Annotated in this window: 43 protein-coding genes and 1 pseudogene; 41 read left to right on the top strand and 3 right to left on the bottom strand. The window is 27.8% G+C overall.

All coding sequences use genetic code 11. The features are described from left to right. Window positions 1–116: 116 nt before the first annotated feature. From ACTNAO_RS07835 to ACTNAO_RS07795, 9 genes are all read left to right on the top strand, one after another. Window positions 117–641: a cob(I)yrinic acid a,c-diamide adenosyltransferase gene (locus tag ACTNAO_RS07835; RefSeq protein WP_441027865.1), complete on the top strand. Its 525-nt coding sequence runs from the start codon at window positions 117–119 to the stop codon at window positions 639–641. A 98-nt stretch (window positions 642–739) separates the two neighbouring features. After that, entirely contained in the window at window positions 740–2,149 is a 1,410-nt protein-coding gene (locus ACTNAO_RS07830) for a LexA family protein (RefSeq protein WP_441027864.1), read from the top strand. A 75-nt stretch (window positions 2,150–2,224) separates the two neighbouring features. After that, complete coding sequence (locus ACTNAO_RS07825; RefSeq protein WP_441027863.1) at window positions 2,225–2,920, top strand: hypothetical protein; 696 nt, start codon at window positions 2,225–2,227, stop codon at window positions 2,918–2,920. 323 nt (window positions 2,921–3,243) lie between these two features. Continuing rightward, window positions 3,244–4,779 carry an alpha-amylase family glycosyl hydrolase gene (locus tag ACTNAO_RS07820; RefSeq protein ID WP_441027862.1) on the top strand — a complete coding sequence of 512 codons (1,536 nt, stop codon included), beginning with the start codon at window positions 3,244–3,246 and terminating at the stop codon, window positions 4,777–4,779. 56 nt (window positions 4,780–4,835) lie between these two features. Further along, the gene (locus ACTNAO_RS07815; protein WP_441027861.1) at window positions 4,836–5,648 is read left to right on the top strand and encodes a rhomboid family intramembrane serine protease; all 813 of its coding nucleotides are present in this window, start codon (window positions 4,836–4,838) and stop codon (window positions 5,646–5,648) included. A 406-nt stretch (window positions 5,649–6,054) separates the two neighbouring features. Next, window positions 6,055–8,124 (top strand): efflux RND transporter permease subunit, encoded by a 2,070-nt coding sequence (locus ACTNAO_RS07810; protein WP_441027860.1) that lies wholly within the window; start codon window positions 6,055–6,057, stop codon window positions 8,122–8,124. Window positions 8,125–8,145: 21 nt separating this feature from the next. Next, the gene (locus tag ACTNAO_RS07805; RefSeq protein ID WP_441027859.1) at window positions 8,146–10,794 is read left to right on the top strand and encodes a hypothetical protein; all 2,649 of its coding nucleotides are present in this window, start codon (window positions 8,146–8,148) and stop codon (window positions 10,792–10,794) included. A 276-nt stretch (window positions 10,795–11,070) separates the two neighbouring features. Next, a complete protein-coding gene (locus ACTNAO_RS07800; protein WP_441027858.1) occupies window positions 11,071–12,399 on the top strand; it encodes a hypothetical protein in 1,329 nt (442 codons plus the stop codon). Window positions 12,400–12,411: 12 nt separating this feature from the next. Further along, a complete protein-coding gene (locus ACTNAO_RS07795; RefSeq protein ID WP_441027857.1) occupies window positions 12,412–13,365 on the top strand; it encodes a U32 family peptidase in 954 nt (317 codons plus the stop codon). A 91-nt stretch (window positions 13,366–13,456) separates the two neighbouring features. On the opposite strand, the gene ACTNAO_RS07790 is transcribed toward ACTNAO_RS07795, so the two are convergent. Further along, window positions 13,457–15,157: an ammonium transporter gene (locus ACTNAO_RS07790; RefSeq protein ID WP_441027866.1), complete on the bottom strand. Its 1,701-nt coding sequence runs from the start codon at window positions 15,155–15,157 to the stop codon at window positions 13,457–13,459. A 211-nt stretch (window positions 15,158–15,368) separates the two neighbouring features. Further along, window positions 15,369–17,459, bottom strand: coding sequence for a glutamine synthetase III family protein (locus ACTNAO_RS07785; RefSeq protein WP_441027856.1), 2,091 nt, complete (start codon window positions 17,457–17,459; stop codon window positions 15,369–15,371). A 400-nt stretch (window positions 17,460–17,859) separates the two neighbouring features. Here ACTNAO_RS07785 and glnA point away from each other — a divergent pair, with 400 nt between their 5' ends. From glnA to ACTNAO_RS07760, 5 genes are read left to right on the top strand one after another with little or no spacing between them, the layout of a single operon-like run. Continuing rightward, a complete protein-coding gene (gene glnA / locus ACTNAO_RS07780) occupies window positions 17,860–19,185 on the top strand; it encodes a type I glutamate--ammonia ligase (RefSeq protein WP_441027855.1) in 1,326 nt (441 codons plus the stop codon). 20 nt (window positions 19,186–19,205) lie between these two features. Further along, window positions 19,206–19,775, top strand: coding sequence for an ANTAR domain-containing response regulator (locus ACTNAO_RS07775; protein ID WP_441027854.1), 570 nt, complete (start codon window positions 19,206–19,208; stop codon window positions 19,773–19,775). A gap of 3 nt (window positions 19,776–19,778) precedes the next feature. Then, a complete protein-coding gene (gene dapF, locus ACTNAO_RS07770; RefSeq protein ID WP_441027853.1) occupies window positions 19,779–20,618 on the top strand; it encodes a diaminopimelate epimerase in 840 nt (279 codons plus the stop codon). Between the two features lie 4 nt (window positions 20,619–20,622). Further along, entirely contained in the window at window positions 20,623–22,221 is a 1,599-nt protein-coding gene (locus ACTNAO_RS07765; protein ID WP_441027852.1) for a CTP synthase, read from the top strand. Between the two features lies 1 nt (window position 22,222). Next, a complete protein-coding gene (locus ACTNAO_RS07760; protein WP_441027851.1) occupies window positions 22,223–23,407 on the top strand; it encodes an LL-diaminopimelate aminotransferase in 1,185 nt (394 codons plus the stop codon). Window positions 23,408–23,798: 391 nt separating this feature from the next. Here ACTNAO_RS07760 and ACTNAO_RS07755 read toward each other — a convergent pair whose 3' ends face one another. Then, window positions 23,799–24,965, bottom strand: coding sequence for a hypothetical protein (locus ACTNAO_RS07755; protein WP_441027849.1), 1,167 nt, complete (start codon window positions 24,963–24,965; stop codon window positions 23,799–23,801). A 151-nt stretch (window positions 24,966–25,116) separates the two neighbouring features. On the opposite strand from ACTNAO_RS07755, the gene ACTNAO_RS07750 reads away from it, so the two are divergent. From ACTNAO_RS07750 to ACTNAO_RS07620, 27 genes and pseudogenes are all read left to right on the top strand, one after another. Continuing rightward, window positions 25,117–25,614, top strand: a complete 498-nt coding sequence (locus tag ACTNAO_RS07750) for a flavin reductase (protein WP_441027848.1) — start codon at window positions 25,117–25,119, stop codon at window positions 25,612–25,614. An 825-nt stretch (window positions 25,615–26,439) separates the two neighbouring features. Beyond that, window positions 26,440–26,892 carry a MarR family winged helix-turn-helix transcriptional regulator gene (locus tag ACTNAO_RS07745; RefSeq protein WP_441027847.1) on the top strand — a complete coding sequence of 151 codons (453 nt, stop codon included), beginning with the start codon at window positions 26,440–26,442 and terminating at the stop codon, window positions 26,890–26,892. Between the two features lie 10 nt (window positions 26,893–26,902). Then, complete coding sequence (locus ACTNAO_RS07740) at window positions 26,903–27,877, top strand: beta-ketoacyl-ACP synthase III (protein WP_441027846.1); 975 nt, start codon at window positions 26,903–26,905, stop codon at window positions 27,875–27,877. A 71-nt stretch (window positions 27,878–27,948) separates the two neighbouring features. After that, the gene (locus ACTNAO_RS07735; protein ID WP_441027845.1) at window positions 27,949–28,176 is read left to right on the top strand and encodes an acyl carrier protein; all 228 of its coding nucleotides are present in this window, start codon (window positions 27,949–27,951) and stop codon (window positions 28,174–28,176) included. A 91-nt stretch (window positions 28,177–28,267) separates the two neighbouring features. Next, on the top strand, window positions 28,268–29,209 hold the full coding sequence (gene fabK / locus ACTNAO_RS07730) for an enoyl-[acyl-carrier-protein] reductase FabK (protein ID WP_441027844.1): 942 nt from the start codon (window positions 28,268–28,270) through the stop codon (window positions 29,207–29,209). Beyond that, window positions 29,202–30,137 (top strand): ACP S-malonyltransferase, encoded by a 936-nt coding sequence (gene fabD / locus ACTNAO_RS07725; protein ID WP_441027843.1) that lies wholly within the window; start codon window positions 29,202–29,204, stop codon window positions 30,135–30,137. Before fabK ends, fabD begins: the two co-directional genes overlap by 8 nt. A 26-nt stretch (window positions 30,138–30,163) precedes the next feature. Next, window positions 30,164–30,907, top strand: a complete 744-nt coding sequence (fabG, locus tag ACTNAO_RS07720) for a 3-oxoacyl-[acyl-carrier-protein] reductase (RefSeq protein ID WP_441027842.1) — start codon at window positions 30,164–30,166, stop codon at window positions 30,905–30,907. Between the two features lie 9 nt (window positions 30,908–30,916). Further along, window positions 30,917–32,155: a beta-ketoacyl-ACP synthase II gene (gene fabF, locus ACTNAO_RS07715; protein ID WP_441027841.1), complete on the top strand. Its 1,239-nt coding sequence runs from the start codon at window positions 30,917–30,919 to the stop codon at window positions 32,153–32,155. A 12-nt stretch (window positions 32,156–32,167) separates the two neighbouring features. Next, entirely contained in the window at window positions 32,168–32,674 is a 507-nt protein-coding gene (gene accB / locus ACTNAO_RS07710) for an acetyl-CoA carboxylase biotin carboxyl carrier protein (RefSeq protein WP_441027840.1), read from the top strand. Between the two features lie 4 nt (window positions 32,675–32,678). Further along, the gene (gene fabZ, locus ACTNAO_RS07705; protein ID WP_441027839.1) at window positions 32,679–33,101 is read left to right on the top strand and encodes a 3-hydroxyacyl-ACP dehydratase FabZ; all 423 of its coding nucleotides are present in this window, start codon (window positions 32,679–32,681) and stop codon (window positions 33,099–33,101) included. A 9-nt stretch (window positions 33,102–33,110) separates the two neighbouring features. Then, window positions 33,111–34,481 (top strand): acetyl-CoA carboxylase biotin carboxylase subunit, encoded by a 1,371-nt coding sequence (locus ACTNAO_RS07700; RefSeq protein ID WP_441027838.1) that lies wholly within the window; start codon window positions 33,111–33,113, stop codon window positions 34,479–34,481. Continuing rightward, window positions 34,474–35,343 (top strand): acetyl-CoA carboxylase, carboxyltransferase subunit beta, encoded by an 870-nt coding sequence (accD, locus tag ACTNAO_RS07695; RefSeq protein WP_441027837.1) that lies wholly within the window; start codon window positions 34,474–34,476, stop codon window positions 35,341–35,343. Before ACTNAO_RS07700 ends, accD begins: the two co-directional genes overlap by 8 nt. After that, window positions 35,343–36,158: an acetyl-CoA carboxylase carboxyltransferase subunit alpha gene (locus tag ACTNAO_RS07690; RefSeq protein ID WP_441027836.1), complete on the top strand. Its 816-nt coding sequence runs from the start codon at window positions 35,343–35,345 to the stop codon at window positions 36,156–36,158. Before accD ends, ACTNAO_RS07690 begins: the two co-directional genes overlap by 1 nt. A gap of 97 nt (window positions 36,159–36,255) precedes the next feature. Continuing rightward, entirely contained in the window at window positions 36,256–37,443 is a 1,188-nt protein-coding gene (locus ACTNAO_RS07685) for an acetate/propionate family kinase (RefSeq protein WP_441027835.1), read from the top strand. Between the two features lie 102 nt (window positions 37,444–37,545). Beyond that, window positions 37,546–38,301: a hypothetical protein gene (locus tag ACTNAO_RS07680; RefSeq protein WP_441027834.1), complete on the top strand. Its 756-nt coding sequence runs from the start codon at window positions 37,546–37,548 to the stop codon at window positions 38,299–38,301. Continuing rightward, on the top strand, window positions 38,256–39,869 hold the full coding sequence (locus ACTNAO_RS07675; protein WP_441027833.1) for an ATP-binding protein: 1,614 nt from the start codon (window positions 38,256–38,258) through the stop codon (window positions 39,867–39,869). The genes ACTNAO_RS07680 and ACTNAO_RS07675 overlap by 46 nt, the downstream gene beginning before the upstream one ends. Before the next feature lie 87 nt (window positions 39,870–39,956). Continuing rightward, entirely contained in the window at window positions 39,957–41,126 is a 1,170-nt protein-coding gene (locus ACTNAO_RS07670; protein WP_441027832.1) for a D-alanyl-D-alanine carboxypeptidase family protein, read from the top strand. 150 nt (window positions 41,127–41,276) lie between these two features. Continuing rightward, the gene (locus ACTNAO_RS07665; RefSeq protein WP_441027831.1) at window positions 41,277–42,029 is read left to right on the top strand and encodes a segregation/condensation protein A; all 753 of its coding nucleotides are present in this window, start codon (window positions 41,277–41,279) and stop codon (window positions 42,027–42,029) included. Next, complete coding sequence (scpB, locus tag ACTNAO_RS07660; protein WP_441027830.1) at window positions 42,022–42,648, top strand: SMC-Scp complex subunit ScpB; 627 nt, start codon at window positions 42,022–42,024, stop codon at window positions 42,646–42,648. Before ACTNAO_RS07665 ends, scpB begins: the two co-directional genes overlap by 8 nt. Before the next feature lie 74 nt (window positions 42,649–42,722). Continuing rightward, window positions 42,723–43,574: a D-alanyl-D-alanine carboxypeptidase family protein gene (locus ACTNAO_RS07655; RefSeq protein WP_441027829.1), complete on the top strand. Its 852-nt coding sequence runs from the start codon at window positions 42,723–42,725 to the stop codon at window positions 43,572–43,574. A 51-nt stretch (window positions 43,575–43,625) separates the two neighbouring features. Further along, the gene (locus ACTNAO_RS07650) at window positions 43,626–44,417 is read left to right on the top strand and encodes an ABC transporter ATP-binding protein (RefSeq protein ID WP_441027828.1); all 792 of its coding nucleotides are present in this window, start codon (window positions 43,626–43,628) and stop codon (window positions 44,415–44,417) included. Further along, the gene (locus ACTNAO_RS07645; RefSeq protein WP_441027827.1) at window positions 44,417–46,432 is read left to right on the top strand and encodes an ABC transporter permease subunit/CPBP intramembrane protease; all 2,016 of its coding nucleotides are present in this window, start codon (window positions 44,417–44,419) and stop codon (window positions 46,430–46,432) included. Before ACTNAO_RS07650 ends, ACTNAO_RS07645 begins: the two co-directional genes overlap by 1 nt. 1 nt (window position 46,433) lies before the next feature. Continuing rightward, window positions 46,434–48,203 carry a DUF885 domain-containing protein gene (locus tag ACTNAO_RS07640; RefSeq protein WP_441027826.1) on the top strand — a complete coding sequence of 590 codons (1,770 nt, stop codon included), beginning with the start codon at window positions 46,434–46,436 and terminating at the stop codon, window positions 48,201–48,203. Between the two features lie 66 nt (window positions 48,204–48,269). Next, window positions 48,270–49,247, top strand: coding sequence for a DUF6414 family protein (locus ACTNAO_RS07635; RefSeq protein WP_441027825.1), 978 nt, complete (start codon window positions 48,270–48,272; stop codon window positions 49,245–49,247). A 120-nt stretch (window positions 49,248–49,367) separates the two neighbouring features. Continuing rightward, entirely contained in the window at window positions 49,368–49,958 is a 591-nt protein-coding gene (locus tag ACTNAO_RS07630; RefSeq protein ID WP_441027824.1) for an HD domain-containing protein, read from the top strand. Between the two features lie 70 nt (window positions 49,959–50,028). Then, entirely contained in the window at window positions 50,029–50,193 is a 165-nt protein-coding gene (locus tag ACTNAO_RS07625; protein ID WP_441027823.1) for a hypothetical protein, read from the top strand. Window positions 50,194–50,276: 83 nt separating this feature from the next. Continuing rightward, window positions 50,277–50,459: pseudogene (locus ACTNAO_RS07620) on the top strand (MerR family transcriptional regulator); the annotation flags it as partial.

Genomic DNA, 50,459 nt, shown 5'->3' with positions numbered 1-50,459 from the left:
ACGACTGTGGAGTATCATATCAAATGCAAGTAGTTTTTATAACAAAAGCAGATACATTGAAACAGTAAAATTCTTAAAATGTTTATATTTGATTACATTTTAAGTAGCAGAGTAATATGACAGGTCTTATTCATATATATTGTGGAGATGGAAAAGGTAAAACAACAGCTGCCCTTGGAATTGTACTTAGGGCAATTTCGGCTAAGAATAAGGTGCTTTTTGTGCAGTTTTTAAAAGATGGTAATAGCTCTGAATTAAAAACATTAAGTAAATTTAGTAATGTGAAAATTATTACTGGTAAAGGTGTAGATGGATTTACATTTACTATGACAGATAAAGAAAAGGAAATTGTAAAGAAAATTCATAATAATCATTTAACAGAAGCTATAGATATTTGCAAAAATAATAACATTGGTGTACTTGTTTTAGATGAAATAATAGGAGCAATTAATTTAAAGTTAGTAGATTATAATATACTTTTAGATTTTTTGAAAAATAAACCTGAAAATTTAGAAGTAATTATGACAGGTAGAGATCCTAATAAAGAGTTAATAGGCATAGCAGATTACGTATCAGAGGTAAAAAAGATAAAACATCCTTATGATAAAGGCATTGAAGCAAGAGTTGGAATAGATATGTAGAAAAATACACTATAAGGTAAAGTTTTTTCAATGCAAAAATCCTTGTAAAATGATATAATATTATTATTATATTTTTGTGTTAAATGGTGGTGAAGCATATGAAACTTTGGATAAATCAAAATAAATATGTAATTAGTAAACCTAAAGAATTTGTAATATTAAAAGGAAAAATTGGAACAGGAAAAAGCGAAGCTATGCTTCATAGAATGTTAAATATAAAAAATAATTTTTCATTTGAAGATGGAGATAGAATTTTATTTATTACAAAAGACGAAAAAAGTTTAAAAAATATAAGAAAGAGATATAAAATAGCTGAAGAAAATAATGAATATAAGTATATGTCATTACTTTCTTCTAAATTTGAACCAGAATTCTATTCTTTTAAAGAGTTTACAGAAAAGTATAATAAGGATATTAATATCATTAGTAATAAAACTAAAATAAAATTTTTAAAGGAAATTTTACAAAAGAATAAATTTAATAATAAAAGAAAATTTTGCTGTGACAATATATTTAAAATAATAGAAGAAATAAGGTTTATTAAAAATAGTTCAATAAATAAAAATGAGGATTTTTCAAAGATATTAGAAGATCCCCTAAGAATTAAAAAAAATCCAAAAGATCAGGAAGATATGTTTTTAATAATTAAAGAATATAATAAATTATTAAAAAATCATAATTTATTAGATGAAGAAGATAATATTAACAATTTGTCTAAAATTTTAAATAAATTAAATAAGAAATATGTTCATATTTTTATAGATAATGGTGAAAATCTTACTACTTTAGAAATGGAATTTTTATTATCAATGCATTTAAGAAAAACATATGGCACTTTTAATATTTCTGTTAATTTAGATGGTAATGAAAATGTATATTCAACCCTTGTTAGAAAAGGGAGGGTAAATGCAAAAAAGGTTTTTGGTAAAAATAAAAAGATATTTAATTTCAAGGAAAAGGAAGAAGGAATACAACCCAAAAGCAATTCTCAAGAATTAGTGCAAAATGAAAATAAATTTAAATTTATAGATTTAAAACATAATAAGGATTTTGATTTCATAGTTGAATATAGAGAGGATTCTGAAAGAATAAAAGATGATTATAATAAATATAAAAGTGATGAACTTGAAAAAATTCCTGTTTATGAAAATATAGCAGCTGGAGAACCTATTCTTATTAATGAAGAACAACAAGATACATTTGTGTTACCTAAGTTTTGGGTTAGAAGTAGCAATGATAAGTTTATTTTACAAGTAAAAGGTAATTCCATGATTAATGCAGGAATAAATGATGGGGATTTAGTAGTTATTGAGCAAAATCCAGCTCCTTTTAATGGTGATATAGTTGCGGTTAATATTGAAGGTAGTGCAACACTAAAGAGGCTTCAGGTAAAAAATGATAAAATTTATCTTATGCCTGAAAATGATTTATATAAACCAATAATAATAGATGCAAATGATGAGTTTTATATTTTAGGAAAAGCTATTGGAATTATTGCCAAAAGTTAAAAAAGCTTTTAAGCCCTTCCTAATTATGGTATAATAATTTAATAACAAGTAACTTGTATGAAATAGGGGGATTTTATGGGTAATATTAGAAATGTAAAAAAGAAAAATAATAAATTAGCAGATAAACTAAAGGGAAAATATGAAAATGTCATTTCAAATGTTTTTTGTTATGTAAGGGCAGAATTAAATTCTATTGATGCTGAAAGGGCATTAAACGATATTTTAATGTTACTAGATGATGAATATGAAAAAGGTACAAATTTAGATGAATACATATTAGATGTAAGAAGTTTCGTTAATCCTTTTTTAAAGAAATATAAAAAAAGTAAATCATATAAATTTTCAAGTTTAATATATGATTATTTGCCAGTAGGAGTTTATGGTATAAGCTTTTTTGTAATTATTGATATGATTTTTAAAATATTAAAAAGTAATGAAAGAGTTTTTGAAAATATGATTAAAGTAAATTATATTTTAAGACCGTCTATATATATTGCAGCTTTACTTATCTTTTTATTTGTAATGATGACAGTGAAAAATATTACAAAAATATCATTATCTAATGGTAAAGGTTCTGCAATAATTGCTAATATTGTTTCATGCTTAGTATTATCAGTAGCAGTAGCTATAGGCGCATTTTTCTTAAATAAAAATGGAATTTTTAATATAGTTACATTTACAGTATCAAAATGTTTTATAGCGGTAGTGATTGTTGTGTTAATTGTATTTGTAATAAGTATGTTTTGTGGAAGTAGATTAAGAAAGAAATAATTATAAATTTTATTAAGACCTTGCTTTTTTGCAGGGTCTTATTTTTGTTATAAGAAAAAATTAATATTTTTAAATTATGGATCACCTGCAAAGATAATTGAAGGAAATATAGCTGTTATGTTTGGAAATACTAATTTTGCTGTAAGCTTTGCAATAGCATTAATGTTTATTATTACAATAATTTCTTATGCTTTATCACATATTGTATTTTGCAAAAAAGATATGCTTGTATAATTTAGAACTTAGCTAAATTTCAATATTGTCCATTTTATTTAATATATGATAAAATGTTGTCATAGTTTTATGGAAGAAAGGGGATTAAAATGAAAAAATTCAAAAGACTAATGACAACGTTTATCTTAATGATTTTTTCTATTACAGCATTAGGATGTGGTAATAGTTTAAAGGAAGATACAACTCAAAAAAATTATGAGGGAAGAACTTTTTATGAGATTTTTGTAAGAAGCTTTAATGATTCAAATGGTGATGGAATAGGTGATATTAAAGGTGTTACTGAGAAACTTGATTATTTAGAGAACTTAGGAATAAAAGGAATATGGCTTATGCCAATATTTAAAGCTAATAGTTATCATGGATATGATGTAATTGATTATTATAGTATTCAAGATGAATATGGTACTATGGATGATTTAAAGGATCTTTTAGAAGAAGCACACAAAAGAGACATTAAAGTTATTATAGATCTTGTGTTAAATCATACTTCAACTGAAAATGAATGGTTTAAAGAAGCAAGGGCTGATGAAAATAGTCCATACAGAAATTATTATATTTGGACTAAAGATATGAGTAAAGCCACAAGTATTTCTGCAATGAATACAAAGGAATGGAGTCAAAATGGCGATAAAAATGAATTGTACTATTCAATATTTGATAGTAAAATGCCTGATTTAAATTTTGATAATGAAGAAGTAGTAAAAGAAGTTAAAAAAATTGCAAAATATTATCTAGAGGAAGGTGTAGATGGCTTTAGACTTGATGCTGCAAGATGGATTTTTAATGAAAAAAGTAAAAACATAAGTTTCTGGAGTGATTTTAATAATTATGTTAAATCAGTTAATAAGGATGCTACATTAGTAGCAGAGGTATGGGATTCACCTAGCAACATTGCTGAATATACTAATTGCTTTGATTCGTTTTTTGAATTTTCTATGGGAAAATATGCTCAAAATAGAATTAAGTCAATGTCAATATCAGGATTTGTTGATGATTATTCATTAGTGGATAATATATACAAAGAGGAAAATCAAGATTTTGTAATGGCCCCATTTTTAAGTAATCATGATAATGTAAGAATAATGACTTCATTAAGAGATGATTTTAAAATGAAAGAAGCTGCTTGTATGTATTTAATGCTTCCAGGGTCACCATTTATTTATTATGGTGAGGAAACAGGAACTCTTGGATCAAAGCCTGATGAAAAACTTAGAGAACCATTTATATGGAGTAGTAGTGATATAAGCAAAAATACAAGATGGGAAGGTGTTACAAGCGATATTAATAAGGTTGCTGTAGAAAATCAAGAAACTAATAAGGATTCTTTATTAAACTTTTATAAAGATATTCTAAAAGTTAAAAATAGCTATAAATCTTTAAGATATGGTACTGCCAAAACACTTGAAGGTGATTATGACAGCAATGTAATGGTAATGGAAAGAAACTATGAAAAAGAAACTTCATATGTAATAATTAATGGTAATGTTGATAAGCAAAGTATTCCAATACCTAAGGGTAAATATAAAGTTTTATATTCATCAGAAAATAGAAGTGAAAGTACAATAAAATCAAAGAATGGTATTGAAATTGATGGAAATGAAATAATTATTCTGACTAAGGAATAGTAATGTGTATTGATTTATGATAAAATATATCTTAATATTTGACTTAGGAGGATGCTATGAATTGGTTAGATAAATTAGAAAGAAAATTTGGAAAAATATATATACCTAATTTAATGCTTGTAATAACAATAGGAACAGTAATACTATATTTAATATGTATGGCTACAGGAAGTACTTCGGCAGCAAATTTATTTATTTTATCACCAAATGCAATTTTGCATGGACAGGTTTGGAGGCTTTTTACATTTATTTTTGTTCCAAGTGCTTTTTCTCCTATATTACTTCTTATTTCATTATATTTTTATTATTGGGCTGGAAGTTCTCTTGAAAGAGCATGGGGATCATTTAAATTTAATGTATATTATTTAATTGGAATGCTTGCTACAATAATAATTTCATTTATTGTTAAGGTTCCAGTAACTGGTGAATTTATTAATTTATCATTATTTTTAGCTTTTGCAAAATTATATCCAGATATGGAAGTTTTGTTAATGTTTTTAATTCCTATAAAGGTAAAATGGCTTGGATATTTTAACTGGGCATTAATTGCTGTGGAAGCTATAAGATATATAGTATATGGTAAGTATATTTATGTTTTATATGCACTTATTCCAGTTATAAATTATCTTATATTCTTTGCAAGAAGCAATTATAAGCAAAAGAAGATGCAGGCAAGTTCTGTAATTAGAATGAAAGATTATAAAAAGAAAATTCAAAAGGCACAAAAAGACAATTACATTCATAAATGTGAAGTTTGTGGTATAACAGATAAAGATGATCCAAATATGGAATTTAGATATTGTAGCAAGTGTAATGGAAAGCATTGCTACTGTGAAAAGCATATACTAGATCATAATCATGTACAGTAAAATATATTAAACTTGTAAATAAGGAAGCTCACAAAGGACGATTTAATCGTAATTGTGGCAGGTGCATCATCATATACACGATATAATGAAGGTATAGAGATTGAGGTTATGTAAATTTTATTAATAATAGCAGGTAGCTTAAATAGGCTACCTTTTTTATTTGTAAGAATAGAATTCAAAAGAGTTATAATTTCTTTTAAGGGAGGCTTATACAAGGTAGTATATAAAAATTAGTCTTATACTTAAGAAAAATGCATATATATAATTGTTTTTATGTTAGAGATAACCTTAGGATATTAAGAAAATGTTTACAAAAAATACATTGAATAATTAATAGTAAGTAGTAGAATAAAGTTAGTATAAAAATGACTGAAAGTCATAAATATAATTAGGGGAGGGGATATTTATGAAGAAATTTTCAGAGTTTATTGCAAATAATGCTAAGCTTATAGCTTTTATTTCTATTCTTCTTTTGATTCCATCTGCAATAGGCTATATAAATACAAGAACAAATTATGATATATTAAGTTATCTTCCACAGGATCTTGATTCTACTGAAGGAGAGAATGTTTTAGATGAAGTTTATTCTGATGCATCTATTGGTATAGTAATTGCAGAAGGATTAGAACAGAAGGATATTGTAAAAATAAAAGATCAAATTAACAAAATAGATGGTGTAAATACAACTTTAGGATTAGATGATGTATTAGATGAAAGTATACCAAAAGATATTCTTCCAGAAAAAATTCAAAATCAACTATATGATGGAGATACAACAATGTTTATTATAAAATTTAACGATTCACCATCATCTGATAGTACATTAAATGCTGTAAAAGAAGCAAGAAAAGTCTTAGGTAAGCAATGTTTTTTAAGTGGTATGTCATCAATTGTAAGAGATACAAAGGATATAGCAGATAATGAAGCTCCATTTTATGTTTTAGTAGCTATAATATTATCTATAGTAGTACTTGTTATTTCAATGGAATCAACAATAGTTCCATTAATATTTATGCTTAGTATTGGAATTGGTATTGTATATAATTTAGGAAGTAATTTGATTTTTGGTGAAATATCATATATTACAAAAGCATTAGCAGCTGTACTTCAGCTTGGAGTAACAATGGATTACTCAATATTTTTAATGCATAGGTATGATGAAGAGATACCCAAATATGAAAGTAAGCAGGAGGCAATGGCATCTGCAATAAGAGCTACAATGCTTTCAATTTCAGGAAGTTCCTTAACTACAATTGCAGGATTTGCAGCCTTATGCACTATGAATTTAACACTAGGACGGGATATTGGGCTTGTAATGGCAAAGGGTGTTGTTCTTGGTGTTATTTGTTCAGTAACAGTTTTACCAGCATTTGTATTAATATTTGATAAAGCTATTCATAAATTTAAACATAAAACTATAATTCCTGAATTTAAAGAGCTATCTGCAATTGTTACAAATCATTCAGGATTAATAATAGCTATATTTTTAATACTATTAATTCCAGCATTGTTTGGCTATAAAAATACAAATGTTTATTATAATTTAGATGAAAGTCTTCCAAAGGATATGGATTCAGTAATTGCTACAAATAAAATGAAAAATGATTTTAGTATGATGACAAGTCATTTTATACTTGTTAGGGATGATATTAAACCATATAAAATGAAAGAACTGGTAGGGGAACTTGAAGGAGTAGATGGTATTACAAGCGTTATTGCTTATGATAGTTTAATAGGTCCATCTGTTCCAGAGGATTTTATACCAGACAATATTAAAGATATATTTAAACAAGGTGGTTATAATTTAATTCTTGCAAATTCAAAATATAAATCAGCAGAGGATGAGGAAAATAAACAAATTGACAAGTTAAACGAAATAGTAAAATCATATGATTCTGATGCATTAATATCAGGAGAAGGAGCTCTTACTAAAGATTTAATTGAAATATCAGATCAAGATTTTAAAAATGTATCAATGGCTTCAATATTTGCAATATTCATTATTATAGTTTTTGTATTTAAATCTATTTCAATTCCGGTATTGCTTGTGGCAGCAATAGAATTTGCAATATTCGTTAATATGGGTATTCCTTATTATACAGGTTCATCAATTCCGTTTATAGCAAGTATAGTAATTGGAACAATACAACTTGGTGCTACTGTAGATTATGCAATACTTATGACATCAAGATTTAAAGAAGAACTTAATAATGGCTACAATAAAAAAGAGGCTATTAAAATTGCAGTTAAAGGTTCTGCAAGATCAATTGTAACTAGTGGACTTACATTTTTTGGAGCAACAGGAGGTGTAGCACTTGTATCTGATATGCCTTTAATAAGAGATTTATGTTTATTGATTTCAAGAGGTGCAATTATAAGTATGCTTGTAATTTTATTAGTTTTACCTTCACTACTTTTAGTTTTTGAAGGAATAATAAACAAAACCTCATTAAAATGGAAAGCTAAAAAAGAGTAGAAGCTATAGGGAGGGATTATTATGAGAAAAGGAATGTCAAAAAAAATTATAAGTTTAGTTATTGCTGCTTCTTGCATTATGAGTATATCTGCATCAGCAGCAGATATAACTAAGGATGAAACAGTATATGTTAACTTAGATAGTGATGGTAATACTGATAGTATAACAGTATCAGATTGGCTACACAGTAATAATGGAAATATAAATGTTAAAGATAAAAGTGATTTAGATGATATAAAAAATGTTAAAACTGATGATGAACCAGATATAAATGGAAATATATTAAGGTGGAATGTAGATAGTAGCGATGTTTATTATCAAGGAAAAACTAATAAGAAGCTTCCACTTGATATTTCAATTAAATATTATTTAAATGGCAAAAGAATGGACCCAGAAAACATAGCAGGTAAAAGTGGTAATATTAAAATTGAAATTGAATTTACTAACATGAGCTACAAAGAAAAGGATATAAATGGCAATAAAAGAAATATATATACCCCTTTTTCTACAGCTACAGTAGTAACTCTTCCTGTAGATTCATTTTCAAATATTAAAACTGATAACGGTTTGATGATTTCAGAGGGAAATAACACTATTATTACATTTGCAGCATTTCCGGGATTGAAAGAAAGCCTTGGACTTGATGATAATGAATTAAAAAACACAAAGGAATTACAGAATATAAATTTTAGTAATAAGGTGACAATTGAAGCTTATACAGATAAATTTGAATTAAATCCAATTATGATTACAGCTACTTCAAGTCTTCCTAATTTAGATAAGATAAAAGCAGCAGATACAATTGATGAATTAAAAACTTCTCTTTCAGACTTAAATGATGCTACAAATAGGCTTGTAGATGGAACAGGGAAGCTAGATAGCGGCATTCAAACTGCAAAAAATAAGCTTTCTGATGGTTTGAATTTATTAAATAGTTCAAAGATGGACAATGCCCTTAGTCTTATAAATGATCCACATAAGGTATATCTATCAAATAAATTATTAAATGATGCTTTTTATGCTCAAAATCTTGATGTATCTAAAGCAGGAGAATTATTAAATCTTTTAAATGATGATAATTTTAATAAGGCAGCATCTCTTGCTGGGTGTGCAGAAAATCTTATACAATATAAAGCATTGTTAAATTCTTCATTAGTATATGGAAACAAAATAATGTCTGATGAAAAATTTAATGAAATGATAAAAAGTATAACAAGTCTTGAAGCACAATATGGAAATTTACCTACAGAAACAAAAACAAAAGTAGATACTCTTGTAGCTCTTGGTACTACAGAAAATTTAATAAAAGCACAAAGACTTATAGGTGCATTTATAAGTACTAAAGGTGATTTTAATGAATTAGAGGAAACTGCAAATGCAGCAATAGCTATGTGTCCTGGAAATAATGATCAAGAGAAGACTGCATATTTTTTAAATACATTGAATAATAGTATAAAAATTACTGAGAATCTTTTAAGTGATGAAAATATAAATAAGCTTACAAGTTTGCAGAAAGATGTTCCTTCTTATGCATCTTCATATCTTGTATTAAAAGCAGAGCTTGTAGCATCTTATAGTAAAATGCAAGATGCAGGATTTAATAGTAAAAAACAGGAGCTAGAAGCTTATGTGAAGGCAGTATATGGACCATCAGATCCAGATGGCGCAAATGAACTTATAAACTATATTGAGAATATTACCTTAAATGATATATCTTCTGAAGCAATTATAAAAGATGTACAAAAGATAGGATTATATAAAGAACAATTACCAAGCATAATAAATGAAATGCAACAACTTAAAGCATTAAGTCCTATTTTAAGTGCATTAACTTATGATTTATCTAAAGAGGGAGAAATTACAAAACTTTCAACTTTATTTACTACAGTGAATGATGAAAGTACTCAAAATCTTTTAAATTCATTAGGAGATGCTGTACTTGCCTTTAGTGATGAAGAAATAAATACATTATGTTCATTAATTAATTCTAGTAAAGAAGCTCTATCATTAGTAGAAGTAAATAAAGAAAATATAGAAATAATAAAAGGTTTAATGAACAACATTCAAGGGGAACCTCAATTAATGAATGATATTAATAATTTTTCTAATAGTCTTGATAATTGTGAAAATTTAATAAATGAATTACAAAATAATAAAAGTAGTTTTACAAAGGAAAATATGAATACATTAAAGGATGTTTCATCTAATCTTCTTTCAATGCAGCAGGATTTAAAGGATGGAGATAGTATTCTTAAAGTTTTACAAAGTGCCATGGAAGAGGGAAATGTTCAAAGGGCAAAGAGCTTAGTAGCTTCACTTCCTGTTTTACAAAATGGTATAAATGAACTTTCATCTGGAAGCAGTACATTAAAAGATGGTATGATAAAATTCCAAAATGATGGTATAAATAAGCTTTATGATACTGGAAATAAGGGTATATCAAGTGCAGAGGATTTGCTAAAAGCAAAGGATGAACTTGTAAATATGTCAAATGATTATATGACATTTACTGCAAAAGATGATAACATGGATGGAAGTGTTAAGTTTATAATGAAAACAGCAGAAATATCCTATGAAGAACCAGAAGAAGAGGAAGATAACAGTACAGAAAATACAGAATCAAAAGGATTTTTTGAAAAAATAGTAGATTTCTTTAAAAATTTGTTTTAACATGAAATTAGTTATTATAGTTAGGCACAAAGCATTGGCATAACCAATTTCTATATAGATTTTGGTTATGCCTTGAAATTGTAGCTTGTCCAATTAATCAATATAATTAAAATTTTTACGACGAAGGAGTAAAAATATCCTGAATTCTTACCTGAATTCTTAATTATTAATTCTTAATTATTAATTATTAATTAACCAAGGTTTTAAGTGATAAAGAACAGAAAGCAAAATAAAGTAAATAATTGAAACCAAATTTAAAAATACAAAAGGAGAAATATGAGTAGCGAAACAGATCTTTTACCAAAATCAGTTGTATGTTGTAACATAAATGAAAATAATACATCAATAATTAAAATTTCTTCTAATACTTTTGCCATAAGATTACCAGGGGAAATAGGAGATAGTAACTTAAATATAACTGTTAATTTTTATTCCTTTAAAGAAAATGATTTTATAGAAGTACCTATAGATAAATATAAAATTGTATCAAAAGAAATAAAGGAATTTTATATAATTTATAATTTTGAAGTTTTTAATAATGATTTATATAGTAAATGTGTAAAAAATGTTATGAATGATTATTTAAGATATGTTAATTTAAAAAGTGAAGGTTATGATAGTTATTTTTCAAAAGAAATGGTAGATTATCCTTATGAACTTGATTATGACTTTTATGATATATATAGTGAAGAAAAGAAAAAATGGATGGAAAGCTTAAATCTTAATGAAGTTTGTGAAAATGATTTTGAATTAGCTATAACCATTGACAATGATGTTTTGTATAAAAGATACTTAAATAATGATTTTTCAACTTTTATAAATATGTATTATGAAGATAATTTTATAAATAGGGAAAAATTCATTAAAAAAGATATTTCACGTATTTATGTTGGCAATGAATTTTGTCACAATTTATTTCCAGATGGAGTTACTCTTATAAAGATACTTAATAAGGCAAAGGCTGACAATATTAATGTTACTCTTGCTTTTACATATATTAAGGATTGTTACATAGAAAAAAACAAGAATATTATAGATGAGGTTTATTTATGGTGCAAAGATAATAAGTTTAAAATTGAAATTATAATAAATGATTTTGGAATGATAAAATTATTAGAAAACAAAAAAGATTATTTTTCACTGAACCTTGGGGTACTGCTTAATAAGAGAAGAAAAGACCCAAGATACATTTATAAAAATGGCTTTAATGAAAGTATGCTTTCAGAAAATAATTTAAATAGTGATTTATTACATATTTATTTAAAAAAGTACAATATAAATGTTTATGAATATGAATCTTGCAATTATAAAATAAAAATTCCTAAGGGAAATCATAGTCTTCACATACCATTTTATCAAACAAATACATCAGATTATTGTCCACTTTATGCAATGTACAAAAATGGTGAAAGAGGAGGGCAGAGCCTTGTAAAAAATTGTCCTAAATATTGTAGTGATTATGTATTTTTATATCCTAAGCATTTAAAAATGGTTGGAAGGTATAATTCAATATTTGCATTTAATGAAAATATAATAAAAAACTCTAATGAAATAAATTATTATACAGTTAGAGGAATAAATAGAATAGTTTTAAATTTTATATAGGTAGGTAAAATAATGAAGATAGTTGCAGGAATGGGAGCAATAGATGATTATATTGCCCTTTGCGAAGCTGGAGCAGATGAAGTTTTTTGTGGTTTTGTACCATATAGTTGGAACAAAAAATATGGAAATCTTATGCCTCTTAATAGAAGAGAAGTGTTTTATTATAATGTGCAAATTAGCTCTATTAGTGATATGAAAATATTAAGAAAAATGGTTGACAAATATAAAGTGCCAGTTACTATAACATTTAATTCACTTTATTATACAGAACATCAGTACAATGAAATAATTATAATTATTTCTGAACTTTTAAGTATAGGATTTAAGGAATTTATTATTGCTGATATTGGTCTTATACTTAAACTTAGACAAAAGAAAATTAACTGTAAAATTCAATTAAGTGGTGAAGCTTGTGAAATTAACAGACTTTCTATGAAGCTTTTTAATAATTTTAATATATCAAGGTATATTTTTCATAGAAAAAATTTAATTAGTGATATGAAAAATTGTATTGAAGACAATAAAGAATTATCTTTAGAATATGAAGCTTTTATTTTAAATGAAAAATGTCATTACACTGGTGCATATTGCAATTCTCTTCATTGTGATGAAATGGTTCATTTATGTAAAGTTCCATACAAAATTGCAAGGGTTAATGAAGATTCAAAAGATTTTTATATGGATGATAAATTATCATTAACTGAGGATATAGATTGTGAAAGTGAAGATTACATTATAGGAAACTCTGGATGTGGACTTTGTTTTTTAAGGCAACTTAAAAATGCAGGAATAACTCATTTGAAGGTAGTTGGAAGAGGAAAATATATTGATTATATGGTAAATGATATTAAGGCCTTAAAAGAAGCCTTAGATTTAATAGAGGAAGTAGATAATGATTCTGAATACAAAAATATTATTAGAAATAATATTTTTAAAGGTAAATGCAGTAAAGAATGTTATTATTAAAAATAAGCATATAAAAACGTACAAATTTCATTTGTTTAAATGAAGTTTGTACGTTTTTTGTTTTTATTATAACATTTCTTTTTTGTTAAGATTATTCGTCTTGAAGAGCATCATAGCCTTCCTCGCCAGTTCTTATTTTTATACAATTTTGAACATTATATACAAAGATTTTTCCATCTCCAATATTTCCTGTGCGAAGAACTTTTTTAATTGAATTAATAGCTATATCAACTGGAACCTTGCATACAACAATTTCAACTTTAACTTTTGGAAGAAGTACTGTATCAAGTTCTGCACCTCTGTAAAGTTCAGCATGACCTTTTTGCATTCCGCATCCAAGAACATGTGTGACATTCATTCCTGTAATTCCTAAATTTTCTAAAGTATCACGAAGTAATGCAAGTTTATCCTGATTAATAAATACTGTAATATTTGTCATTGTATCTTTGCCATCTGGAGATTTTTCAACTGTAATATGGCCTTCTTTTGAACTTGAAGTAGAAGCTTCTTTTACTATTGAAGTTATATTAGTATTATCAGTATTTTTTAAAGTATAATCAGTAGATGGCATAAAGTCTGCATAACAACTTACAAGACCATGTTCTTTTAAATCAAGACCAACAATTTCTTCTTCCCTAGAAACTCTAAGACCATTAAACTTTTTAATTAATAGGAATATAATTGTCATTGTTACTAAAACCCATGCAATTACTGAAATAACTCCAAGACATTGAATTCCTAAGAATTTAAATCCATGTCCATATAATAAACCATCATTAACTGAGAAGAAACCTGCAAGGATTGTACCAGTAGCACCACATAATCCATGAACACCAATTGCACCAACTGGATCATCAATTTTTAATACTTTATCAATAAATTCAATACCAAATACAACAACAAATGCAGCTATTAAACCTATTATTGCAGCGCCAAAAGGTGATACAATATCACATCCAGCAGTTATAGCAACAAGTCCTGCTAAAGAACCATTAAGAGTCATTGATACATCTGGTTTCTTATATCTTATCCAAGTTATAAATAAAACAGCAGCAGTAGCAACAGCAGCAGCAATATTAGTAGTCATAAATACTGAACCCATTAAATTTAATGTATCATCACCAGTAGCAGATACTGTAGAACCACCATTAAATCCAAACCAACAGAACCAAAGTATAAATACTCCAAGGGCAGCTATTGTTAAGTTATGACCTGGAATAGCTTTGGGTTTGCCATATTTATCATACTTTCCAATACGAGGGCCAAGAATTTTTGCACCTACTAATGCAGATACACCACCAACCATATGAACTGCAGTAGAACCAGCAAAGTCATGGAATCCTAATTGAGCAAGCCAGCCACCGCCCCAAATCCAGTGACCAGAAATAGGATATATAATAGCACTTATTAAAAAGCTATATATTAAATATGAAGAAAATTTAGTTCTTTCAGCCATGGCTCCTGAAACTATTGTAGCAGAAGTAGCACAGAAAACTGTTTGGAATATTACATATGCATATGATGTATAGCTACCTTCAACACCATAATTTCCTTGAATGAAGAAATCAGGAACTCCAATAATTCCTCCTATATCAGTTCCGAACATAAGTCCAAAACCAAGAATCCAAAAAATTATTGTTCCAAGACAAAAATCCATAAGATTTTTCATAATTATATTACCTGCATTTTTTGCTCTAGTTAAACCTGTTTCAACCATTGCAAAGCCTGCCTGCATAAAAAATACTAATACGGCACCAAGAAGCACCCAAATAGTATCAACTGAAGAATAAATACCGTCCATAAGATCATCCCCTAACATATTTTGTCTAAAAATGGCGTCCTTAATAAAAAAGTTAAAAAACTTTATTAAGCACGCCAATGTGTTGTATATATAAATTATTTAAATGAATAAGCAAAAAAAGTAGCGTGTTTCAAAAGAAAAATCTTATGAAACACGCCAGTGTGTTATATATAAATTATTTAAATGGGTAGCTAACTTAAAACTATACTCTATAAATTAAATCAGAGTAAGTTGGGAATGGCCAGTAAGTTTTACCTACAAGGCATTCAAGATTATCAGCAGATTCCCTTGCTTCATTCATAGCAGGAATTACTTGATTTCTATAAAGATCAGCTATTTCAAATACTCCGTCTAATTCTTCAACTTTTCTAAGAAGAGCTGATAATTTATCTGTTTGAGAATATAATGCATTAGCATAAGTTGAAACATCAGTTAAAGTACCTTTTTCCATTTCGCAGCTTGTGCTAAGACCAACATTCTTCTTGCTTATAATAGTATCGCTTAAATCTTTCATAAAAGCAGTAGTAGCTGGTAAGATTTGTTTCTTTATCATATCTATCATTGTTAAAGCTTCTATGTTAACTACTTTAGAATAATTATCTAAAAGAATTTCAGTTCTAGATTCAAGTTCTTCTTTAGTATAAATGTGGTTAGATTCGAATAATTTAACATTCTTTTCATCAGTGTAGTGAGGCATAGCTTCGAAAGTAGAAGTGTAGTTACAAAGACCTCTCTTTTCTGCTTCTTTAACCCATTCATCAGAGTAGTTATTACCATTAAAGATAATTCTCTTATGTTCTCTTATTGTCTTTTTAATTAATTTATCTAATTCTCCCTTGAAATCATCAGCTTTTTCAAGTACATCTGCAAATTCTTTTAATTCTTCAGCAACAGCAGTATTAAGAATTATATTAGTACAAGAAATTGAAGCACTTGAACCAAGCATTCTGAATTCGAATTTATTTCCAGTGAAAGCAAATGGAGAAGTTCTATTTCTATCTGTTGTATCCTTAGGGAATACAGGTAAAACATCTACACCAGTTTCCATTGTTATTTTTCCTTTTGAAGTATATGAAGAACTGTTTTCAATTGAATCAAGTATTGCAGTTAATTCATCACCAAGGAACATAGAAACTATAGCAGGTGGAGCTTCATTAGCACCAAGTCTATGATCGTTGCCAGCATCAGAAGCTGAAATTCTAAGTAAATCTTGATATTCATCAACAGCTTTAATAACTGCACATAAGAATGTTATAAATTGAATATTATCTTCTGGAGAATCTCCTGGTTCTAAAAGATTTTGACCAAGATCAGTAGACATTGACCAGTTATTATGCTTACCAGAACCATTAATGCCTTCATATGGCTTTTCATGTAATAAGCAAACAAGACCATGTCTTTCAGCAACTTTTTTCATAGCTTCCATTGTTAAGTGGTTATGGTCAGTTGCAACATTTGTACTTGCAAATATTGGAGCTAATTCGTGTTGAGCTGGAGCAACTTCGTTATGCTTAGTTTTTGCTAAAATACCAAGTTTCCAAAGTTCTTTATCTAAATCTTCCATATATTCAGCAACTCTAGTTTTAATGTTTCCAAAGTAATGATCTTCAAGTTCTTGACCTTTTGGAGCAGGAGCACCAAATAAAGTTCTTCCAGTTAACATTAAATCAAGTCTTTGTTCATAGTATTTTTTATCTACTAAGAAATATTCTTGTTCAGGTCCAACAGTAGTAGTAACTTTCTTTGCTGGATTTTTAAATAATTTTAAAATTCTTAAAGCTTGTTCGTTTAATACTTGCATTGAACGAAGTAATGGAGTTTTCTTATCAAGAACTTCACCGCCATATGATAAGAATACTGTTGGAATACAAAGAGTATTTTCTTTAATAAATGCATAAGATGTTGGATCCCATGCTGTATATCCTCTTGCTTCGAAAGTAGCTCTTAAACCACCAGATGGGAAACTTGAGGCATCTGGTTCACCTTTTATTAATTCTTTTCCTGAGAATTCCATAATGACTTTTCCATCGCCAGCAGGTGATATAAATGAATCATGCTTTTCAGCAGTAATTCCAGTCATTGGTTGGAACCAGTGAGTAAAATGTGTAACACCTTTTTCTGTTGCCCAATCCTTCATAGCATTTGCAACAACATTTGCAACATCAAGTGTTAATGTAGCATTACCATCAATAACTTTTTTTAGTTCCTTAAATGTTTGTTTTGGTAGACGTTCTTTCATTACAGTATTGTTAAATACCATAGAGCCAAATAATTCAGGTACGTTTTTTGTCATAATAAAATCCTCCTATATATAAATGAATTTTTATTTATATTTTATTATTATTATCAAAAAAAAATAGCGCAGTACCAAACTACATTAATTCATGTAATTTGATACAGCGCCTTTGCTGATGTTTTTATTATATGCAAATTGTAATGAAATTGCAATACCTTTTTTAAAAAATATTGCAATTTTTTTGCAATCACTGTAAAATAGCATTGAACAAAGGTGTTTTAGGCATTATATATAAATGCCTTAATTAACATCTTTTTTTTTATAATTTTTTCATAAAAGAAATGTATAAAAGTATTTATTTAAAAAATATTGAAAGATTAATAGGGTATATTTATAATATAAAATATGTAATAAAAAAATAAAGCCCTTATTAAATGGTTACAAAGGGAGGATAAAAATGGACCGTACAATTTCAGAAATTTTAGAATTCGTAGAAGAAAATGATATTAAATTTATAAGACTTCAATTTTGCAATATATTTGGAGAACTAAAGAATATATCAATAATGTCTTCGCAACTTGAAAAGGCATTTAAATATGGTATAAGCTTTGATGCTTATGCAGTGGGAGGATTTAAGAATATTGAAGAATCTGATCTTTTCTTAGTTCCAGACCCATCAACATTAAGTATTTTACCTTGGAGGCCACAAGAAGGTGGTGTCGCTAGATTTTACTGTACTATAAAAACACCAGAAGGTGAAATATTTGAAGGGGATACAAGACATTTATTAATGGAAACAACAAAAAAATTATTAAAATATGACTATAGACCTAAAGTTGGGCCTGAATGTGAATTTTACTTGTTTAAAACAGACGATGAAGCAGAGCCTATATTAATTCCTCAGGACAATGCAGGATATTTTGATATTGCACCTTTTGATAAAGGTGAAAATATAAGAAGAGATATTTGCTTAACATTAGAAGAAATGGGTCTTACACCTGAAAGCTCACATCACGAAACAGGTCCTGGTCAAAATGAAATTGATTTTTTATTTGACAATCCCATAGAATCAGCTGACAATTTTATAACATTAAAAACTGTTGTAAAAACTATAGCAAATTTAAATGGATTACATGCCAGCTTTATGCCAAAGCCACTAATTAATAAAAGTGGATCAGGACTTCATATTAATTTATCATTATTTAAAGGAGATAAAAATATATTTGAAGTATCAAGTGGCTCTCATTCAAAGGAAGCTGAAAGCTTTATTGCTGGAATACTTTATAGAATTAGAGAAATTACAGCTATTTTAAATCCAACAGTTAATTCTTACAAAAGATTTGGAAGCTATGAAGCTCCTAAATATATAACATGGTCACATAAAAACAGATCTCAGCTTATAAGAATTCCTGCATCAAAAGGTAAATATAGCAGAATGGAACTTAGAAGCCCTGATAGTACTTGTAATCCTTATTTGGCATTTATGGTATTAATAGAGGCTGGACTTGAAGGAATAAAAAAAGAAAGAAAACTTCAAGAAGCCTTAAATGCTAATACTTATAATGTAGAAAATAAAGAGTCTTTAGAGGTTCTTCCAAAAAATTTAGGAGAAGCTCTTGAAATAATGAAAAAAAGTGAATTTGTAAAGTCTGTATTAGGGGAATATGTTTTTAATAAATTTCTAGATTCTAAAGAGGAAGAATGGGAGATTTACAAAGATAAATGGGAATCTGACGATGAAACTAGTGATTGGGAAATAAATAATTATTTCTATAAATATTAGTAAATAACTGGGGGCATTAAATGGATAAAATACTATTAGTCTGTAGTTCTGAAAAAGGAATAAAGGTTTATACAGATAATCTTAAAAGTCTTGGTTATAATCAGATTTTTGTGGAAAGCAATGGAGCTGCAGCAAGAAGAAAAATGATTAATGATGAACTTAATATGATAATAATTGATACTCCCTTAAAAGATGAATTTGGAACTGAAATTGCACTTAAAGCAGCACAATCAGCAAATGCAGGAGTAGTTCTTGTTGTAAAATCAGTTAATGCAGATATGATATCTTCAAAAGTTGAAGACTATGGAATTTTTGTAATACCAAAACCATTTACAAAGTCAGTTTTTATTCAAAGTGTAAAATTTGTTTTTACTTCCTTAAAAAGATTTAAAATGATGAAAAAGCAGGAAAATAAGTTAAAAAAACAAGTTGAAGATATAAAGAGAATTGACAGGGCTAAATGTTTGCTTATACAATATGAAGATATGACAGAGGAAGAAGCTCATAGATATATTGAGAAAAAAGCAATGGATGATAGAATAAGTAGAAGAGATATATCAGAAAAAATAATTAAGTTTTATGAGGTGTGATTTATGGAATTTACAAAAATGCATGGAATAGGAAATGATTATATTTATTTTGATTGTACTAAAGGAATTCCAAGTGAACTTGAAAATCCAGGAGAACTTTCTAAAAAATTAAGTGATAGACATTTTGGTATTGGTGGTGATGGAATTATTCTTATACTTCCATCTGAAAAATGTGATTTTAGAATGAGAATGTTTAATGCAGATGGTTCAGAAGGTGAAATGTGTGGTAATGCAACAAGATGTATTGGAAAATTTGTATATGAAAAAGGACTTACAAATAAATCAGAAATTACACTAGAAACACTTGCTGGAATAAAAAAGTTAGAATTAACTATTAAAGATAATAAAGTCTTATCTGTTACAGTAAATATGGGGGCTCCAATAATAAATGCAAGGGACATTCCAGTGAGCTTTAATAAAGAAAATGTTATTAATGAGGGTGTAACTATTGACAATATGGAGTATAATATAACATGTGTATCTATGGGCAATCCTCATTGTGTTATTTTTGGCTTAGATATTTATAATTTAGATTTAGAAAAATTAGGCCCTAAGTTTGAAAATAATAAATTATTCCCAGAAAGAATAAACACAGAATTTGCACAAATAGTAGATGAAAAAACAATTAATATGAGAGTATGGGAAAGAGGTAGTGGCGAAACTTTAGCATGTGGTACAGGTGCATGTGCTACAGTAGTTGCTGCAATTTTAAATGGGTATTGTAAAAAAGATGAGGATATAACAGTTAAATTACTTGGTGGAGAGTTAAAAATCAAGTATAATAATAATGGTTATGTTTATATGACTGGACCAGCAGAATTTGTATTCGAAGGAAGGATTTAAAAGTATGAAAAAAAAGTATATTTTTGTAACAGGCGGCGTTGTGTCAGGACTTGGAAAAGGTATAACTGCTGCATCTTTAGGTAGACTACTTAAAAGTAGAGGTTTTAAGGTAGCAGCCCAAAAATTCGATCCATATATTAATATTGATCCAGGAACAATGAGTCCATATCAGCATGGAGAAGTTTTTGTTACTGATGATGGTGCTGAAACTGATTTGGATTTAGGACATTATGAACGTTTTATTGACGAAAATTTAAATAAGTTTTCTAATATTACTACAGGTAAAGTATATTGGAATGTTTTAAATAAGGAAAGAAAAGGTGAATATCTTGGAGAAACAGTTCAAGTTATTCCTCATATTACAAATGAAATAAAAAATCAAGTTTATAAAGTAGGAGAAATAACAGGAGCAGATATTATAATTACTGAAATTGGCGGAACTGTTGGAGATATTGAATCTCAACCATTTTTAGAAGCTATAAGACAGGTTTCTTTTGAGGTTGGAAAAGAAAATTGTTTATTTATACATGTTACATTAGTACCATACATACAAGGCTCAGAAGAGTTAAAATCAAAACCAACTCAACATAGTGTAAAGGAATTACAATCTCTTGGAATTGCACCAGGAATAATAATTTGTAGATGTGATATTCCTCTTAATGATTCAATAAAAAATAAAATAGCATTATTCTGTAATGTGAAAAAAGATTGTGTAATAGAAAATTCAACTATAGATAATCTTTATGAAGCACCATTAATGCTTGAAAAAAGTAATTTCTCAGAAATAGTATGTAGAGAACTTGAAATTAAGAATACTCATTGTGAGCTTGATGAATGGATTAACATGGTTGATAAAATAAAAGCAGCAAATGAAGAAATAACTATAGGTTTAGTAGGTAAATATGTTCAATTACATGATGCATACATATCAGTTGTTGAAAGTTTAAAGCATGCAGGATATGGTGAAGGTGTTAATGTTAATATTGAATGGATAGATAGTGAAGAAATAACAAGTGAAAATGTTAAAGAAAAATTAGCACCATGTAAAGGAATAGTTGTACCAGGCGGTTTTGGTAGTAGAGGCGTAGAAGGGATGATTGAAACTGTAAAATATGCAAGAGAAAATGATCTTCCATTCCTTGGAATATGCTTAGGTATGCAAGTAACAGTAATAGAATATGCTAGAAATGTATTAGGATTAAAAGATGCTAATTCAAGAGAATTTGATGAAGTTACTAAAAATCCTGTTATTGATATAATGAGAGACCAAGTTGGTATTGAAGAACTTGGTGGCACTATGAGACTTGGAGTATATCCATGTAAATTAGAAAAAGATAGCAAATTATATGAACTTTATGGAACTGACTTAATAAAAGAAAGACATAGACATAGATTTGAGTTCAATAATCAATATAGAGAACAATATATAAATAGTGGAATGACTTTAGCTGGTATTTCACCAGATGGTAGATTAGTTGAAGCAGTAGAATTAAAGGATCACAAATATTTTGTAGCAGCTCAGTATCATCCTGAATTTTTATCTAGACCTAATAGACCTCATCCATTGTTTGTAGGTTTAATAAAAGCAGCCAAGGAGGATTAAAATGTTTAAAATCAACAAAAATTATTTACAATTAAAGGATAGTTATTTATTCTCAACAATTGCTCATAAGGTAGCAGATTATAAGAAGAAAAATCCAGACAAGAAGGTTATATCACTTGGTATAGGTGATGTTGTATTACCACTTACTAAGCCTGTAATAGAACAACTTGAAGAAGGCGTTAGTGATATGTCAAAAATTGAAACTTTCAAAGGATATGGACCAGAACAAGGATATGAATTCTTAAAATCAAGTGTTCAAAGCTATTATGAAGAAGTTAATGTTAATTTAGATAGGGATGAAATATTTATAAGTGATGGAGCTAAAAGTGATTGTGGAAATATTTTAAATATTTTTGATAAAGATAATGTTGTCTTAGTTCCAGATCCTGTATATCCTGTATATGTTGATACAAACATAATGGATGGAAGAACAATAAAATACATGGATTCAAATGAATCTAATGGTTATTTAGCAATGCCAGATTATAATGTAACTTGTGATATTATATACCTTTGCTCACCAAATAATCCAACAGGTGCGTCATATAATAGAGATCAATTAACAGAATGGGTTAAATATGCTAAAGAAATGGGTGCTGTTATACTATTTGATGCAGCATATGAAGCATTTATAAGTGATGATAATATACCACATAGTATTTTTGAAATTGATGGCGCTAAGGAATGTGCAATTGAAATTTGTTCATTATCTAAGACAGCTGGATTTACTGGTATGAGATGCGGTTATACAGTTGTACCATTTGCATTAAAGTGCGAAGGAGTATCTTTAAACAAATTATGGCTTAGAAGACAAACTACTAAGTTTAATGGAGTTCCTTACATAGTACAAAAGGCTGCAGCTGGTGTATTTACAGAAGAAGGAAGAGTAAAAACTAAAGAAGTTATAGATTACTATAAGGAAAATGCTAGAATTATAGCTGAAGCTTTAGATAAATTAGGTATCAAATATGTAGGAGGAGATAATTCACCATACATATGGCTTACATGCCCTAATAATATGGATTCTTGGTCATTCTTTGATCTTTTGCTTGAAAAAGCTAATATAGTTGGTACTCCTGGTGTAGGATTCGGTAAAAATGGAGAAGGATGCTTTAGATTTAGTTGCTTTGGTGAAAGACAAAATATAATTGAAGCTGCTGAAAGATTATCAAAAGTATTACAATAAAAAATTAATGCTACCAAAATTGTTTTTGGTAGCATTTTTTTATGTAAAAAAATGCTGCTAGATAACTAGTGGCAAAATATTATTATTTTCTATATAAAGTATATCCAGCGCCTTCGTAAGGTGAATTCATTCCTGTATTTGTATTTCTATATCTTTGACCATAATTTGTGAAGAATCTTATATTAACATTTAAATCATCGAAATTAGAATTGTTAGCATTATAGTTAAGTATAAATAAACATTTTTACGAGTTAATGTTTTATTTCCACTAGTTTGAGAAGTTCTTGTGCCATTAACAACATTTGGAAAACTTTTTTCTAAATATATTGTTTCAGGAACATGAGCCCATTCAGTTCCTTTTAATAATATAAAATAACCTTCCTTTTCTTTACTATTTTCTTTTAACAAGTACTAAATAAGAGTCGGGTTTCATGTTAATATAAATATATTTACCTTCAGAATAACTATTAGAAGCATCAACCATAGTATAGGAAAGTATACCCTTATTTTTTTGACTTTTGGGTTTATTATATTCAAGAATATAAAGATCATCATGAGATGAATTATCATATTCATATATTTTACCTTTTTCAAATATTGTTTTATCTAACTTAATAAGTAAGGGGGTGCTTGTATCAATATTATATGCATTTATTATATTATTGCTATAATTGAAATAATATAAGTCAGAGTCAAAATCTAAAGAGGATAATTGGATAAATTTATCTGGAACAGCTAATTTATTAAAGATACAATCATTAGAATTTGTGAAAAAATAATTATTAACAAATGCTGAAGCAAAAATTCCATTTTCAAGTTTTACAAAGTTCTCTTCAAAAGTATTTTCAAACCAAGTACTTCTGTTTTGATATGAATATATTTCGCATACTGGATTTTTTATTATTTTGTTGTTAGAATAATTTTCTTTAAATATTTTAACAAATATATTTGATTGACCTCCATTAAAGTATGGTTTTAAATTATTAATATATGAATTGCAAATATCTCTATATGAACTTATATTTGGTGAATTTTTAAATGATATATCAAGAGAAATATTTAAATTTGTATTATTTAAAAATTTATTTATATCACCATCGAAATAAGAGTCTTTTCCAAAGAAAATATTGTATTTGGAATTATTAAAATGGTATGTTTCAGTTTCAAATATTGAAAAATTATCTATGTAATAATTATTGTTTATTTTATTTTTTAAAATGAGGTTGTCTTTTACTGCCTTGCATATAGATGTATATTGTTTGCTATCATATATATTGTTATTTTTAATATCATAATAAATTTCATAGTTATCAGAATCTAAAAATAATACAGCTTCTTCAACTTTATTAATGTTAAATAATCCGCAATGTGATGAATAGTATTTTATACTATTTATTTCAATATCATCATTATATTTATCTTTTATATAATCTTTAACATTGTTAATAATGCTAGATTTATAAGTAGGCGTTACAAATATATTATTTGAAGCATATGCTGATAAAGATGCTATAGAAAAAATAATGAATAAAATGTATATAATTCTTCGTAATCTCATTTTTATTCCCCCAACAAAGAATAATTAACATATACTAATATTAACAAAAATTTAACAAATGTTCAATGTTATGTGTGCCCATAATAAAATTGAAAATAACCGCAATAATATGTATAATATGGATAAAAGAATAAATAGGAGGATATGTTTAATGAAAGATACATTTACATTTCAAATGGAGGAAGCATTTGATAATTTATATAAAACAGGAGCATTTTTTACAGCAGGAAATGGCGAAAAAGCAAATACAATGGAAATAAGTTGGGGAACTATAGGTTTTATGTGGAAAAAGCCTATATTTATGGCTATGATTAGAGAAAGTAGATATACAAGTAAATTCCTTGATCTTGGAAAATCTTTTACTATAAGTATTCCATATAATGATGATATGAAAAAGGCATTAGCTATATGTGGTAGAACTTCAGGTAGAGATACAGATAAAGAAAAAGCAGCAGGAATAAAATTTATACCATCAAAAAGTGTTGAAGCGCCAGTAATAGAGGGATGTAATAAATATTATGAATGTAAGATAATGCTTAAACAACCTATTGATTATAATACTTTAAATTCAGAAATTAAAAAGGTTATATATCCAGAAAACGAAACAAATCACATATTGTTCTTTGGAGAAATTGTTGAGGAGTATTAGTTCCTTAATTGGGTTGCAAATGTAGCTTAGAAATTAAGAATTAATAATTAATAATTAAGTGGCTTTTTACGCTACGCTTAAAAGCTAATCTCCATAGGAGATAATTAATAATTATTATATTTAGGCTCAAAGCATTTATCATATTAGGTCTTATGTAAAATTTAATTTAGGCGTTGAAATATGGAGCTTGTCCACTCATACAATATAATTAAAATTTTTACGAGGAAGGAGTAAAAATATCCTGAATTCTTAATTAAGCCGAGCGTACGGGCGATGGCTGAATTAATTCTTAATTTCTTAATTAGGTCGCAAATGTAGCTTAGAAATTAAGAATTAATAATTAAGTGTTTTTTTGCGCTACGCTTAAAAGCCAATCTCCATAGGAGATAATTAATAATTATTTATTTAGGCTCAAAGCATTTATGATATTAGGTCTTATGTAAAATTTAATTTAGGCGTTGAAATATGGAGCTTGTCCACCCATACAATATAATTAATGTTTTTACCAGGAAGGAGTAAAAATGTCCTGAATTCTTACCTAAATTCTTAATTATTAATTATTAATTATTAATTATTAATTATTAATTAACCGAAGTTGTAAGTGATAAAGAACAGAAAGTGAAATGAGGTAAATAATTAAAACCACACTTAAGCTTGTAAGTTAATTAAATTGAAAAAAATGGAAGTTAAGTTTGTTTATTTATTGACAATTTACTTTGAATATAATATACTTTGATTATCAAAATATATTGCAAATTTTAAAGTTTATGTTTTGATTATAGTGCTAAAGAGTATTTGATAAAGTATTTTTAATGGAGGAGTTTTATGGAAAGAACCCAAAAAGTGCTAAATCAACTTTTGGTGCAATTATTTAATGATATTCTTCTAATTGAAGAAAAAACATTAAGAAATGGACCTTTAAATGATTTGTCTGTTACTGAGATACACACAATTGAAGCTATTGGTATGTATGAGAAAAAGACAATGTCAGAAGTGGCAAAAGAACTTAATATAACAGTTGGAACTTTAACAACTGCCATAAACAAACTTATAAAAAAAGGTTATGTTGAAAGACAAAGAACTGAAGAAGATAGAAGAGTTGTTTTAGTGTATGTTACTAAAAAAGGGAAGCTTGCATATAGATTACATGAAAAGTTTCATAAGGAAATGATTAATGCTTCCATTGATGGTTTAGATGATAAGCAAGAGGAAATATTAATTGAATCTTTAGAAAAACTAAATAAGTTTTTTATGACAAAATACGAGTTAGATAAATAAGGAGATAAATATGCAGGGCATAGAAATAAAAGGTTTTGGTTCTTATGTTCCAAAACATGTTGTGACAAATGATGATTTAAGTAAAATAGTTGATACAAATGATGAATGGATAAGTACAAGAACAGGAATAAAAGAGAGAAGAATATCACAAGGTGAGGATACATCTGTTTTAGCAACTAATGCTGCAGAAAATGCAATGAAAAAAGCTAATATTTCTGCTGAAGACATAGATTTAATTATAGTTGCTACTGTATCACCAGATTGTTTTTGCCCATCAGTTTCTTGTATTGTACAAAAGAATATTGGTGCAAAAAATGCTATGGCTTTTGATATAAATGCTGCTTGTTCTGGTTTTATATTTGCATTTCAAACAGCATCATCATTATTAAAGTGTAATGATAATTTTAATAATGCATTGATAATTGGTGCAGAAGTATTATCTAAAATAACAAATTGGGAAGATAGATCTACATGTGTATTATTTGGAGATGGTGCAGGTGCAGCTATAATCTCAAAAACTGATAGTAAGAAAGTTTTAAGATTTTTTTCAAAATCAGAAGGAGAAAAAGGTGAAGCATTAGAAATAGGAGCTAGAAATGTTCAAAATCCATTTATAGGAGAATATTTAGAAAAATATCCATATATAAAGATGGATGGGGGAGCTATATTTAGATTTGCATCTCTTGTAATAGTTAAAGCTGTTAACAAGTTATTAGATGAAGAAAATTTATCACTTGATGATATTGATTATATTATTCCACATCAAGCAAATGCAAGAATAATAGCTTATGCTGCTAAAAAAATGCATGTAGGAATAGACAAGTTTTATTTGAATTTGGATAAGTTTGCAAATACCTCATCTGCAACAATTCCAATAGCACTTTCAGAAATGCAAGATAAAAATATACTAAAAGAGGGTATGAAAATAATAATGGTAGGTTTTGGTGGTGGACTTACTTATGGAAGTGCATTAGTAGAATTGTAATTTAAATTTAAATTTATTTGTAAGTTTAAATTTTTATATAAAATTTAACATTGAAAATTGGAGGAAAAATAATGATATTTGATGAAATTAAAAAGGTAATAAGTGAGCAATTAGAGGTTGAAGAAGATAAAATAACAATGGATACAACATTTGAAGAATTAGGAGCAGATTCACTAGATTTATTCCAAGTTGTAATTGAAATTGAAGAAAAATATGGTATTCAGCTTGAAGATGCAGAAAGTATAAAATCAGTTAAAGATGCTGTTAAATTTGTAGAAGAAGCAGTAAAAAATAAGTAATTTATTATAATCGGGCATCTAATTTTTAATTAGAAAGCCCGATTTTAAACTATGCAATGTAAATGCAAATTATTGCCGGGGGATATTAAGTATGAAGAGTAGTAGAGTGTGTAATATATTAGGAAGTAAATATCCTATAATTCAAGGAGGGATGGCTTGGATAGCAGATGCATCTTTAGCAGCTGCTGTTAGTAATGCAGGTGGTGTTGGCATAATAACAGGAACAGCACCAATTGAATGGATAAGAGAAGAAATAAGAAAGGCAAAGGAATTAACAGATAAGCCATTTGGAGTAAACATTATGTTAATGTCACCTCATGCAGATGAAGTAGCAAAGCTTGTTTGTGATGAAAAAGTTAAATTTGTTACAACAGGAGCTGGAAGTCCAGGTAAATATATGGAAATGTGGAAAGAACATGGGGTTAAGGTTATTCCAGTAGTTGCATCCGTTGCCCTTGCAAAAAGAATGGAAAAGCTTGGAGCTGATGCTATAATAGCAGAAGGAACTGAATCAGGTGGCCATGTAGGTCAGCTTACAACAATGGCACTTGTGCCACAAGTAGTTGATGCAGTAAATATTCCAGTACTAGCAGCCGGTGGTATAGCTGATGGTCGTGGCATAGTAGCAAGTTTTGCATTAGGAGCTGAGGGTGTACAAATTGGAACAAGATTTTTAGTGGCTAAAGAATGTACAGTTCATCAAAATTATAAAGATAAAGTTTTAAAAGCTAAAGATATAGATACTGAAGTTACTGGAAGACCAACAGGACATCCTGTGCGTGTAATAAGAAATAAACTTTCTAGACAATTTAAAAAGCTTGAGTCTGAAGGAGCTACAGTAGAAGAATTAGAAAAGCTTGGCACTGGTTCTCTTCCAAAAGCTGCCAAAGATGGTGATACAGATTTTGGATCTGTAATGGCGGGACAAATTGCAGGACTTGTAAATAAAGAACAAACTGCAGAAGAAATTATTAATGAAATAGTAAGTGAAACAGATAATATACTAAAGAATATTGGAGGACAATATGAATAGTAAAAAGATAGCATTTCTTTTTGTTGGGCAAGGAGCACAATATGTAGGAATGGGAAAAGATTTATATGATAATATAGAAGAATGTAGAGATATATTTGACAAGGGCGAAAAAATTCTTAATATGCCTATTAAAGATATGATTTTTAATGGTCCATTAGAGACATTAACTGCTACAGAAAATGCACAACCTGCAATTTTTCTTGTAACAATTGCATGTCTTAAAGCTCTTGAATTAAATGGAATAGATGCTGAATTTTCGGCAGGACTTTCCCTTGGAGAATATGCAAGTCTTGTACATTCAGGTGCTATGACACTTGAAGATGGACTTTTACTTGTAAAAGAAAGAGGCAGAATAATGGGAAGCTCACTTCCAAAAGGACTTGGGAAAATGGCTGCTATTATGAGACTTGATGATGAAAAAGTAAATGAAGTTATAAAAGAAGCTTCAAAGTATGGAGTTTGTGAAGGGGCAAATTACAATTGTCCTGGGCAAGTAGTAATATCAGGCGATAATGAGGCAATAGAAAAGGCTATAGAAATAGCCGCATCATTAGGTGGTAGAGGAATAGAACTTAAGGTAAGTGGACCGTTTCATTCATCTTTACTTGCAGGAGCAAGTGATGAATTTTATGAAACAATAAAAAAGGCTAATATAGGAAAAATGAATAAAACTGTATATTCAAATGTTAAAGGAGCACCTTATACAGAAGATGATGATATAAAACTTATATTAAAAAATCATATAAGATCATCAGTATATTTTGAAAAAAGTATAAGAGATATGATAGATAAGGGTGTAGAAACATTTGTAGAAGTAGGTCCTGGAAAAGCTTTAAGAGGTTTTGTAAAGAAAATAGATAGAAGCTTAAAATTATTAAATGTTGAAGATATGGCATCATTAAATGCAACTATAGAAACATTAAAATAAATCCTAAAGAATTAAGGAGGCTAGATATGGAAAATACTAAAAAAACAGCCATTGTAACTGGAGCTGCAAAGGGAATAGGTAAAGCTATAGCATTGAAGCTAGCAGAAGAAGGCTTTAATATTGTTTTAAATTATAGAAGTAGTGAAGATAAAGCAATTGAAACTGAAAATGAAATAAAAGAAAAAAATGTTGAAGTATTAAGAATTCAAGGTGATATAACAAATACAGAAGATGTATTAAACCTTGTAAATAAAGCAAAAGAAAAATTTGGTTCAATAGACGTAATGGTTAATAATGCAGGTATAACTAAAGATAACTTATTATTAAGAATGAAGGAAGAAGAGTTTGATTCTGTTATTAATACAAATTTAAAAGGTGTTTTTAATTGTTTAAAAGCTATAACTCCTATTATGGTAAAACAAAAACATGGTAAAATAATAAGCATATCATCAGTAGTTGGAATAACTGGGAATGCAGGACAAGTAAATTATGCTGCATCTAAAGCAGGAGTAATTGGAATGACTAAATCACTAGCAAAAGAAATTGGATCAAGAGGAATTACTGTTAATGCTGTAGCACCTGGTTTTATTGAAACTGACATGACAAGTGTATTAAATGATAAATTAAAAGAAACAGCTAAAAAAGAACTACCATTAAGAAGACTTGGGACTCCAGAAGATGTTGCAAATGTTGTTAGCTTTTTAGCAAGTGAAAAAGCAGATTATGTAACAGGACAGGTAATCCATGTTGATGGTGGAATGGTTATTTAGGAGGCTAATATGGAAAGAAGAGTTGTAATTACTGGAATGGGAGCTGTAACTCCTCTTGGTAATAACGTAAATGATTTCTGGAATGGAATTAAAGAAGGAAAACTTGGTATAGATTATATTAAAAATGTTGATACAACAAATTTTGAAGTTAAAATAGCAGCAGAAGTTAAGGATTTTAACCCAGAAGGTGTTCTTGACAAAAAAGAATGTAGAAGACTTGATAAATTTGCACAATATGCAATATGTGCAACAGATGAAGCACTTAAAGAGTCTAAATTAAATTTAGATGAAGTGGATAAAGAAAGAATGGGAGTTTATGTTGGTGCAGGTATTGGTGGCCTTGATACAATGCAAACAGATATTGCAAAAGTAGTAGCAAATCCATCAAGAAGAGTTTCTCCATTTTTTGTACCAATGACTATTATTAATCTTGTTGCAGGAAATATTGCAATAAAATATAAAGCTAAGGGACCTTGTACATCAATGGTTACAGCTTGTGCAACTGGTAATAATAATATAGGTGAAGCTTTCAGATTAATTAAACATGGCTATGCTGATATTATGATAGCAGGAAGTGCTGAATCACCAATTTCTAGAATGGGAGTTGGAGGATTTGCTGGAATGAAAGCTTTAAGTACCACAGAAGATCCAAAGAGAGCATCAATTCCTTTTGATAAGGATAGAAATGGCTTTGTAATGGGAGAAGGTGGAGCTATACTTATTCTTGAATCTCTTGAATCAGCTCAAAAGAGAGGTGCTAATATTTTAGCTGAAATAGTTGGATACGGAAGTACTTGTGATGCATATCATATTACATCTCCAGATCCTAATGGTGATGGTGCAGCAAAAGCTATGGAACTTGCAATACAAGAAGCTAATATAAAACCTTCAGATGTTTCATATATTAATGCTCATGGTACATCAACTGGTCTTAATGATAGCTGTGAAACAGCTGCAATTAAAAAAGTATTTAAGGAAGATTCATACAATATACCTGTTTCTTCAACTAAGTCAATGACAGGACATTTACTTGGTGGTGCTGGTGCTATTGAAGCAGTAGTATCTGTAAAAGCATTAATGGATGGATTTGTTCCTCCAACTATTGGACTTGAAACTCCAGGAGAAGGTTTAGATTTAGATTATGTAAAAGGAACTGGAAGAAAAGCAGATCTAAAATATACTATGTCAAATTCCCTAGGTTTTGGTGGACATAATGCATGTTTACTATTTAAGAAGTGGAATGATTAGGAGGGAGAAAAAATGGATTTTACCGGAGTAAAAGAAATACTTGAGGCAGTAAATACATCAAACGTATCATATTTTGAATATGAAACATGCGATGGTCACATAATAATGGATAAATCATTAACAAGAAATATTGGAAGTAGTAATGAAAATAAAAACACTGTTTCAAAGGAAACTTCTGGTGGTGAATTTATACAAGAAGCTACTGTAGCTGCAGCAAAAGCTGAAGACAAAGTACAAACAAATAGTGAAAAACCAGCTGTAAAGTTAGATGATGAAGATTTATATATAGTAAAATCTCCAATGGTAGGAACATTTTACAAAGCACCAGGAGAAGATAAAGAACCTTTTGTAAATGTGTCTGATGAAGTTAAAAATGGTGATGTTCTTTGTATAATTGAAGCAATGAAACTTATGAACGAAATTGAATCAGAAGTAAATGGCACAATTATAGAAGTACTTGCAAAAGATGGTGAAATGGTAGAATACGGTCAACCCCTATTTAAGGTTAAGGAGAATTAATATTATGATGGATATAGATGAAATAAGAAAGATACTTCCTCACAGATATCCTTTTTTATTAGTAGATAGGATAACTGAATTTGAAGAAGGAAAAATAGTAAAAGGTTATAAAAATGTAACAATAAACGATCAATTTTTTCAAGGACATTTTCCAGAATATCCTGTTATGCCAGGAGTTTTAATCCTTGAAGCAATAGCTCAAGTAGGTGCAGTAGCTATACTTTCAATGGAACAATTTAAAGGAAAAACTCCACTTTTTGCAGGAGCAGATAAGGTTAGATGGAGAAAACCAGTAAGACCTGGTGACAAGCTTGAAATGCAATGTGAAATTGTTAAGCTTAGAGGTCCTATTGGAGTTGGAAAAGGAATTGCAACTGTAGATGGTAAAAAGGTTTGTGAAGCTGAAATTACATTTGCTATAGGATAGGTGATAAAAATGTTTAAAAAGGTACTTATTGCAAATAGAGGAGAAATAGCTGTAAGAGTAATTAGAGCATGTAGAGAACTAGGAATTAGAACAGTAGCAGTTTATTCTGAGGCAGATAAAGAAGCCATACATACTCAGCTTGCTGATGAAGCAGTATGTATAGGTCCTGCAGCAGCTAAGGATAGTTATTTAAACATTGAAAATATTTTAAGTGCTTGTGTTCTTACAGGGGCTGATGCTATTCATCCTGGTTTTGGATTTCTTTCTGAAAATGCTAAGTTTGCAAAAATGTGCAAGGAATGTAATATTAAATTTATTGGACCTAAGTATACAGCTATTGATCTTATGGGAAACAAGGCAAAAGCAAGAGAACTTATGAAATCAGCAAATGTTCCTGTTGTGCCAGGTTTTGAAGGGATAATTGAAGATGAAAATCATGCAGTTAAACTTGCAAAAGAAATAGGATATCCTGTTATGATAAAAGCATCAGCAGGAGGCGGTGGTAAAGGAATTAGAGTTGCTTTTGATGAAGATGAATTTAGAAAAGGATATAATACAGCTAAGGCAGAAGCTAAAGCTTGTTTTGGAGATGATACATTATACTTAGAAAAATTCGTTCAAAATCCAAGACATATTGAATTTCAAATTTTAGCAGATAGTTTTGGCAATGTTGTTCATTTAGGTGAAAGAGAATGTTCACTTCAAAGAAAAAATCAAAAAGTATTAGAAGAAGCTCCATCAACTTTTTTAACTAATGAGCTTAGAAGTGAAATGGGGGAAGTTGCTAAAAGAGCTGCAAAAGCTTGTAAGTATGAAAATGCTGGTACTATTGAATTTCTTGTAGATAAAGATTGTAATTATTATTTTATGGAAATGAACACTAGAATTCAAGTTGAACATCCAATTACAGAGATAGTGTCTGGTGTTGATATAGTAAAGGAACAGTTGAAAATAGCATCAGGAGAAAAACTTACACTTACTCAAAAGGATATAAAACTTAGAGGTCATGCTATAGAATGTAGAATTAATGCAGAGGATCCTTCGCATAATTTTGCTCCTTGTCCTGGTACTATAACAGAACTATTTGTTCCTGGAGGAAGAGGTGTTAGATTGGATTCTGCAATATATTGTGGTTATAAAATACCACCCTATTATGATTCCATGCTTGCTAAGCTTATTGCATATGGTGATACAAGAGATGAAGCTATATGCATAATGAAAAGAGCATTAGATGAATTTGCAGTAGGAGGGGTTAAAACAAATATATCATTCCAGCATGCACTTCTTGATATGGAAGAGGTAGCTAATGGAAATTATGATACTTCATATTTAGCTGATAAGATTTTTGTAAATAATAAGATGGTGAGAAAAGATGCTTAAGGATTTATTTAATAATAAAACTGAATATGCTACTGTAAATACTAGTACTGGTGAGGGGGATTTATTTGAAAAGCCTAATATTCCATCTGGAATGTGGTTAAAGTGTGATAAATGTGGTTCTATAATATATAAAGAAGATTTAAAAGCAAATCAATATGTTTGCACTAAATGTAATTCACATTTTAGATTAAAGGCTATAACAAGAATAAATTATTTCTTTGATAAAAATAGTTTTGTTGAAATTGGTCAAGACATTGTAACAAATAATCCTCTTGATTTTGAAGGATATGAGGAAAAAATAAAAAAGAGTAGAGAAAGAACTCCAAGTTCTGAAGCTGTTATAACAGGTATTGCAAAGGTTAATGGAATAAAGGTAGCAGCAGGTGTAATGGATAGCTATTTTATGATGGGAAGTATGGGAACAGTGGTAGGTGAAAGACTTACAGAACTTATAGAATATGCTACTGCAAAAAAACTTCCTCTTATAATATTTACCACATCTGGAGGAGCTAGAATGCAGGAAGGAATACTTTCTCTTATGCAGATGGCAAAGGTAAGTGCCGCTATTGCAAAGCATGATGATGCTGGTCTTTTATATATAACAGTTCTTACTAATCCAACCACAGGGGGGGTAACTGCAAGTTTTGCTATGGAAGGTGACATTATTATAAGCGAACCTGATGCATTAGTTGGTTTTGCAGGTAGAAGAGTTATAGAAAATACCATTAATGAAAAGCTTCCAAATAATTTTCAAAAAGCAGAATTCTTACTTGAAAAGGGATTTATTGATGCTATAGTAGATAGAAGAGAACTTAGAAAATATATATATAAAATTCTTTCTATGCATGAGGTGAAGAAATAATGAATAGAGGACTTATTAAATCAAAATCTTCTTGGGATAAAGTTATAATTGCAAGACATAAGGATAGACCTACAGGGGAATATTATATAAATACAATATTTGATGATTTCTTAGAATTTCATGGTGATAGAAGATTTGGTGATGACAAGGCTATAATAGCAGGAATAGCATATTTAGAAAATATGCCTGTAACTGTCATATCTATAACAAAAGGAGCAAATACAAAGGAAAATATCGAAAGAAATTTTGGTATGCCAAAACCTGAAGGATACAGAAAAGCATTAAGATTAATGAAACAGGCAGAAAAGTTTAAAAGACCTGTAATATGTTTTATTGATACTCCAGGAGCTTTTTGTGGAGTAGATGCAGAGGAAAGAGGTCAGGGTGAAGCTATTGCTACAAACTTACTTGAAATGAGTAGATTAAAAACACCTATTATTTCAGTTCTTATGGGAGAAGGAGGTAGTGGTGGAGCTCTTGCTTTAGCTGTTGCAAATAGTGTTCTTATGCTTGAACATTCTATTTATTCTATTTTATCACCTGAAGGTTTTGCATCAATTTTATGGAAAGATGGAGGTAGGGCTAAAGAAGCAGCAGATGTTATGAAGCTTACAGCACAAGATCTTTTAGCACTTAATGTTATTGATAGAATAATTAAAGAGCCTTATGGTGGCGCTCATAAAAATCCTAAAAGAATGGCATTGTTTTTAAAGAAACAGCTTATAGAAGAACTTGATAAATTTAAAGACAAGTCTCTTAAAGAAATTGTAGATGAAAGATACGAAAAATTTAGAGAGATGGGAAAAAATTCATAAAGAATAAAAAAAATTAAATTGGTAAAGATATTAAGTATAATGGTAAAAATATATTTGATTTCTTTACCAATTTTTATTTTTTATGGAGGTTTTTAATTTGAAAGTATTAGTAATTAATTGTGGCAGTTCATCCTTAAAATATCAATTATACAATATGCAGAATGAAGAAGTTTTAGCAAAAGGGTTAGTAGAAAGAATTGGTATAAATGATTCAAGGCTTAAACAAAATACAAGAAAAAATGAAAAATTTATTATTAATAAGGATATTAAAAATCATAATGATGCAATAAAGCTTGTTATGGAAGCCTTAACAGATAAACAAAATGGTGCTATTGACTCTATAAATGAAATTAATGCAGTAGGGCACAGAGTTGTTCATGGAGGTGAAAAATATTCTAGTCCTGTTCTTATAAATAATGAAGTTATAAATCACATAAAAGAGTGCTTTAAGCTTGCACCTCTTCATAATCCAGCCAATTTAATAGGAATAGAAACTTTTATGAAAATTATGCCAGGTGTAAAAAATGTAGCTGTATTTGATACTGCATTTCACCAAACAATTCCAGAAAAAGCTTATCTTTATGGAATTCCATATAAATATTATGAAAAAGATCATATAAGAAAATATGGTTTTCATGGTACATCTCATTATTATGTTTCAAGGAAAGTAGCAGAAATAATAAATAAGGATATAAAAGATTTAAAAATAATAACGTGCCATTTAGGAAATGGTGCCTCTCTTTGTGCTATTGATGGTGGAAAATCCATAGATACAACTATGGGGTTTACTCCTCTTGATGGAGTTATTATGGGTACTAGATCTGGAAGTTTAGATCCGGCTATTATTCTTTATTTAATGAAAGAGTATAAATATTCTATAGAAGAAATGGATGATATTTTAAATAAGAAATCAGGTGTGTATGGATTAAGTAATTTAAGTCCTGATTTTAGAGATATAGAAAATGCAGCAAATTCTAAAAATCACATGGCCCAAAAAGCATTGGATACATTTCATTATAAGATTAAACTTTTTATAGGTGCATATATGGCTGCACTAGGTAAAGTTGATGCTATTGTTTTCACAGCAGGAGTTGGTGAAAATGGTCCAGAGACTAGATATGAAATATTAAAGGGTCTTGAAGGTCTTGGAATAGAAATTGATAAAGAAAAAAATAAAGTAAGAGGAAAAGCTTTAGAAATATCAAAAGATACTTCTAAAGTAAAGGTATATGTAATTCCTACTGATGAAGAATTTATAATTGCAAAGTCTTGTGTTATGTTATGAAGAAATAAATAATTTATATTGGACTGTATTGAGAAAATATGGTATATTTATTTGGGTATAATTAGAAAAAATATAAATTTATATAAATAATTGGAGGACATTTTGTTACTAAGAGATAAAATTAATAATAGCAATAATATTATTATAATTGCAATAAATTTAATGATTATATTAGAAATAGCTTTAATAGGCCAATGTAACTTTCAATTTACATGGCAAAGGATATACATACTTAGAGGAGTTTTGTTTTCTACATCTATAATTTCAATTGGCAGTATGTATATTCTTTATTATACATATAAAAATGATGTTATTTTTTTAGTTGCTCACGCTTTTATTTTAATAACTATAGAGTATGTTTATAATAATTGTTTTTTTGAATACATTAGAAAAAATTATATATCTATATTTCTAGTACTAAATTTTATTTTTTTTGCAATTGATTATTTAGTATTTTTATATAAAGATCATAAGATAAGTAGAATTATTCTTAAGCAAAAAGTTAAATATTTGTATGTAACTATTGGAATACTATTATTTGTTTTTTTATATGAATTTTCTATGAATATTTTCATAGGGAAAATAATGGCAATAAAAGGTGGTAATATGCTTCGACTTATTATGGCTATTTTTACAATTATTGTAACACTGAAAATATATAAAGAAACTTTTCAAGGTATAGGGAGAAATATATACTTTTTTATAGCATTATCACTTAATATTATTGCAATAAAAAAATTATATGTAGTTAAAACACAATTTTCTTATGATTATGCATCAGGAATAAATATAATACTTGGTATTTTAGCTGTTTGTGTTATAATAATAGGTTTTTTCATGAAACTATACAAAAAATAAATGAAAGTGAAGAGTTAAAATTTAATCTTAATATATTTTATAAATTTGTAGAAAACAATCCAGATAATAATTTTGTATTATTATCTGATAATGGAAGAGTACTTTATGCAAATGAACTTGTTAGAAATAGATATTGTAGTGAAAACTTGTCTCTTGAGAAACAATATAGTGCTCTTGAGAAATCTGTGAATTTCGCTCAATTTTTTAATAATAATCTAATTTTAAAGGAACTTAGGAATATAGGGAAATATAGTGGTATTGTAGTTGATAAAATTAATAGATATGTAAAAATTGAGGGTAGAAGAATAATTCTTCCAGAATCTTATGTTGATTTATATAGTTACATTGATATTACAGAAGAATATAGTGCTAATGAAAAGCTTAGAGAAAGTGAAGAAAGATTAAATACCATATCAGAAAATACATTAGATTTTATAGTTCATATTGATAAGAATGGAACAATAGAGTATGTTAATGAGTATTCTTTAAAAAATATAGGATGTAAATTAGAAGATGTTTTAGGTAAAAATTATAAAGAATTTGTTGTAAGTTGTAATGAAAATATGGTTGATGAATTTAAAAAATGCAAGGAAATAAAAAGTACTATTGTTAGAAATTCAATTAGTATTAATAATTCTAAAATTATTCCCCTTGAAACAATAGTTAGAAAAGTATATGACATTAATGGTGAATTAAGGGGATATATATTAGTATGTAGAAATGTTGCTATAACACAAAAATTAAATAAAATAACAGAAAAATATAATGAAATAAAAGAATACAATAAAATAAGAACTGAATTTTTTGCAAATATGTCTCATGAATTAAGAACTCCTATAAATATTATATATTCATGTATTCAATTGCTAAATGGAAAAGAATCTGATAAAAATGAGCTTAACAAATATTATCATAAGTACTCTAAAACTATAAAACAAAATTGTTTTAGAATACTAAGATTGGTAAATAATATTATAGATGTAAGTAAATATGATACAAAAAACACAAAATTTGAGTTCGTTAATCATGATATAGTAAGTTTAGTTGAAGATATAACATTATCTACAGTTCCTTATGTAGAGGCAAAAAAATTAAATATTACCTTTGATACGTCAATTGAAGAACTTGAAATAAAGTGCAATGTTGAAAATATTGAAAGAGTTATATTAAATTTAATTTCTAATGCAATTAAATTTACAAAAGAAGGTGGAAGTATATCTGTAAATATTGATTATGATAAAGATTATGTATATATAAGAGTAAAAGATACAGGAATAGGAATTCCAGAAGAACTTAAGGATATGATATTCAAAAGATTTGTTCAAACTGACAAGTCATTAAAAAGAAAAAAAGAAGGAAGTGGTATTGGTTTAGCCTTAGTTAAATCAATAATAACATTACATAATGGAGAAGTTTATGTAGAATCAACTAGTGAAAAAGGAAGTGTATTTTTAATAAAACTCCCTAATGTAATTTTAGAAAATCAGCCTGTTACTGATTTAAATATTAAATATGAAAATGATAATACAGAAAAAGCAGATATAGAATTTTCTGATATATATGATTAATTATAAAAAATATTATAACAAAGCATGTTTTGTTATGATATTTTTTATTTTTATGGAAACAATATTTTTAGGAAGGAGGATTTTTATATGAAAAAATTTTTTAAAAAAATAATTTTAATTATGTTACAAGGAATATTTTTTATGGAAATGCTTCCTTGTTCTTTAGCTTATGCAGTTAGTGAAGAAGGAACTATGGAAAATATTGAGGCTAAGTCAGCATTACTTATGGAACCTATATCTGGTAAAATATTATATGAAAAAAATATAGATGAAAAATTTGCACCAGCATCTGTAACAAAAGTAATGACAATGCTTTTAACTATGGAAGCAGTTGATAATAATAAAATATCATTAAATGATGAAGTTACATGTAGTGAAAATGCTAAGCATATGGGTGGCAGTACTATGCTTCTTGAAACAGGTGAAATAAGAACTGTTGAAGAACTTTTAAAAGGAGTTGCTATTGCATCTGGAAATGATGCGGCTGTAGCATTAGCTGAATATTTAGCAGGAACAGAAGGGGAGTTTGTTGTATTAATGAATAATAGGGCTAAGGAACTTGGAATGGAAAATACAACATTTAAAAACTGTAATGGTCTTCCTTGTGAAGGACATTTATCTACTGCAAGGGATATTGCTATTATGTCGAGAGAACTTTTAAAACATGAAAAAATACTTAAATATTCAGGTACGTACATGGAAACTATTTCTGAAGGTAGAAAGAGTCCTATTGAACTAGTAAATCATAATAAACTCGTTAGATTTTTTGATGGCTGCGATGGACTAAAAACAGGTTATACTAGCGAAGCAAAATATTGTATATCTGCTACTGCAAAAAGAAATGGTGTAAGGATGTTATCAGTAATAATGGGATCTCCAACATATAAAATAAGAAATAGAGATGCAGGGCTTTTACTTAATTATGGATTTTCTAAGTATCAAGGTAAAAAACTTGTTTCTAAAGATGAGGATATAGAAGAAGTTCCTATGAGTAAACAGACTAACAAAACATTTATTGCAAAAGCAAAAGAAGATTTAGAAGTTGTACTTCCAAAAGGAATTGATGGAGAACTTCAAAAGAAAATAATATTAGATGATATTAAAGACAAATATAGTGCTGGTGATATTGTAGGAAAATGTGAAGTTTATCTTGGAGATGAAAAGGTAGGTCAAGTAGAAATATATTGTGATAGGGATATTGAAAAGGGTGGTATTTTAGATAATATAAAATATAATATAAAAAATCTTTTTAGTTAGTTTTAAAGGCAATAAATGTACTTTATTTATGAATTAAAGTGCATTTATTGTCTTTTTGCATCATACGTAAAAAATGCTAGTTGTTTTTTGTAGTATATTGTATAATAAATATAATGTTATTTAGAAAGTAAAAAAAGGGAGAGATTAAATATGCAAATGCCCAATATTAAAATCAACGATTTTGATGGACCTTTTGATTTACTTTTACATTTAATTAGAAAAAATAAAATGAGCATATATAATGTTGAAATATATAAGATTACAAATCAGTACTTAAAATATTTAGATGAAATGAAGCAAATGGATTTAGAAATAACTTCAGAGTTTATTGTAGTTGCTGCAACTCTTATAGAAATAAAATCTAAAAAGCTTCTGCCAAAGCCTAAAAAAGAAGATGAAGAGGATGAAGAAGATATAGAAAAGAAACTTCTTGAAAAACTTATTATATATAAAAAAATAAAAGAATCTACAGCATTTTTTAGAGAACGATATAGAAATTCAGGAAATATATATACTAAAAAGCCTGAAATTATAGAAGAGGTTAAAGATAGTTCTGTAAATAATGATGATATATTTAAAAATATAACATTACTTGATTTATATCATATATATAATAATTTGCTAGATATATATGTAAATAAGCAAAATAAGGCAAATGTAATTAAAAAAAAGATATATGTAGATAAATATAAAATTGAAGATAAAGTAGAGTATTTATCTCAAAAACTAGTTTGTGGTAAGTCTACGGAATTTTCTACATTAATGAAAGAATGTGAATGTAAAATAGAATGTATAGTTACCTTTTTAGCCATGCTAGAACTTATAAAGCAAAAGGTTATAAAGGTTTATCAAAATAGTAATTTTGGAGAAATATTAATAGAGAGGCAAAGTGTTAATGAATAAGTTAGATGGTGTACAATTTGAATTTGAGGGAACATCAAAAAAAGGTCATATAAAGGCTGCTATAGAGGCAATGCTTTTTGTAAGTGGCGAACCAATATCCCTTAGAGATATTGCAATAAATTTAGAAGCTACACCTAAAAGTGTTGAAGAAATATTAGGTGAAATGATTCTTGAATATGAAATGTCAGAAAGAGGTATAAAGCTTATTTCTGTAAATGGTTCATACCAACTTGTTACAAAAGCAGAATATGGAGAGTATATTCAAAAATTATTAAAGAAGAATAAAAGACAATCTCTTTCACAAGCATCTCTTGAAAGTCTTGCAATTGTTGCATATAAGCAACCAATTACAAGAATTGATATAGATGAAATTAGAGGTGTTAAATCAGAAAGTGCTATTCAAAGACTTATAGAAAAAGATCTTATAAAAGAAGTAGGTAGACTTGATGTGCCTGGAAGACCAATTTTATTTGGAACAACAGAAGAATTTTTAAGACAATTTGGACTTAATGATTTAAAAGAGCTTCCATCACTTGATGTTTTTGGTGTGGATGAAGAGTCTATTAAAGAAACACTTAAAGAAAGAGAAGAAAATGAAGAAGATTCTTTAGATGAATAAATTATTAATATATGAATAAAATCACCTTTATTTAAGCATAATAAATATATTATGAAAATAAGGGTGATTTTATTATGAAAAGAATTACTAAAATCTTTATATTATTATTAGTTTTTTGCTTTATTTTTAATGGATATTTTTTTCAAACAATAAATTCTTATGCTTCTGATAAATTGAATGTAGATGCTAGGTGTGCCATTGCAATTGATTCTAAAACAAAAGATGTTTTATATGAGAAAAATGCCTATGAGCTTGTTCCAATGGCAAGTACAACCAAAATTTTAACAGCAATAATTGCTATAGATAGAGGCAATTTAGATGAGGAATACATAATTAGTAAAAATGCATGTAGTGTAAGAGGATCTAAAGTTGGCTATGCTGAAAATGAAAAAGTAACTGTAAGGGAACTTTTATATGGACTTATGTTTAAATCAGGCAATGATGCTGCAATAGCTTTAGCAGAAGGTATTGCTGGTAATGTAGATGATTTTGCTAATATTATGAATCATTATGCTGTAAGCTTTGGGGTATTAGATTCACATTTTAAAACTCCTCATGGTCTTGATTCAGAGGATCATTATTCAACTGCTTATGATTTAGCTCTTCTTGCATCAAAGGGTTTTGAATATGATACATTTAGAGAAATTGTAGGTTCAAAATCTATAAGTAAAGATAAATATAATTTTACAAGAGATTATAACAACATAAACAAAATATTATGGAAAATTCCTGGTGCAAATGGTGTGAAAACTGGCTATACTGGTCAGGCTGGAAAGTGTTTAGTTTCATCAGTAAGGCATAAGGATAGAGATATAATAATCGTTGTATTAAATTGTAATGATAGATGGAATCAAACTGAAAAGATTTTTAAGCACATTAATGAAACAGAAGCCTTTAAGGAAAAAAATAATATTATGGAAACATAGAGACATATATTGTAAAATAGTATTATATTTTTAATTTAAGGGGGATACATTTTGATTGAAGCAAATAATATTAGCAAGATTTTCATTAAAGATGAAGCAAAAAAGCAAAAGAAATTTAAATTATTTTCAAAAGAAGTAACAAAAGTAGAATTTTATGCATTAAATAATGTTTCATTTGCAGTAGATAGCGGTGAGATAGTTGGGGTTTTAGGTCCTAATGGTGCAGGAAAAACAACACTTCTTAGGATTATTTCAGGACTTATGAAACCTACTTCAGGGCAGGTAGTTATAAAAACTAAAGATAAAAGAGTACTAATTGATCCTATTGAAATAAAAAAGAACATAGGATATTTATCAGAAAATACAAAGCTTTATGGAAGATTTAGTATACGTGAAATTCTTAATATTTTAGGAAAAGTATATAAGATGGAAGATAGTGAGATAGAAAACAGGATTAATGAAATATTCAATTTAATGAATTTGCAAGACTTTGGAGATAATAGAATAGAAAAATTATCAACTGGTCAAAAGCAACGAGCTTCTATAGCTAGATGTCTTATTCATAATCCAGATATATATATATTTGATGAACCTACATTAGGATTAGATATATTAAGCAGTGAAACAATCATTAATTTTATGAAGGGCGAAAAGAAAAGAGGTAAATCAGTAATATATTCTACTCACTATATGGAAGAGGCCGAGTTTCTTTGTGACAGAATAGTAATGATTCATAAAGGAAAAATTATAGCCTCTGGAACTCCAGAGGAACTAAAAAAAGAGACAAGCACTAATAGCTTAAGGGAAACATTTAAATCATTAGTAAATCTGGAGGCAAAGTAATGAAAACTATATTATCTTTATATAAAAAAGAATTAATGGATATTTTAAGAGACAAAAAAACTATAATAATGATGGTTGTTCTTCCTATTTTGCTTTATCCATTACTTATGATAGGCGGAGTTCAGCTTGGAACATATATATCTAGTAGTAGCAAAGAGCATAAATATAATATTGCTATTGATATGGAAGAAGGATCATCTAAAAATGAATTAGAATCTTACATTAAAAATAATGAAGATTACAATTTTAATATTTTAGATACAAGTGATTATTTAGATGATTTAAAAAATAATAAGCTTGATTGTTTTATAACAGATGAAAAAATGGATAATAAAATTTCTTATAAAATAAATTATATTGGATCAGAAAGTAATTCTTCTAATGGTGAATTAGCACTAAAAAAAGTTTTAGAAGATTATAATTTGACATTAAGTAAAGAAATAATAAAAGATGCAGGACTTGATGTTGATGAAACATTAAAGCCTATAGAAATTAAAGAAGAAAATTATGCATCTAATGAGCAATCTGTAGGTAATATTTTAGGAATGATTATTCCAATGCTACTTATTGTAAGTATTCTTCTAGGTGCTATTTATCCTGCTATTGATACTACGGCAGGAGAAAGGGAAAGAGGTACATTAGAAACTATTTTAACATTACCTGTAAGTAATAAGGAACTTATATTTAGTAAGTTTCTTGCAGTTTCAACTATTTCAGTAATATCTGCCATAGCTAATATTTTATCTATGAGTTTTGTAGGAATTTATATGTATAATTCTATGAAAAGTATGCTATTAGATTCTAAAACATTAGATATAAATGTATATTCTTTTGTACCAGCTGTTATAATCGTATTTTTATGTGTAATAACTTTTGCATTATTTATTACATCATTAGCTATGAGTGTTTGTATATTTGCAAAAACCTTTAAAGAGGCACAAAATTACATTACTCCATTAATGCTTGTTTTAATGATGCTTAGTTATATATCATTTATTCCAAATGTGTCTTTAACAAAAGTTACAGCTATAATACCTGTTGTTAATTTAGCACTTTTAATTAAAGAGGTTATGCTTTTTAAGATAAATATAGGAGTGCTTGTAATTGTTCTCTTATCAAATATATTTTATAGTTTTGTAACAGTTATGTTTTTAAGTAAGGTTTATAATAGTGAAAATATACTATTTGGAAGCAATAAATATGAATTTAAGCTATTTGAGAGAAGAGCAAATATTAAAAAAGGTGGTATCCCAAGCATTCAAGATTCCATTTTAATTTTAGGAATAGGACTAATTTTAATTATTTATATAGGTTCTTATTTTCAATTTAAATATGGTTTATTTGGAGCATTATCTAATCAAGTTATTTTACTTGTAATTTCAATGTTTTATATTATTTATACAAAATGTAACATAAAAAATACATTGAGTTTAAGAAAGCCTAAGGTTTTAAGTATAATAGCATCTATAATTTTATGGCTTGGAACATTTATATTAATTAATTTAATATCTATACCCCTTCAAAGGTTAATGCCTGAAAGTGCACAAAATCTTGAAGTTATTAATAACTTAATGGAAGGTCATAGCACTTTAAGTCTAATAATTGTTGTGGCATTAATACCTGCAATAGTAGAAGAATTATTTTTTAGGGGATTTGTATTTTCAGCTGCAAAGGAAAAGTTTAATAAGATTCCAGCAATTATTTTTGTATCACTTATTTTTGGCTTATATCATATGAGTTTTATAAAGATGTTTACTGTTGGAATTTTAGGAGCAGCACTAGCAATAAGTGTGTATTATTCAAAAAGTATAGCAACATCTATGATAATGCATTTTTTAAATAATGCAGTTGCGGTAGTAATATCTGTATATGGAAATACATTAGTTGAAAAAATACCATTTGTACTTAGCAATGATATAAATATTGTAAATATAATTATTTATTTTATTTTTAGTATTATTTTTATTGCTTTGGGAATAATTTTATTAAGAAGGAAAAGCATAAGGAGTTGTTAGGATGAACAACCTAAACAAGCAAAATTTTTTAAAAAGATATTTGTCATTAGCTTTTGTATTTATTTTTTCCATATCTTTAGTGGGATGCAAATCTTTTAAGGATAATGGAAGGACTGCAGAAGAAGAAATTGCATTATTTGATCAATTTTGTACAGATGAATTTAAAGATTCATTAGAAAATGACAGTTTTTCTATTAATTTTATGCTTAAAAATCCCAATAAATATGCAATAAAAACAAATGAAATAAAAATAAATAACATCTCAGAAGAATATAATAAAGATGCAATAAAGGAAAATACAGAAGTTCTTAATAAACTAGAAGATTTTGATTACTATAAATTGAATGATGAGCAAAAAATAACCTATGATACATTGAAAGAATTTTTAAATAATGAAATTGAAATGTCAAAGCTTCCTGATTATCAAAGCCTTTTTGCACCTAGTAAGGGCATTATATCAAATGCCCCTACTAGTTATATTGAATATATTATTGAAAATAAGCAAGATGTAGAAGATTACATTGAACTTGAAAAAAATTTCAAGGAATATATAGATAGTGCACTTGAATATACTAAAAAACAGTCAGATGAAGGATTTTTTATGACTGACTATGCTGTAGATAAGGTACTACAACAGTGCAATACTTTTTTAGAATCTAAAGATAATCCTTTTGAGTCATCATTTAATTCTAAAATCGACTCCTTAGATTGTCTTACATCAGAGCAAAAGGAAGGTTATAAAGCATTAAACAAACAAGCAGTAAAGGAATATATTATTCCATCATATGAAAATGTTATAGAAACATTAACAAGTCTCAAGGGTACTTGTACTAATAATGAGGGCTTATGCAATTATAAAAAAGGAAAAGATTATTATGAATATCTTGTGAAAATTTCAACTGGAACAAATAAATCTATGAGAAAAATTATAAATGAAGTTGATGAAAATTTAGATGATGCAATAAAAGTTATTACGCAAAATTCAAAAAATACAATGAATGATTCTGACAATTTAAGTGTTAAAGATAATGTTCCTGAAAATATTATTAATTATCTAAAAGAAAATATAGACAATTACTATCCAGAAATAGGAGAAACTAATTTTACTGTAGATTACCAGTCAAAATCCTTGGAAGTAGATGGGGTAATTGCTTATTATATGAGTTCAAGAATAGACGATTTTTATAATAATCATATAAAAATTAATGAAAGTGCAGTAAAAGACAACCCTAATCTTTTATATACTACTCTTGCACATGAATCCTACCCAGGACATCTTTATCAACATGTATATTTTTGTGAAAAAAATCCTAACCCTATAAGATTTTTAACAGAAAACTTAGGTTATGCAGAAGGATGGGCAGAATATGCCTCAGATAGTTCCCTTGATTTTTTAAACTTAGATAATAGTTTGAAAGAATATATAAAAAGTACAAATTTTGCAAATTCGCTTATTTATACAAGAATGGATATAGGAGTTAATTATGAAGGATGGGATTTAGGAGATCTAAAAAAATATCTAAAAAAATATTTTATAGATAGTGATAATTTAGCTGAAGAGTATTTTAATAATTTAGTTGCAAATCCAGGCATTATGCTTCCATATTCCATTGGGAAAATAGAGATGCTTCAGTTAAAAAGTTATGCAGAAAAAGAACTTCAAGATAACTTTAATGTAAAAGAATTTAATAAAATAATTTTAGATACAGGAAATGTTCAATTTGATATTTTAAAAAAGCAAGTAGAAAAATATATTGAGGCAAATAAATAATAGTCATAGATAGCTATAATTTATAGTAAAAATATATAAGATGAAAATTTTTGAGGAGTTTTATAGGTGGCTAATTCATTTTTAGGTGAAGGATCATTAGGACTTCTTATGTATTTAGATGAAGGACTTGTTAAAAATTTATCTTCACTTGTTTTAAGTGGCTATATACAAATAAGAACAACAAAGTTAATTCAAGATAAATCATTATCAGAAAGAATAGGATCAGATAATAGAAATCACATGTTTGATGAAAATAGGGGAGCTGAAGATATAAGAGAAGGATTTGTTGTTAACAATAATTCTAATGTATGTCACAATGAAGAAACCTGGCATAATAAAGTAGATGCTGAAAATAGAGATTTTATTAGAAGAGAAGAAGAACTTCAAACAATATATACAACCTTTAATTTGCATGGGCAACTTTTTCAGCAGCTTGATACTGCAAATAAAATAGTTAAGCTTGAAAATACTACTGTAAGGGAAGGTCAGGTAAGTGAAGGTGACTATATAAAAATAAAAGGTATTTTAACTTCAGAATCTATTAAAGGATATATAGAATCCCTTCAGGTATTATTTGATTGTTTTGGATGTGATAATTTAAATACAATAATTCCATCATCTGAAAGTAAGTTTAAGTGTAAAAATAGAAGCATATTTAATTATACATCTATATGTAAAATGTTAAGTAAATTAAATGAAATTTTAAATAGGAATAATACACAAGATCTTATATTAAGATGTGGTGATACATCTGCTATATTAAATGTAAATAATAGCTTTTTTATGAATAATACTTCATATATTTATGATATGATTGATTGCCCATGTACAGTATTTGGAAAAGTTATTCATGTTGCAAAACCAGGTGAAAGTATAAGTCTTCTTAGAAAAACATCTCAAGAGGAATATTATGAAAGTGTATTAAATAGTTTTTTGCCCTATTGCAATGTTTTAGAGTCCTCTGGAATTGTTGTGCCTAAAATGCCAAGACTTAAATGTGAAGGGGTATCTATTATTATTCTTCCTATTAGTATATCAACATAAAATCTCTTTAAAATGATTTTCATTTTAAAGAGATTTTATGTTTGTTATGTTCTTTTTTACTAATTAAAAATAAAGTATAATATAAATTATAAAAATAAATTAAGTTAGGAGGAAAGGTAATTGCAAGATAGATTAAAAAGGCAACTTGAATTTATAGTAGAAGTCGATAAATCAAAAGAAATACTTAGAAGAACACTTTTAACACAATCTAAAAGAAGAGAAAATGATGCAGAACATGCATGGCATTTAGCACTAATGGCTCCTATTTTAAAAGAATATATAAAAGAAGACATTAATATAACAAAAGTTATAAATATGGTTATTATTCATGATTTAGTTGAAATTGATGCAGGAGATACCTACTGCTATGATACTGAAGGTTATAAGACTAAGGAAACAAGAGAGAAGAAGGCTGCTGACAGAATATTTAACATACTTCCGAAGGATCAAGCTGATTTTATTTATGAATTATGGAATGAATTTGAAGAAATGAAAACTCCAGAAAGTAAATATGCAAATACATTAGATAGATTACAACCAATTCTTAATAATATTGCAACTGGTGGTGTGTCATGGAAACAAAATAAAACTACAAAATCAATGGTTTTAAATAGAATGAAAATAATAAAGGACACATCATGTGAATTATATAATGTTGTGTTAGAAATAATAAATAAAGGTGTAAAAATGGGAGTACTTAAGAACGAATAAATAAAAGTAATTTGTAAAATAAATACTTGTCTTTCATATAATAATATAAAATTATTTTAGGAATTTATATATGAAGAAGTCTAATAAAGAAAATAATATAAATTATTACAATTTTAATAATTTAAAAAATCAGTCAGATGATTATAATGAAATATATAATGGATGGCAAAATTTTATAGCAAGTATTCTAACATTTGTAGCAATAAATATTAGTGCTAGTAATATAGAATTTTAATTGTAAAGGAGAATATTAATAGTTATTAAAAATATATTCAAATATAATCAAATGTAATATGATATATTTAGGGGTGATTATATTTGAGTAAAAATTATAAACCAAAAGAATTTGCAGAACTTTTAAATGTATCAGTATTAACTTTGCAAAGATGAGATAATACTGGAAAATTAAAAGCACATAGAACTCCTACGAATAGAAGATATTACACTTATGAGCAATATCAAAAATATATGGGAATAACAAATTCAAGCAAGAAAACAGTT

The sequence above is a fragment of the Clostridium sp. HCP1S3_C6 genome (assembly GCF_052066735.1).
Taxonomy (GTDB): domain Bacteria; phylum Bacillota; class Clostridia; order Clostridiales; family Clostridiaceae; genus Clostridium.
This window is presented reverse-complemented; position numbering and strand designations above follow the sequence as displayed.

Excerpts from the sequence above, each read along its gene's own strand:
- ACTNAO_RS07835 (WP_441027865.1), top strand. The coding sequence starts at position 117 with ATGACAGGTCTTATTCATATATATTGTGGAGATGGAAAAGGTAAAACA.
- ACTNAO_RS07830 (WP_441027864.1), top strand. The coding sequence starts at position 740 with ATGAAACTTTGGATAAATCAAAATAAATATGTAATTAGTAAACCTAAA.
- ACTNAO_RS07825 (WP_441027863.1), top strand. The coding sequence starts at position 2,225 with ATGGGTAATATTAGAAATGTAAAAAAGAAAAATAATAAATTAGCAGAT.
- ACTNAO_RS07820 (WP_441027862.1), top strand. The coding sequence starts at position 3,244 with ATGAAAAAATTCAAAAGACTAATGACAACGTTTATCTTAATGATTTTT.
- ACTNAO_RS07815 (WP_441027861.1), top strand. The coding sequence starts at position 4,836 with ATGAATTGGTTAGATAAATTAGAAAGAAAATTTGGAAAAATATATATA.
- ACTNAO_RS07810 (WP_441027860.1), top strand. The coding sequence starts at position 6,055 with ATGAAGAAATTTTCAGAGTTTATTGCAAATAATGCTAAGCTTATAGCT.
- ACTNAO_RS07805 (WP_441027859.1), top strand. The coding sequence starts at position 8,146 with ATGAGAAAAGGAATGTCAAAAAAAATTATAAGTTTAGTTATTGCTGCT.
- ACTNAO_RS07800 (WP_441027858.1), top strand. The coding sequence starts at position 11,071 with ATGAGTAGCGAAACAGATCTTTTACCAAAATCAGTTGTATGTTGTAAC.
- ACTNAO_RS07795 (WP_441027857.1), top strand. The coding sequence starts at position 12,412 with ATGAAGATAGTTGCAGGAATGGGAGCAATAGATGATTATATTGCCCTT.
- ACTNAO_RS07785 (WP_441027856.1), bottom strand. The coding sequence starts at position 17,459 with ATGACAAAAAACGTACCTGAATTATTTGGCTCTATGGTATTTAACAAT.
- glnA (WP_441027855.1), top strand. The coding sequence starts at position 17,860 with ATGGACCGTACAATTTCAGAAATTTTAGAATTCGTAGAAGAAAATGAT.
- ACTNAO_RS07775 (WP_441027854.1), top strand. The coding sequence starts at position 19,206 with ATGGATAAAATACTATTAGTCTGTAGTTCTGAAAAAGGAATAAAGGTT.
- dapF (WP_441027853.1), top strand. The coding sequence starts at position 19,779 with ATGGAATTTACAAAAATGCATGGAATAGGAAATGATTATATTTATTTT.
- ACTNAO_RS07765 (WP_441027852.1), top strand. The coding sequence starts at position 20,623 with ATGAAAAAAAAGTATATTTTTGTAACAGGCGGCGTTGTGTCAGGACTT.
- ACTNAO_RS07760 (WP_441027851.1), top strand. The coding sequence starts at position 22,223 with ATGTTTAAAATCAACAAAAATTATTTACAATTAAAGGATAGTTATTTA.
- ACTNAO_RS07755 (WP_441027849.1), bottom strand. The coding sequence starts at position 24,965 with ATGAGATTACGAAGAATTATATACATTTTATTCATTATTTTTTCTATA.
- ACTNAO_RS07750 (WP_441027848.1), top strand. The coding sequence starts at position 25,117 with ATGAAAGATACATTTACATTTCAAATGGAGGAAGCATTTGATAATTTA.
- ACTNAO_RS07745 (WP_441027847.1), top strand. The coding sequence starts at position 26,440 with ATGGAAAGAACCCAAAAAGTGCTAAATCAACTTTTGGTGCAATTATTT.
- ACTNAO_RS07740 (WP_441027846.1), top strand. The coding sequence starts at position 26,903 with ATGCAGGGCATAGAAATAAAAGGTTTTGGTTCTTATGTTCCAAAACAT.
- ACTNAO_RS07735 (WP_441027845.1), top strand. The coding sequence starts at position 27,949 with ATGATATTTGATGAAATTAAAAAGGTAATAAGTGAGCAATTAGAGGTT.
- fabK (WP_441027844.1), top strand. The coding sequence starts at position 28,268 with ATGAAGAGTAGTAGAGTGTGTAATATATTAGGAAGTAAATATCCTATA.
- fabD (WP_441027843.1), top strand. The coding sequence starts at position 29,202 with ATGAATAGTAAAAAGATAGCATTTCTTTTTGTTGGGCAAGGAGCACAA.
- fabG (WP_441027842.1), top strand. The coding sequence starts at position 30,164 with ATGGAAAATACTAAAAAAACAGCCATTGTAACTGGAGCTGCAAAGGGA.
- fabF (WP_441027841.1), top strand. The coding sequence starts at position 30,917 with ATGGAAAGAAGAGTTGTAATTACTGGAATGGGAGCTGTAACTCCTCTT.
- accB (WP_441027840.1), top strand. The coding sequence starts at position 32,168 with ATGGATTTTACCGGAGTAAAAGAAATACTTGAGGCAGTAAATACATCA.
- fabZ (WP_441027839.1), top strand. The coding sequence starts at position 32,679 with ATGATGGATATAGATGAAATAAGAAAGATACTTCCTCACAGATATCCT.
- ACTNAO_RS07700 (WP_441027838.1), top strand. The coding sequence starts at position 33,111 with ATGTTTAAAAAGGTACTTATTGCAAATAGAGGAGAAATAGCTGTAAGA.
- accD (WP_441027837.1), top strand. The coding sequence starts at position 34,474 with ATGCTTAAGGATTTATTTAATAATAAAACTGAATATGCTACTGTAAAT.
- ACTNAO_RS07690 (WP_441027836.1), top strand. The coding sequence starts at position 35,343 with ATGAATAGAGGACTTATTAAATCAAAATCTTCTTGGGATAAAGTTATA.
- ACTNAO_RS07670 (WP_441027832.1), top strand. The coding sequence starts at position 39,957 with ATGAAAAAATTTTTTAAAAAAATAATTTTAATTATGTTACAAGGAATA.
- ACTNAO_RS07665 (WP_441027831.1), top strand. The coding sequence starts at position 41,277 with ATGCAAATGCCCAATATTAAAATCAACGATTTTGATGGACCTTTTGAT.
- scpB (WP_441027830.1), top strand. The coding sequence starts at position 42,022 with ATGAATAAGTTAGATGGTGTACAATTTGAATTTGAGGGAACATCAAAA.
- ACTNAO_RS07655 (WP_441027829.1), top strand. The coding sequence starts at position 42,723 with ATGAAAAGAATTACTAAAATCTTTATATTATTATTAGTTTTTTGCTTT.
- ACTNAO_RS07645 (WP_441027827.1), top strand. The coding sequence starts at position 44,417 with ATGAAAACTATATTATCTTTATATAAAAAAGAATTAATGGATATTTTA.
- ACTNAO_RS07640 (WP_441027826.1), top strand. The coding sequence starts at position 46,434 with ATGAACAACCTAAACAAGCAAAATTTTTTAAAAAGATATTTGTCATTA.
- ACTNAO_RS07625 (WP_441027823.1), top strand. The coding sequence starts at position 50,029 with ATGAAGAAGTCTAATAAAGAAAATAATATAAATTATTACAATTTTAAT.